Origin of the sequence: Enterococcus sp. 1001283B150225_161107_E12 (genome assembly GCF_015556925.1) — a bacterium.
Taxonomy (GTDB): Bacteria; Bacillota; Bacilli; order Lactobacillales; family Enterococcaceae; genus Enterococcus_B; species Enterococcus_B mundtii.
In genome coordinates this window covers 1-57,671 of sequence record NZ_JADNNI010000010.1, presented here as the reverse complement: position 1 = coordinate 57,671, position 57,671 = coordinate 1, and the positions used below count along the sequence as shown (strand labels likewise).

The window sequence follows — 57,671 nt, the reverse complement described above, 5'->3', positions numbered from 1 at the left end:
TTTACCAAAAGACATGAATAAAATGAAACAAAAAGAATTTGATAAAGAATCTTTGTACCGGTTGCTCACACAGAACAATCACATTATCGACTCTTTTTCAGATGACTTTTCTGCTACGTTTTTAACAGATGAAGAAAAAGCACTATTAAAGACGACTTCAGAAATCGGGATCAAGCGTGTACGTCGATCAACGACGGAAGATCGAGAAGTAGTCGAGTATTCAGAGGCAATTTATCATACGGATCTACATCCTTATCATATCAACTACGAAACATAGACAATCGCAATGAGGTCGGGGCAGAAGTGTGTAGCCTCGAGAAATAAGGCGTCATCCATGAAAATTGTTCTTCAAATTTTTGTGGATGGCGCCTTGTTTCTCGAAGAGGATACTTCTGTTCCCGCCGTTTATTCGGTTTCAGGAGGTGGGAGAGGCTGATTGTCTCAGTCTCTTTTTGTCAGAATAATCATATATTATAATGAAAATGTTTACATTATATCATTAATATGTTATCTTTTATTTAAACATTATAATGTTTAAATAAGGGGGAGTAACAAATGGATAAATTTGTAGGGTTGATCGAACAAAAAATCATGCCTGTTGCGAATCGGATTGGTACACAGCGTCACATGACAGCGATTCGAAAAGGAATCATTGCGACAATGCCATTAACGATCGTTGGTTCATTTTTTACGATATTGTTGAACATCCCGATTGCGTCGGTTGCAGCAGTCATTGAACCATATCGGGCAATTTTAGATATCCCATTTCGATATACAGTGGGAATCTTAGCTTTATACGCCACATTTGGGATTGCCTCTTCATTAGCAAAGAGCTATCGTTTAGATTCATTAACTGCCGGTATTTTAGCCTTGATGTCCTTTCTGATCGTAGCTGCGCCACCAACTCAAGTGTTGGAAGATCTTGAAGGGATAACCGCTGGACGCTATATCAATATTGCAAATCTTGGTTCAGGTTCTTTATTTGGGGCAATCGTAACAGCGATTTTGACTGTAGAGATCTATCGTTTCTTTATTGAAAAGAAAATCACGATAAAAATGCCAGATGGTGTGCCGCCAGAAGTGACGAATTCATTTGTTGCATTGATCCCAGGAGCAGTGATCTTGATTTTCTTTTGGGTCATCCGTCATTTGCTTGGCTTTGACTTGAATGGTTTCTTGAGTCAATTGTTGATGCCACTTAAAGGCGTGTTAGCAGGGAACAGTTTATTTGGTGGACTACTTACGGTTTTCTTGATTTGTTTCTTCTGGGTATTAGGGATTCATGGACCGGCTATCATGGGACCGGTGATTCGTCCGTTTTGGGATATCTCGATTGCTGAAAATATCGACGCATTCAATGCAGGAACCAATGCACATGATATGCCAAATATCTTTACAGAACAATTTTTACAATGGTTTGTCTGGATTGGTGGGGCAGGTACGACTCTTGCATTAGTCGTGCTATTCATGTTCTCCAAATCCAAGTATCTGAAAAGCTTAGGACGTCTGTCGATCCTTCCTGGTTTGTTCAATATCAATGAACCAATGATTTTTGGGGCACCGATCGTCATGAATCCAGTATTGGGCATCCCATTTATTGTCGCACCCTTAGTAACGACAACAATTTCTTATGTCCTTACGGTAAGTGGTTTAGTGCCAATGATGGTGGCACGGTTGCCTTTCGCGATACCAGCGCCATTTGCGGCTTGGATGAGTACCAATTGGAGCGTCGCTGCGGGTGTCTTAGTCGTGTTCAACTTCTTTATCACTTTAGCGATCTATTATCCATTCTTCAAAGTATTTGAGAAACAACAGCTGGCACAGGAGAAAGAAGAAGAACAAGCAGAGCAAGCCTCTGTCCAGATCACAGATGGTATCACGAACGAGTAAATAGAAAAGAAAGCAGGAGTTAATATGAAACGTTCACTAGGAATCTCTCTTTATCCTGATCACAGCAATCCGCAAGAAGATCGTGCCTATCTCGAAATGGCACATAAATATGGATTTACTCGAATTTTTATGAGTATGCTAGAAGTGACGGAGGGAACAGAACAAGTCAAACAGAAATTTCAACAATTGATCGAATACGCTGCATCACTTGGGTTTGAAACGATTTTAGATGTCGCACCATCGATTTTCGAACAGTTGAATATTTCATATGATGACATGAGTTTCTTTCATGAATTGGGTGCAGATGGGATTCGTTTAGATTTAGGCTTTGATGGCCGAAAAGAAGCGCTACTGACTTACAATCCTTACCAGTTAGCAATTGAATTGAATATGAGCAATGATGTGGCTTATTTAGAAAATATTTTGAGCCATCAAGCGAATACCCCTTTTTTATACGGGTGTCATAATTTTTATCCTCAAGCAGGAACTGGACTTCCTTATGAATTTTTTGAAACATGCAGTCGCCGATTTAAACGCCAAGGCATCCGTACTGCCGCTTTTATTACTTCTCAAACGGGCACAATCGGTCCTTGGGATGTGAACGATGGCTTACCAACATTGGAAATGCATCGCCAGTTAGGTGTTGTTCCAGCGGCTAAACATTTATTTGCGACTAATCTTATCGATGATGTCATTATCGGCAATGCGTATGCTTCAGAAGAAGAGTTGCAAGCGTTAGGTGCAGTTGATCGGTATCAGACTGTTTTTGCTATTGAGTTTCTTCCTCAGACCAATGAAGTCGAACGAACGATCGTCTTAGATGAGCAACACGTTCGCAGAGGAGATATCACGTCGCAAGTGATCCGTTCAACAGAAGTGAGAAAAACGTATCAAGCTGATGCTAATCCTCCTCATGACAATGAAGAAATGTTTCAAGTGGGAGATGTCGTTGTTGGAAATGATCGCTTTGGGAAATATAAGAATGAATTGCAGATCGTATTAACGCCACATCAAGATCCAAGAAAAAATAAAGTGGGTGCCATTGTGGCGGATGAACAACTGTTACTATCCTTCGTCCACCCTTGGTCAAAATTCAAATTTAAAGAAAAGTAGGCGTTTGTCATGTTTGATTTAATTATAAGAAACGGCAAGGAGTTAGGCAAAGAACCTGTTGATATCGGTGTGAAGAACGGCAAGATCGCCTTGATCAGTAAGTACATCGAAGAATCCGGGAAACAAGAACTGGTACTTACAGATGAACAGTATCTCTCTGCAGGGTGGATCGATGATCATGTCCATTGTTTTGAAGAAATGACATTATATTACGACTATCCCGATGAAATCGGTGTGGATAAAGGGGTAACCACGGTCATTGATGCTGGAACGACAGGTGCGGAAAATATCCACACATTTTATGAACATGCAAAGCAAGCAAAGACAAATGTTTTTGCTTTACTGAATATTTCAAAATGGGGAATTGTGGAACAAGATGAGTTGGCAGATTTATCAAAAATCCAAACAGATCTGGTTCATCAAAAACTAACAGAATTGCCTGATTTTATTGTAGGACTAAAAGCTCGGATGAGTAAAACAGTCGTGGGGGAAAATGGGATCACGCCTTTAAAGTTAGCAAAAGAAATCCAAAAGCAAAATGCTGGATTACCATTAATGGTCCATATCGGTTCTGCGCCTCCACGTTTAGATGAAATTTTAGCGCATATGGGAAAGAATGATGTGATGACCCATTGCTTCAATGGAAAGCCTAATGGCATCATTGATCCAGCGACCAATGAAATCAAATCCTTCGTCAAAAAAGCCATTGCTGACGGTGTGGTGTTCGACATTGGACATGGGACCGATAGTTTCAATTTTGATGTGGCAGAAACTGCGCGCCATGCGGAAATCAAAGCCGATTCGATCAGCACAGATATCTATATTAGAAATCGTAAAAATGGTCCGGTATATGATTTAGCAACGACGATGGAGAAACTCTACGTTGTCGGTTATTCTTGGCAAGAAATCCTTGAAAAAGTGACCAGCGCACCAGCGAGACAATTCAACCTAGCGACAAAAGGCAACATCAAAGAAGGCTTTGATGCAGACTTTACGATTTATAATTTTCTCGATCAAGAAAAGCAATTGACGGATTCGAATGGCAATACACGAACGATCACACAGCAAATTATCCCTGTAAGCGTTATTATTGGAGGTGTCAGTTATGACTGTGAATCATGAGAAATTCGGCTTGAATGAAGTGATCAATGCTTCTGGTCGAATGACGATCTTAGGCGTGTCCACTTTGAGCGAATCGGTGTTAGAAGCCCAGCGTTTTGGGGGCGAACATTTTTTTGAAATGGCTGAATTGATGAAGAAAACCGGTGCATACTTGGCAAAACAATTAGCAGTAGACGATGTTCAAATCGTTTCTTCCGCATCTGCTGGTATCGCTCAATCCGTTGCTGCGGTGATCGGTCAAGGATCGATGTATCATGTACATCACCCTTATGACGAAACGATCAAACGCAGAGAAATCATTTTACCAAAAGGTCACAATGTCGATTACGGTGTGCCAGTGGAATTAATGATCCAACAAGGAGGTGGGCATGTCATTGAGGCAGGGTATGCCAACCAATGTACACCTGACCACATCGAGGCGATGATCACCGAGCAAACAGCAGGTATTTTGTACATCAAAAGTCATCATACCGTACAGAAAAGTATGTTGGATGTGGCAGAAGCGGTAACAGTGGCTAATAAATATGAACTGCCTTTGATCGTTGATGCAGCAGCCGAAGAAGACTTACTGAAATATACCGCATTAGGCGCTGATCTAGTGATCTATTCAGGTGCCAAAGCGATTGAAGGTCCAAGTGCAGGGATGGTGATTGGTAAAGATCCGCTCGTTTCTTGGGTTCGTCTGCAATCACAAGGCATTGGTCGATCGATGAAGATCGGCAAAGAAAATGTTTTAGGCTTTGTCCAAGCAGTCGACGATTATTTGATACACGGTAGTGAATCAGGTGAATCGATGAAAAAAAGAGTTCAGCCATTTGTCGAGGCACTTGAAAAGTTGCCAGGTATCAAGGCTAAAGTCGTCCAAGATCCAGCTGGGAGAGAAATCTATCGTGCCAGTATCCAAGTCGTTACAGGCTCTGCCAGGACGATCATCGAGCAGCTAAAAGCAAAAGCCCCAGTCATTTATACCAGAGAGTACCAAGCGAACAATGGGATCATTGAGTTCGATATTCGCTCAGTGACGCAAAAAGAGATGGAACAGATCATCCAACGTTTAAATGAAATCTTACAACCAAAGGAGTAATCATGATGTCATTGACCCCAAATTATCTTGAAGATAGAATCTGTTTGAATGTGCTAGCCAATTCTGTCGAAAATGCAAAAGAATGTTATGAAGCAGCCGAAGGGCATATCTTATTAGGTGTTTTATCTAAAAATTATCCGAGTGATGATGCAGCTATCACAGACATGAAAAAATACCAAGAAGCAACAAATAACGCCTTATCGATCGGCTTAGGTGCCGGCGATCCAAAGCAAAGCCAGATGGTGACTCGCTTGGCGAAAGTATTACAACCGCAACATGTCAACCAAGTTTTCACAGGTGTTGGCGCTTCTCGTGCGGTCTTAGGACAGTCAGACACGATCGTCAATGGTTTAGTTTCTCCGACTGGAAAAGAAGGATACGTCAATCTTGCAACTGGTCCTTTAAGTAGCCAAGGCCCTGCTGCGATGGTGCCGATCGAAACAGCTATTCGTTTGTTACAGGACATGGGTGGAAGCTCGATCAAATATTTTCCAATGAAGGGATTGGCGCATAAGAAGGAATATGAAGCTGTTGCAGCAGCTTGTGCAGCGTTTGATTTTTATTTAGAGCCAACGGGTGGAATCGATTTAACGAATTTTGAAGAAATCGTTCAGATTGCATTAGATGCAGGAGTCAAAAAAATCATCCCCCACGTCTATAGTTCGATCATTGATCCAGAGACAGGTGATACTCGACCACAGGAAGTCCGTCAGTTGTTGGCTATGATGAAAAAATTAGTGAAAACAGGTGAGTGACCATGAAAATCGGTGCATTTGGTGAAGTGATGTTGAGGCTGACACCCCCTGAATATCTGATGTTGGAACAAACGCACACTTTGCGTATGGCTTATACTGGAACAGGTGTGAATCTAGTTGGTAATCTAGCACATTTTGGAGTGGAAAGTTACTTGTTGACGGCACTACCAGCCAATCGTTTGGGAGATGCAGCGTTAGCTAATTTGAAGAGTTTAGGCATCAATACCTCCTATGTCATTCAAAAAGAACAACATATCGGCACTTATTTTGCTGAGATGGGCTATGGAATCAGACCAACAGAAATTACCTATCAAAATCGTAAAAATAGTTCTTTTGGCTTAGCTACAGTGGCTGATTATACCATCGAGGACTTTATCGATACAGTAGATTTAGTCCACATCTGTGGCATCAGTTTGAGTTTGAATGAGCATTCAGCGGAAGTGGCACTTGCTGTAGCAAAAACAGCGCATAGGAAAGGGAAAAAAGTTTGTTTTGATTTTAATTTTCGTCCGAGTCTAAACCAAGAGCCAGATAAAAAAAGAGTGATGAAGGAACGTTATCAAGAAATACTGCCCTATTGCACGGTCATCTTTGGTTCTGTTCGTGATTTGTCTGAATTGTTAGAGAGGCCAATGGACCTTTCCAGTCGTTCTGCCAAAATTCGTTCGTTTCAAGCATTTTTAAGTGATTACCAAATCGACTGGTTTGCTGGTACGACACGGCAATCAACCAGTGAAAAGAAACAACTAAGTGGCTATCTGATGACTTCGACAGAATGGATCGAAACAGAAGCGTATCCACTGGATAGTTTAGATCGTATCGGAGCAGGTGATGCCTTTGCTGCGGGGATTTTATTAGGCTATAGTGAGAATTGGTCATTGGATCGAACCGTCCAATTTGCATTAGGTAATTCACGCTTAGCCCACACGATCCAAGGGGATGTGCCACTGACGACCAGAAAGCAAGTGGACCAATTATTGACACATCCAACGATTGATTTGAATCGATAAAATAAGTTATACAAAAAACTGGGCGAAAAATGGTACAGTTTTTCGTAGCTTTTCAGATTCGCTTGACTCTCTATCTGGGAATCAGTATCATAAATGGCAGATAGAAACAGTCAAATAAAAAAGGCCCCCCAATTTTTAGTGGCAGCTAAAAATTGAGGGCTTGAGTAGTCAACGCATTGACCAATCAAGTTTGCCATAGTCAATGGAAACCATCGACCGAGTTCATTGTATCGAATCTTAAAGGAGATTGCTAGCTTTTTTGTCGATTAAATGAATAAAATGTATGGGCTTTTATTTACTGTGCCAAAAGAGGAGGGACAATCGTGCCCTCTTCTTTTTTGTCCAACACGTATACCCAAGGACGATTGATCAAACAGTAAGTCTGAAAGAACAAGTAATGATCCACAACATCGTTTATTGCTTTTTTAAATGCTTTCTTATCAATGATCAAGGCAAGTCATGCGTTTTGACCTCATGGATCGTTTGACTGTTTTCTATCTTCTATCGGATCAGCCGTTGAGAATTTGTTGATCGATACAAATAAAAATAACAAAAGAAACAAAATGGATTTCTTTCTTCAACAGAAGTCAAATGTTATTCGCAAGAAAGTCGAAAGAAAGAGAATATCACAAAGTAAGACCATACGTTTTTTTAGTTTTTAGTTATTTAAAAAATGGTATTAAAACATAATATATTGAAATTTCACCCGAAGACAAAACACTATATATAGTGTTTTTTATTTTGCATAACACTAAAATACAACTAAATCTAGTCTTTTATTTTAAAAAAACACGAGTAGAATAAGGGTAGATCGATTAGTAAGGATGTGTTTTTTTTGAAGTTGACTATTTTTTGTGGTTCACGTTTTGGGCAAGATCAGAAGTATCTTCTGTTAGCTGAAACGATTGGAAAATATATGGCAGAAAAACAAATTGAATTGGTTTATGGTGGCTCAGATTCGGGTATCATGGGTGTTTTTAGTCGCACGATCTTACAAAATGGCGGACGAGTAACAGGGATCTATCCAGTCGGGCTATTTTCTGAAGAATTACCAAAAACAGATGTTACCACGTTTATACCAACGGAAACGATCGATAAACGTAAGGAACTACTATTCGAAAAAGGGGAGGCAGTGCTGGTGTTTCCTGGAGGACTAGGTACACTCGAAGAATTTTCGCAGCTACTCTCCTGGATGGCGATCGGCTTGATACCAGAAAAACCAATTGGTATCCTTGATGTTCATGGGTATTATTCAGGATTGAAAGAATTGATTGGGAATTTCGCGAGAGAAGGATTTATGGCTGAGAAATGGCTCAACCATCTTTATTTTTCAAATGATCCTTTTGAGCTGATCAATCAATTATGTGCAACAGAAAAACAAACGAAATCAATGATGCAGGAGATTAAATAATGAGTTATATTTATTTAGCAGGACCTTTCTTTTCAGAGGAACAAATCGAGCGGATTGCTCAGGTTGAAAGGGCATTGACTGCCAATCCAACGGTGGATAGTTTCTACTCACCAAGACACCATCAACACAGTAATTATGAGATGTTTAGTGGCGGCTGGGCGCAAGAAGTCTACGAGAGAGACATGAAAGAACTTGCCTCGGCAGAGCAAGTCGTAGCAATCCTAGATTTTGAACATCAGACGATCGATCCTGGCACTGCCTATGAATTAGGCGTCGCCACGATGATGGACAAACCGATCATCATTTTTCAAGAAGAAACGGTACCAACTAATTTGATGATCACACAAAGTTTACATTCATATGTAAAAACGTTCGAAGCGATCCAAGCATATGATTTTAAGATGTTACCCAAAAGTGCTTATAAAGGCGAATATTTATAGAATGAGAAGGGATTAGATGTCAGTGATATTGATTTCAGGAACAATTGGCGCAGGAAAGAGTAGTTTGACCGATATGCTTGCCAAAAAGATTGATTCAACACCATTTTATGAAAATGTAGAGGACAACGAGGTACTACCTTTGTTTTACTCTAATCCAGAGCAATATGCGTTTTTATTACAAATCTTTTTTTTGAATAAACGATTTTTAGCTATGAAAAATGCATTGAACCATGATGATAACGTATTGGACCGTTCGATTTATGAAGACAGTTTATTGTTTCATCTAAATGCTGATCTAGGTCGTGTGTCAGATATTGAAGTCCAACAATACGATAACCTCTTAGATACGATGCTTCATGAATTAGATGATGTTGCACCTAAAAAAAGACCCGATCTACTCGTGCATATCAAAGTCTCTCTTGATACGATGTTGGCACGAATCAAAAAACGTGGGCGAGACTATGAACAATTGGATAGTGATGAAACGCTTTATCAGTATTACCGCTCATTGAATGAACGGTATGATCAATGGTACGAAGACTTTGATGTTTGTCCAAAAATCCAAATAGATGGTGATGCCTTTGATTTTGTTGAAAGACCTGAAGATGCACAAGTCGTGATAGAGCAGATCCAAGCAAAATTAGCTGAATTAGAAGAACAGCAGTCTGGAAGTTACTATACCGACAATCAACATGCTAAAGGACAGCAATTAGATTCGTCAGGTGCTATGTAAGGCGAGACAAAAGCAAAATTCGCTTTTGTTTTCAACCTGTAACTGAATAAATGCTGGAGCTAGAAGTTATCTCTTAAAAAATAAGGCAACAACTACAAAAAATGGAAGAATGATTTTTGTAGTTGTCGCCTTATTTTTAGAGACTAAACACTTCTGTTCCGCGCTCTTTTTTTTAATTATTTGTTTCTTTGTTCGACTCTTCTCGGTTTGTAAAAAACTCAAAAGGTTGATTCGAACCCTCGATCATTTTATGGCAATGGTCACAAAAATTAGCTCTTCCTTGGTCGTTGATCTCTGTGTGTACATTTTGGTTCGTCGTACAGGTACAGTAATCTTGAGTATTTGCTGTCTGCATATTCTTTCTCCTTAGTATATCAAGTGCTTCTTTACTATAGCAGAAACACAGGATAGAAACAAAATTAATTAAGAAAACTTAGAATTTTTAGCGATGAGCACGTCTCAGAAAATTGACTCATCATTGTGGGCTTTTATAGTGAAAAATGGCTAAAAGATGCACGATCTAATGAAAAGAAACATGAGTGGGACAGCATATTCTAAAACTGAATAAACGGCGGAATAGAAGTTACCGCTTCGAAAAATAAGGTACCATCCACAAAAATTAGAAGAACAACTTTCGTGGATGGCGCCTTAATTTTCGAGGTTAAACATTTCTGTCTCGACTGTTGCTTTTATGTTGTGCACTCACACTATAACGTATAGATATTACCTTCTTCATCTTCTATACGAAAATTACCGATTTTTCTAAAATGAAAAGTCTGAGTCGAACCGTCTTTTTTACCAACAATCGTATACTCCTCATTTTCAGTTGTGATCTTGACATCGGTTAACACGATTTTCTCTGGAGATGCGTTTGCTGTATCAGTTTCAGACTCAGCATATGTTCGTGTCCATTCCATCGTGTCATCTTTAAATTTGATCTCTGCATTGGCAAGGTCCATGTTTTTTCGGACCTTCAGTGTATAGGTGCTATTTGTTATATCAGATTTATCCGCCTGAAAAGTGGTCGTATTCGTTGTTTCTTCCGTTGAGTGATTTGATTGATTACAGCCAGAAAAAGCGAATAAGGCAAAAATCAACGAAAAGTAAATCAATGTTTTTTTCAAAATAATGCCCCCAGTTGATTGGATAAAGTGATTATACCATTGAATCCAGCAACATGAAATAAATGGCTACAAAAAGTAAGTTTTTGAAGCGATTGGTGTTTTAGAGTGGTTCTAGGAGAAGTTTGCTGGGAAGTAAAGTAAACATTTTTAGTCTCATTGATTCAATTTTATTATTTATCTTAATTGGTCTAGTCTTTTTTTGGAAAACGGTTTATAATAATGATTGTAAGCGGAGAAAACGTTTGCTGTATTGTGATATGCGACATAAAAAAACATAAATGAAAAGAATCAACGAGGTGCAAAAATGACAACATATCAATTTCCAGAAAAATTTTGGTGGGGTTCTGCAGCAAGTGGACCACAAACAGAAGGACGGATACCTGGCGATCATAAAGGAGACAATATTTTCGATTATTGGTTTTCCAAAGAGCCAGAAAAATTCTTTGATCAAGTCGGTCCGGAAAAAGCGTCGCAAGTCTATACCAAATATAAAGAAGACGTCCAGTTGATGAAACAAACCGGACATAATTCATTTCGGACATCTATTCAATGGAGTCGCTTGATTCCAGATGAAACAGGTGCAGTCAATCCCCAAGCAGTCGCATTTTACAATAGCTATTTTGATGAACTGATTGCACATGGTATTGAGCCATTTGTTAACTTGTATCATTTCGATATGCCGATGTACCTTCAAGAAAAAGGTGGTTGGTTAGCTCGTGAAACTGTCGAAGCTTATGAAACGTATGCCAAAACTTGTTTTGAATTATTTGGAACGAAGGTAAAAAAATGGTTCACGCATAATGAACCCATCGTTCCTGTTGAAGCTGGTTATTTATATCGTTGGCATTATCCTGAAGAGTCGGATATGAAAAAAGCAGTTCAAGTTGGCTATCACGAGGCACTATCTTCTGCTTTAGCTATCAAAGCTTATCATGAAACAAAACAAGACGGTAAAATCGGGATCATCTTAAATTTAACACCTAGCTATCCAAGAAATGAGAACGATCCTGCCGATGTGAAAGCTGCGCAAATCGCCGATGCCTTTTTCAATCGCTCATTTTTAGATCCCGCTGTTAAAGGAGAATTTCCACAAGAATTGATCGAGATCGTAACCGAGCTAGAGATTCTTCCGGACATGCAAGAAGAAGATCTAGCAATCATCAAAAATAATACGGTAGATCTTTTAGGAATCAATTATTACCAACCACGTCGTGTTAAAGCCAAAGAAACAGCAGTCGATACAACAAACGGCCCAATGCCCGAAGATTACTTTGATAACTATGAAATGCCGGGACGTAAAATGAATCCTTATCGCGGGTGGGAGATTTATGAAAAAGGTATTTACGATATTTTGATCAATGTTCGAGACAACTACGGCAACATCGACTGTTTTATCTCAGAAAACGGTATGGGTGTTGAAAATGAAGCCCGCTTTATTGAAGGTGACGGAATGATCCATGATGATTATCGCATCGAATTTGTCCAAGAACACTTAAAATATGTGCATCAAGCAATTGAAGAAGGTGCGAACTGCTTAGGTTATCACATGTGGACGTGTATGGATAACTGGTCATGGACGAATGCGTATAAAAATCGCTATGGCTTTATTTCAGTCGATCTAGCTGATGGCAAACGGACGATCAAAAAATCTGGCTACTGGTTCAAAGAAGTAGCTGATACAAATAGTTTTTCTCTATGATTAGAAATTTGTTCTTTTTTGAAATTTTTTAATTTTAAAAATGATCCCGAGATTCACGATGATCTCGGGATTTTCACTTTTATAAAACATTAATATGTGTTATTTTTTATCTTTTTCTTTAATTTCTTCGCTTAACGTTTCATTTTTTGTATATAATAGATTAGGTAAATTTGAATGGGAGTGGAAGAAGGTATGCGAAAAAAAAGGCCTTTTCTTCTCTTTTGGTTAATTGGCTTTTTTATAATACTTATGTTATCCGCAGTATTTTCTGGTAAAATGACCGCTGATCTTGCGCACAAAGAACCAGAAACAACCATTGCAAATAAAGCTTCAGTAGATGAATTCAAAAAAGAATTTTCAACCTATTGGTGGGCGGACTACGAAGTTGTAGCGAACTATGAAAAGGGAGAATTAGAGATTTATCTGCCAAAAGACAAGGAAAAAAATCAATTCATCAATGTGAATGATGTATTAAGTGCCATTTCAATCAGGCAAGTCCAACACGGAGACAAGCACTTGAGTGTGCTGCTTTTGACCGAAGATAAACAGAAAGTCGCACGGTTAAAAAATGGAAAGGTATCTTCTAGTTATTCTGAAAAAGTAGACCCAGAAATGGTCAATCAACGCTTGACTGAATGGCGGAAGACGACAGAAGAAATCCAAGAAATAACTGAAACCACCACCTCTTCCTCTGAAGAGACGTCCAATACGACTAATTCTAGTGTAGTAACTGGACCGTAACAGCAACAAGCGCATAAACAAGTGAAAAAAGTTCAAATTTTCGAACATAAAAATATTGAGATCAGCTAGTTGAAGAGTTGGCGCAAGAAATGTTCAGCTCTGATCAATAAGGCGGAATCTAGGCAAATTAAAGCAATTTGCCTAGATTCCGCCTTGTTTTTGAAGCATTTACTTTCCGGAAAGCAGAAAAGCATCTGTAGAACACCAGTTATTAATTTATAAAAAAGAGTAAAAAATCAGACTTTTTTAGCAAAAACGAAATGTTTAGGAGCAAAATAGACAGGAACAATAATTTAGAGAGAAGTGGTGACTTTGACACAACTAAAAAAAATTGGCCAACATCAAGTACTCATCGTTTTGATTGCTGGCTTTTTCTTTTGGATGAAAACGATTTTTGCTTACTACACTGATTTTTCTTTAGGCGTAGAAGGAAGCATCCAAACGTTTATTTTATGGATCAATCCAATAGCAACAACACTATTATTTTTTGGTATTTCCTTGTATTTTAAGAAAGTCAGAACAAGTTTGATCGTTTTATTTATCATCGATTTTTTAAACACATTATTGCTATATTTGAATATTATTTTCTATCGTGAGTTCACCGACTTTATTACTGTTAAATCAGCACTAGGTTTCTCCAAGGTTTCCCAAGGATTGTCTGGTAGCTCTTTTTCTCTGATGAAGCCACATGATATTTTATATTGGATCGATATCGCTGTCTTTGCTTTTTTGCTGATTCGCGTATTTATAAAAAAAATACCATTGAAGGCACCCCCTGTGCGTAAGCCAGTGGCGGTTGCGGTGACTTGTTTGTCTGCTTTGATCTTCTCTGGGAATCTGGCAATGAGTGAAGCGAATCGCCCTCAATTATTGCAACGGACATTCGATCGTTCTTATATTGTCAAATATCTTGGACTTGATGCCTATACGATCTATGATGGGATAAAAACAGGGATCACTAGTAGTGTCAGAGCGCACGCAAGCAGCAATGGCTTAGATGAAGTTCTCGATTACACCAAATCTCACTACGCTGCTCCTGATCCAGAGATGTTTGGACTTGCAAAAGGAAGAAATGTGATCGTATTGCATTTGGAAAGTTTTCAACAATTTTTGATCAATATGAAAGTAGATGGACAAGAAGTCACTCCTTTTTTAAATAGTCTCTTTACCGACCAAGGAACAATCAGTTTTGATAACTTTTTCCATGAAGTTGGCCAAGGGAAAACTAGTGATGCTGAAAACATGTTGGAAACTGGAACGTTTGGGTTGCCTCAAGGTTCGTTGTTTACAGAATTAGGTTCAGATAATGTGTTCCAAGCTGCTCCAGCCATCTTGGATCAGACACAAGGCTATACCAGTGCGGTTTTTCATGGGAATGTCGGTAGTTTCTGGAATCGTGATCATGTATACAAAAATCTAGGGTATGATAATTTCTTTGATCGCTCATATTTCGATGATTCAGATGAGATGCTTGGCTATGGTATTTTAGATAAAAATCTATTTCGAGAATCCGCAAACTATCTCGAACATTTGCAACAACCATTTTATGCGAAGTTTCTTTCTGTCACGAATCACACCCCTTATTATACAGATGACAAAAACTTTGATTTTCCTTCGTTGAATACAGGAAATAGTACCGTTGATAATTATGTGCGAACGGCTCATTATTTAGATCAGTCTCTCAAACAGTTCTTTACTTATTTGAAAGCTTCTGGGATTTATGACCATTCGATGTTCGTGATTTACGGGGATCATTTTGGTATCTCGAATACGGACAATAAAGACCTTGCTTCAGCACTAGGAAAAGATCCAGAAACATGGGGCGATTTTGATAATGCGCAGATGCAAAGAGTACCGCTGATGTTCCATATTCCAGGTTATACAAAAGGAACAGTCAAACATGAGTATGGTGGTGAAATCGATGTTTTACCAACTTTACTCCATTTATTAGGAATCGAGGATAAAAATTATATCCATTTTGGTACAGATTTACTTTCACCTCAACATGATCAAGTCGTGGCATTTAGAAATGGAAATTTTGTCGCGCCGGATTACACCGTACTAGGTGGAAAAATCTATGATACGAAAACAGGGGCATTACTTGAAGAAAACCAAGCAGCGGAACAAAAAGTCGCACAAGAACAAAATCAGGTAAAAACAGCTTTGAGTCTTTCTGATAAACTCAATCAAGAAAATCTCTTGCGATTCTATGTGCCAAATGGATTTACGACGATCGATCCTGCAAAGTATGACTATAAGAATCAAGTGCAACGGAACCAACAAATTGAAAAAGAAAAAGGTGCAGCCTCAACAAGTGTCTATTCTAAAAATCATGATCAAACAACAACCAATCTATACCCTACAGAGGATGGAACGGCGGACAAACCATAGACATGGCTAGATGTCGGTGAAGGAGCAAGCTATCTGAAGGCTTCTTTCACAACCTATGATAAACGGTGTTCAGGTCAAAGCGCTTCTTTCACAACCTTACTAAACTTCTAAAAAGTTGTAATTTTCACTTTTTAGAAGTTTTTTTATTGTTCTTCAAATATTTTTTTTATTTATGCGTACTTAATTAGTGAATGCAATAAATATTTCGATAGTTAGTTCTCTTTTTCGGTGGTTGTTCTGACGAAGAGGATCTTATTGGAAAATGCACACACTAAAGGAGGCATATTATGCACGATGGAGAATTGATCAAAAAATTACGGGTAAGTCGCAAGTTGACACAGTCACAATTGGCAGAGGGAATCTGTTCAAAAACTTCGCTTGTGGGGATCGAGAATCGTACGATCAAAAAAATTTCTTTTTTAACACTGATGGCATTCCTTGATCGATTGAATATCACACTTACTGAATACGAATCGCTACGAAATCAAGTGGAAGAACCACGGAAAACGAGAAAAACACGCAATCTATTGAATAAAGTACAGGAGGAAGATTTTGATCCCTACAAAGAAATTGCCGACAATCGCAAGCAATTTAAGCGAACGGCTGATCTTTACTATCTTGTATTGAATATACATATGTATTGGAAATCAAGTGTGAAGCCAGATATCCAATTGGAATTTTTGGGATATGAGATACGAATGATCGAAGATTACTTTATGAAAATGAAAGAATTTGGTCGATATGAACTAGACTTATTAGCGGAGTTTCCCTTTATTTTCAGTGATTCCTTTATCGAAAACAATTATTTGAAAATTAAAAAAAGAATGCGTAAAGCAATGAAGTCAGGTTATGATCAGTGTTTGTTTCTTTTTTTGAAGAATTTGACTGTCTATTATATCGACAAAAAAAGATATAAAAAAGCACGAAGTATCAATGAAGATATGTATCGTTGTCTAGGTTTGAAATCAAAGACAGCAGTCATTTACGAGAGTTTGATGTCCGATTATTATCGTCGATTGATCGCCACAGCTTTAGGGGAACCCATCAAAAAAGAGGAATTTGAGTCATTATTTGCAGTGATCGAGTATACCTTAGGCAAAGAAGAGCGAGATGAATTAGAAGAAAAACTATGGTCTATCCAAGCACAACGCTAGAGATTTGGTGAGAGCGGCTATTTAGTGGGTATTTGACTTAATACAAAAGGAAAACCAGTCCCTCTAGTATTGAGTCAATACTCTCACTAAACGTGTGACGTATGACCCCTATCAGAAGGACTGGCATATCAATATTTTGATCAAAAAAATGATGCACTTAAAAAGTCAGTGATCAAAAAATTCATTTTTTCGCATCTTCTACTTTCTTTGTATCGAATGGCGGAAAGAAACGTGTGATCTCAGTATTGGCTGCATCTCGTGAATCCGAAGCGTGAATGATATTTTCTGTTCCAGGTAAGGCAAAGTCGCCTCTGATCGTCCCAGGAACAGCATCGGCTGCTTTTGTTGCACCGACCATTTTGCGTACGAGATCGATCACATCTTCACCTGTTAATACCAGATAGACGACTGGACCAGAAGTCATATAGTCGATCAAGTCATCGAAAAAGCTTCGATTAGATAGATGTTGATAGTGTTCTTTTGCTAGTTTTTCAGTCATCGTCGCGAATTTCATTTCAGCGATTGCGAATCCTTTTTCTTCAAAACGCTGGATGATTCGGCCAATCAAATGACGTCTTACCCCATCAGGTTTGATAATAACAAGTGTACGTTCCATATCCTTCACTCCGATCTGTTGTGATAAGCTCATTATACCTAGAGAAAGAAAACATGACAAACGAATCCCTTATAGTTTCAATTTTTTTGAAAATGTGTTTGACATTCCAGCCAATAGTTGTTACATTAGGTGAGGAAAAACTGAATAAGATTTGTTAGGTGAGGCTCCTATACAAACATAGGCTACTGCCCAAAAATGTCGAGAGACGCCAATGGGTAGAACAGGAATTGTCGAGATAAGGCTTTTCATAAGGTAGCTAAAAGCTCTTTTGCTTTTTACGTTGTATAGTGCCAAAACTCAACGAGTAGATCATCCATGCTTTTTTTTGTGCACTTTTTTGACCTTTCGCTGAGTTTTGGCGAAAGGTTTTTTGTTTCTCACCAATCTGTTTTTTCAAATAAAAAGGTGTTAGAGGGTGATCAAGTTGGGAAGTTGAAGTATCCAGTAGTAGGCCAAGGAAGTAATTTAAGTAAACGAAAGGAGATGAGAACAAATGGATGAAAGTCCGGTGTACAAGGAGACAAAGGGTTGGTATGTTGAGACTATTATCTATCTGTTCTCAGCGCCTTTAAAACACTCTGTCTCCGTTGATTAGATAAACGATCAAGCGCACAGCGATATAGTATGTGCTTGATAAGATCAAAGGAGGAACACGAGATGGAAAAAAAGAAAGAAACAAGAAAAGTCTACGCTGGTTTTGCTAGTAAAAATAAGCAACAGTTATTTGACTTATTTCAAACAACACAAAAAGGCTTGTCTTCAGAACAAGTTGAAAATTTAAGAGAAACTTATGGAAATAACAGTATTTCATATGGAAAGAAAACGCCGTTTATTGTAGAAGTGATCAAGGCGTTTATCACCCCTTTCACATTAGTATTGATTGCTTTAGGAATTATTTCTTTTATCACCGAGTATCTATTAGCTGCTCCAGCAGATAAAGATTTGTTCGGTGTAATCATTATTTTTGCCATGGTGTTAGTCAGTGGCACGATGACCTTGATCCAATCCGTACGTTCGAACCAAGCTGCTGAAAAGTTGAAATCATTGGTGAAAGTAACAGCTGCCGTAAAACGAGATGGTGAATACAAAGAAATTCCTATGGAGGAAATTGTTTGTGGCGATCAAGTTCGTTTGTCAGCGGGAGATATGATCCCAGCAGACATGCGATTGCTTTCTGCTAAAGATTTATTTATCTCACAAGCGGCATTAACGGGTGAAAGCTATCCTGTTGAGAAACATGCGACTGTGTGCTCTGGAAGAACACAAAGCGAAACGAGTTATGAAAATATTGCATTCATGGGAAGTAACGTGATCAGTGGTAGTGCAGAAGGTATCATCATCTCTGTCGGGAACGACACGATGTTTGGACATGTGGCACAAAACTTGTCACAAAAACCGATAAAAACAAGCTTTGAATTAGGTATCCAAAAAACCTCAATGTTGTTGATCAAATTCATGGCATTGATGGCACCAACTGTGATCGTGATCAATGGATTTACAAAAGGAGACTGGTTAGAAGCATTCTTGTTTGGCTTATCAGTCGCTGTTGGGTTAACACCAGAAATGCTACCGATGATCGTTACGACAAATCTGGTCAAAGGTGCCAGTGCCATGGCGAAAAAAGGAACAGTCATCAAAAATCTGAATGCCATTCAAAATTTTGGCGCGATCGATGTCCTTTGTACAGATAAAACAGGTACATTGACTCAAGATAAAATTATTTTAGAATACCACATGGATTGTGAAGGAAATGAAAATGACCGAGTACTGCGCCACGCCTATTTGAATAGTTACTACCAAACTGGATTAAAGAATCTTTTAGATGTTGCCATTATCGATGAAGCAGTTGAGACGTTAGATACAGAGAAGATTCGTTATCAAAAAGTAGATGAGATCCCCTTTGATTTTGAACGTAGAAGAATGAGTGTTGTGGTGGCTGACCCAGCTGGGAAAACGCAAATGATCACAAAGGGTGCGATCGAAGAAATGTTAAGTATCTCTTCATACATCGACCTTGGTGGTGAAGTCAAACCATTGACTGCTGAACAAAGAGAAACAGTTTTGGCGAAAGTGAAGGACTTGAATGAAGACGGTTTGCGTGTGATCGGTGTCGCGCAAAAAACGAATCCAAGTGTGGTTGGAGAATTTTCAGTGAAAGATGAGTCAGAAATGGTCTTGATTGGCTATCTTGCTTTCCTTGATCCACCAAAAGAAACAACCAAACAAGCCTTGAAAGCTTTGAAAGATCATGGTGTTGCTGTAAAAGTATTGACTGGTGACAACGAGTTGGTCACACGTTCTGTTTGTCGACAAGTAGGCTTACAAATCAATGAATTGATCACTGGCGAGAAAATTGCTGAGATGTCTGATAAGGAATTAGGAAAAGTTGCTGAGGCACATGATGTCTTTGTCAAATTGAATCCGCAACAAAAAGCACGATTAACCACCGCCTTACGTAACAATGGCCACACAGTAGGTTTTTTAGGCGATGGTATCAATGATGCACCAGCAATGAAAGTGGCAGATATCGGTATTTCAGTAGATACAGCAGTAGATATTGCGAAAGAATCAGCGGATGTTATCTTGTTAGAAAAAGATTTGATGATTTTAGAAAAAGGATTATTGTCAGGTAGAGAGACTTTCGGCAATATTATGAAATACATCAAAGCAACAGCTAGTTCAAACTTTGGCAATATGTTTTCTGTCTTGGTAGCTAGTACATTCCTTCCATTTTTACCTATGCTACCGTTACAAATTTTATTTTTAAATTTGATTTATGATGTATCTTGTATCTCATTGCCATGGGATAGAATGGATAAAGAATATTTGCATGAACCAAAAAAATGGGAAGCATCAAGTATTGGCAAATTTATGGTGTACTTCGGACCTACGAGTTCCGTTTTTGACATCACGACCTATCTGTTGATGTACTTTGTGATTTGTCCAGCAGTGGTTGGTGGAAGTTACCATACGTTGACTGGCTCACAACAAGTTCTATTTATCGCATTGTTCCATGCTGGTTGGTTTGTTGAATCTTTATGGACCCAAACCCTAGTACTACATGCGTTACGGACACCTAAAGTGCCTTTCTTGCAAAGTAATGCCACTTTTATTATGTTTTCAATTACAACATTAGGCATTCTAGTAGGTTCGGTTCTTCCATTTACTAATTTTGGTGAAGGACTAGGTTTGTTACCATTGCCAGGTAACTATTGGATCTGGTTGATCGTGACAGTTATTGCATATTTAGGACTAGTTACATTCATGAAAAAAATCTATATCAATAAATTTGGAGAACTATTGTAAAAGAAAGTCTTTTCTGCACTTTAGTACGAGGATTTGAGCATCCTTCAGGTAAAATTTCAATAAAAAATCATTCTCCATTTAAATGTTTCAATTATTCTATAAAATTCTCGTGAATCGTTGCATAGTCACATCAAATAGTAAAACACTGATAGATTAGGTATTTTAGATACCTGATCTATTTTTTTATCTGCGTTACTACAAAAGTCAAGCACTCGCGTAAGTTATATTTAAATGATTTTTCAAAAAAGAATAAATTATATTTAAATATAACGGAAACAAGCGTTATACAATGTGTTTGAACGATTGTTTAAAAGCAATCTATTATTACCCGTTGTTAGCTATTGTTATGTTGGATAAAGAAAATCTATGATTCGATGAAGACTCAAAATGCTTGATTTTAAGAAACACTAGATAACGATAAACCATTGATATAGCAGTTCGATCAAACATTGAATCAAATGGATCATTTGTCTCATTTCTTGACTCGCAACGGGATAAGGGGGCGAAGAATGGATCAATTGAAGCAATCCGACGGGGAAATACTCTTGGAAAATACGATCATAAGAGTATGCTGGGAATCGTGGCTTCAATAGAAGCGGGAATGATATATTGTCGCAGTTACTCTAAGCAGATTTAAGCGAATAACTAATTATTAGTGAGTGTAGTTGGGGTTGCGGTCACGAATAGTTGTGCTATCGTTTTTAAAAAAATAGCTGTTTGTTTAGATCAGTAGCTAATACTGTTAAGACAGGTAGATAAAATTTTTGTTACAGAGGTTTGAGTAGAAAACAGTGGAGTCTAAAATTGATCCTTTGAGGTCGGAACATAAGTGTCTAAAAGAAATAAGCCATCATTCATGAAAAATTGTATTTTACAAATTTTTATGAATGATGGCTTATTTATGAAAATGGTGTTTGGGAATAGGATGTATTCATTTTTGAAGAGATGACGCATGGCTATTGGCGAGAAGAAAACAATTAGAGAAAGTTGATGAAAGAAATTTAACTGTGATTTATTATGCTTGTTGAAGCAAACACTAGCTTCATAGTAAAGCGAGCATGGTGATTCTATGAGTATAAACAAAAAAAGTAAGATTATCATGCGAAAATCGAAATAAAAAAACAACAAAAAACACTCTGGAAAATAGCCGTTGAAAAAATGGCGGGTTCTTTACTACATTATAATTCATGAAAATTTCATCCGTTTTTCATGACAGAAAATTAAATAAGAAGAAAAAGGGAGATCATGCGAATTAGTGACACGTGATTAACGTTGATATAACAGCTTTTTTCACTTTCAAGTGAATTATTAAAATCACTTGTTATTTTTTAAAGTCAAATAATATGCTCTGAAAAAAGTTAATCGTTTTTCAGTAATCAAGAAATATTTTTTAAAAATAACTTGATTTTACATTATACAATACAAAAAGAATCAAGCAAGCAATAATAATTATCAATAAGTTAATTTTGTTGTATGAAGCAGAAGGGAAGATAAAATGAAAAAAAATATTGTTATGTGTGTTGCCGCAATGCTTCTTTTTTCAGGGATAACTTCTCCATTGTCAATCGTCGTGCAGGCAGTGGATGCTGAAAATGATGCAGTCACTCTATCACCCACAACTGAAACAGAAGAGTCGATTGATCAAACCATGCAAAGTGAAGAGACAGTCACACAGACAACAGAATCAGTAAAAGAGGAGGTGAAACAGTCAGAGGCACAGACACAAGAATCGATGACTGAAGAAAAACACTTTACTTTAACTTTTATGACAGATAGCACTCATTTATTCGAATCAGGAGCGGAAGTTAAAGAACTGACAGTTAAGGAAAACGAAAAATTAGCAAGTAATGATATCCCGATTTTTGCGGATGAGCAACCATTGAACGGTTGGGAAGTTGAAGGCAAACTCTATACAAATGAAGAAATCAGCGAATTAACAGTGACGAAGGATCTGCAACTAAAAGCAGTATTCAAACAACAGGCATTCCGTTCTTTAAAAAGTACAGATGCTTCGATCAAAGATACGATTGCTACAGCGGATAAGACGAAAGTACTTGTTGTACCAAATCCCACAGATAGCACGCAAGCTTACCAAACATATGCTGCATCAGATGCCGGAGTAAAAGCGGCATTAAATGATTTGTATCATGCGGGCAATATGCAAGATTACGTCATGTATATTGGATCAAACGTCACATTAACAGCTGCTACAGTCGCTAACAATATTCCAAGTACGGTCGATGCAACTAACGCTACGTTTGCCTCATTAAAAGATAAAGTAAATCAACTAGTGATCACTGGCCATTCAGATGATCCAATCACACAAGATTTAACGGTACCATCTGGTGCAAAAACACTTGCTTTTACAGCGAATGCTTACTTTGGTTCAACGATTACTTTACGAAATATTAGCTATACCGGCTCTTACTTCTATATGAATGGACACAGCTTGAATTTGAATGGAGGAGCAAACGGTAACGGTATTTCAATTTATGGTGGAACCAATTCAGGAGATGTCGTAGGGAATCCGGTGATCACTATCAATACGACAGGTTCTTATACATGGAATATCTTTGGTGGTAATCAAAATGGTGGCACGCTGAAAGGGAATACGAGTATCGTTATCAACAATACGAATAATGGGGGAATCAATACACTAGCAGGAGGAGCTAATATTGGTACCATTGATGGAAACGTCTCTACGATCATCAATAATGCTGGTGGACGAATCACGAATTTGTACGGTGGTGGAAATGGAACCAGTGCGACAAATACAGCAAATGTTACGGGAACTGTATCTACTACTATCGGGATTACCAATAGTGCAACAGGGTTTCAATTAAGTACCTTTTATGGTGGTGTCATCTACGGGAATATTGGTGGAAAAGTAACCAATAACATTTCAGGTTATGGTCGTTGGTACGGCGCAGGGGAACGATTCATCGGTGGGTCCTCTCGAGGAAATATCGGAACCAATCGTTCAACTGACGGAATCGAAACAAATTTGGATAGTAGTTTGTACAGTGCTGGACGGGCAGAATTTGAAGGTGGCAATCGTTATACCGGTACGGTCACGGGGAATATCACAAATACGATCAAAGCAGGAACCCCATCTGCCGGTGGAATCAATGACTTCAATGGGGGCGCCGGCAATAACGTTGTTAAATTCAATAAAAGTGGGATTGGGGCATCAAATGAAACAACCTATGATGCGTATACACCACAACAAAGAGCTGATTTAGCCAAAGCTGCGGCAGAGTTCAAAGTCTTCGGTAACATCACCTCAAAATTAGTCAGTGGTTCATTCAATAATGGCGCCATTTGGACAACAGCAGCAGGTCGCGGTGGCTACATCGAAGGCAACACAACGATTGAAGTTGGGACGGCTAATGCAGATGGTTCAATCGGCGGAGCTGGCTTTGCCTATTCCGGATCAATGCCAACCGATTTAGCCTATTCGACCACGAAGAAAAATCGTGGAGAAGCTTCGGTTTGGGACGTTGTAGGTGGAGGTGGCTATCCTGCTTCAAATGATACATGGGACATCTACATTAAAGGAGATACACAAACGATATTGAATAATACCGTAGCGCGATGGACATATGGTGGTTCTTATTCGGGGGTTATTGAAGGAAATAGCTCAAACATATTGAATGGTGGAATCGCTGATACGTTAGAAGGTACGGGCTATGCAGGGACACGTGTGTATGGTAACGGACAAACCATCGTCAATGATGGTCAAGTAGACTGGTTCTTATCTGGTGGCGGATGGGATGACAAAAAAATTGTCGGAAACGTAGGAGTGACCGTTTATGAAGGAGTCATTAATGCTTCAATGGGTGCATCCTATGGCGCAAGTGCTGGACATACTGTTACTGGGAATTCAGATAATCGCATCTATGGTGGGAACTTCTCTGGTACTCCTCGAACTGGTTCTAACGGCTTTTCTGGTGGTATCACAAACTATGGGTCACTACTTGGAAATGCTAGTTTACTCATTGATTTACGAAACTATGACGGTGAATTCAAGTTACCAGGTAACACATATATCACAGGGGGGCGACCATATGGACAAAACACGAATTTGGGGACAAATACGGACAATACGATTACGCTGAATATCTTTACCAAACCAGGTGTGGATTCATTAAATGGTGCGAGCATTTATGGGGATGGTGGTAGTTATGCTACCTACACCCAAAATGGTTCGATCCAGATGAATATCCAAGCGGAGGGCTCTAGTATTGGTAATCTGTATGCTACACAGTATTCCAATATCAGCAGTGGGAAAATTTTGAGGAACGTTACCGCTAATGTTCAAGGAGCTGTTAGTATCAATGGTTTATCCGGTGGTTCAGCCAGTGATAACTTTACGAATACGATTGCTAATGCCAGTACAAACAAAGTCGTGTTCAATTTTGGTGAAAATGTCGATGGTACAAACAGCTATCAAACAGATCCAATCAATCTTACTGGACTAGGCATCGTCAATTTCACCGAATTAAATGTAACAAATGGATTGAAATTAATGGCAAATGGCGGAAATATCAAAAACGGTTTATCTGCGACTGCTGCCAATCATGCAACGACCTATCATTCATTTGGAAACATCCATTTGTCAAAAAATGCTGGGATCGGCGTTTCAACTTCTAGTAACTTAATTTCTGCAGCTAAGTTGACTATAGAGGATGAAGCCACTTTAGAAACGATTCCTGGAACAGGAAAAGTCAATATTTCAGATGTCGAGTTTCCTGATCCTGCAAAAGATGAATTAGTCTGGATCAAGTCAACTACTGGAGATTCAACAACGCAAGTAGATAGTACCGGTACATGGTTCGGCGCAACTAAAGCCTATCAAGTTTTGACAATCAATCCAACGATTGCCAATGCAACAAAGCTAACACCTTTGAATTTCAGAGGAACTGAAAAAGCAACTGGAAAAAGCTTCATCGGGGATAACGATGTCTCAAAATCCGGTAGTGGTTATGGTATTGCAATACCTGGTTCAGTTATCGATTATGAAGTAGAAAATCCTGGAATCGCTCAAGGCGAAGGAAGTATTTTTCATAACGTCAGTGAAGTGAAAGAAGGGAATGCGCCATTAGTCTTGAATGCATGGGGAACAGAAACCGCAGGTACAAAAGTTCAAAAAGGACGCTTGGTGATTCCATCAGGAAAGGGTATCACGCCAAAATTGAGCTTTGCGCCAGAAACACAAATAACTGGTTCATGGTTGTACCAAGCAGAAATCAACAGTTCAAAAATTGGCGACACACCTACAACGATTGCTGAACAAAAAGATTCATCAACGATCGATTGGCAATCGCCAGATAGCGAATACAGTTATGAAGTCAAAGTGAAGTATTCGAATGCTGCTGAGCTTTCTGCTAGAAATGTGCTCATTTCTGAAAAAGAAGCACAAGATTTAGTCGATCAACAATCAGTTTTATCATTGATGGAGGCAGAGGGACGTCCATTCTTTACGGATTCGATCACCGCTGATGTAATGGACAAAATCAAGCAACCGCTAGCAGCAGATGAAGTTTCCAGAAAACATGTCATTGATTATAAAGTCGGTACGACGGGGAATGAAAAGGAACAACAAGCAAACTTGATCGTTGTAAAAAATGAAGCAACGATTTCGACGGATCGTAGTTTTGCAGTCTATGCAAAAGATGTTCGGATGAGTTTATCTGATGCCAATGCGTTGACGTCTCAACAAGAGTTGAATCAACGAACACTGGCACAAGTGATCTTAGCCGATGGCAGTGCGAATCAAGTACCAACGTTGACAGACACAACGTTTTCAGCAATCAAGGATACGACAGAAGCGGAAGTTTTAAAAAATGTTTCAACGACGTATAGCTATCGACTAAATGGAATAACGACAGAAAAAATAGTCAATGTAGCGATTACAGGGACTTTAGAACTTAAAGAAGTCCCAAACACGATGAATTTCGAGACACAAAAAGTTAAGACAACAACTCAAACGTACTGGCCACGGATCGAAGGTGGTTTGATCGTGAAAGATACAAGAGGTTCTGAACGGGACAATTGGCAATTGACAGTTACTGAAAAACAACCTTTGACTTCTGGGACAACCGAACTTTCTAATGCACTTTCATTTACAGACGGTACAACGAACACAGTACTCGGTCCAAATGCAGTGATCGTGGAAGAAAAGACACTAACGACAAATGGGGAATATCTTGTCAATCAAGAGTGGGGACAAGCGAACAACAAAGGAATCAAGTTAACTGTTCCTCCGGAAAAACAAAAAATCGGAAGTTATCAAGGAACATTATCATGGTCATTGGTTGCAGCACCCGGTAACCTATAGAAAAACACGACGATAGAGAATAGGTGAGAAAGATGAAGAAAAAAAGGTGGAAGATCCTTGTGTTGTTAGGATTTCTTTTTACACAAACGCCAATTGGTTTAGCAGAAGAAGAGCAATCGTTTAAAAGTGAGGGTGTCACAGGATTTTATGGCACCTATGAATATCCTGAAGCTGGAAGTAGCAGTTCTGAAGAAGGAGTGGGCGAACCCACTTTACCCAACTCTACTCAAGACGATCAAACGCCCTCTGGAACAACTGTGGATCAGCAAGAGGCGATACAAGGGGATAGTAAACAGTTACCAAAAACTGGAGAATACAGGAGTAAACAATTTACGATCATTGGAAGTTTCCTTCTTTTGATCGTGTTGATAATAATTGGTATAAAAAGGAGAAGAAGAGAAAAATGAAAAAGACAACATTGTTAACAGCTGGAATTATTTTATTTAGTACATTAGTAGGAACAAGCACAGTATTTGCTGCGGATGAAACTGCAAGCTATGAGACAAATGGTGTGATCGCATTTGAAGCAGATACCGATCCAACAGATCCGGTTGACCCAACTGATCCCACAAGTCCGGTAGTACCAGTAGATCCAACTGATCCAAATGGGCCCAATCCAGGCACGAACGGACCATTATCAATTGATTTTGCTTCAAGTTTCCAATTTGGTAAACAAAAAATCACTACTGTTACTAAAGATTACTATGCGCAAGTCCAAACATTCACAAATGGTACAGACGGACCTAACTATGTACAAGTAACAGACAAACGTGGAACACAAGAAGGTTGGAGCTTATCTGTCAAGCAAGATACGCAATTCCAAACTGCCGCAGCAGAAGAGTTATCAGGTGCAGTACTATCCTTAAGTAACGGTGCAAGTGCATCGATCATGGATGATCAATACAAACCAGATCTAGTGACACAAAATACATTGACTCCTGGAAATGAATCAGTCTTGATGACTGCTGATGCAGGTAAAGGGATGGGAACGTGGATCTACAAATTTGGTACAGATGCAACAGAAGGCGCAACTGCTGTAAAACTTAACGTGCCAGGTAAAACGGTCAAATTAGCGAAAGAGTATAGCACCACATTGACATGGAGCCTAAAATCTACTCCAGCGCCATAAAAGAAACATGTGAAAAAGGAATCACTTTGGGGGATCGTATGAAAAAAACAGTAAGTGGTTTAATGATCATTAGTCTTTTGACAGGAGTAACGGGGACCGTCCAAGCCGTCGATCAAGCCAAGTATACAAGTAATGGTACGGTCAATTTTATACCTGATACGGAACCAACCGATCCAGTCAATCCAATTGACCCTGATCCAGATAAACCGGTTCATCCAACTAATCCAGATGGAACGGACCCAGAACCAGGAACAAAAGGACCACTATCAATCGACTTTGCTTCAAGTTTTGATTTCGGCATGAATAAGATATCGAATAAAACAGAAACCTATTATGCTAAAGCACAGACTTATGTAAATGACGATGGCACATTTTCGGATCTAGTTACGCCAGATTATGTCCAAGTATCTGATCACCGAGGCAATAATGCTGGTTGGACATTGAAAGTATGTCAAAACGGTCAATTTAAGAACGATGACACATTAAACAAAACGTTGACTGGCGCGGTAATAAAATTGCAAGATCCGGTAGTCAAATCAAATGCAGAAGGTGTAGCTGCACCGACTGCGACCACTGAAATCAGCTTAGATCCAAACGGTGCAGAATCGATTGTTCTAAGTGCTGGACAAGATGCAGGTTCTGGCACATGGATCGAAGCATGGGGTGACAAAGTGGAGACAATCACAATGAAAGACCAAAAAAATAAAGACGTATCCTCAGTGGTTACGAAAAGTGTTTCATTGACCATCCCAGGTAAAACACCGAAAGATGCAGTTACGTATTCAACAATATTAACTTGGAATCTATCCGATACACCAGGAAATTAAGAATGGAGAAAATAAAAATGAAAAAATCACAAATGATCTTATTATCAACAATGTTATTAGGCGGAGTATTCAGCACAGTTAGCGTAGCGGCAGCTGATGGTGGGGAGTATACTTCAAACGGTGTGATCAATTATGTACCGAATACAGAGACGACTGATCCAGTTGATCCACTTGATCCAGAACAACCAGTAACGCCAGTTGATCCAACAAATCCTGATGGTAAGCCAAATCCAGGTACAAATGGTCCATTATCGATCGACTTTGCTTCAAGTCTAGTCTTCGGTGAACAAAAAATCACGTCAAAAACGCAAACATACTATGCTGCAGCACAAAAATATAAAGATGCAAGTGATGTTGAAAAAGAAGGACCAAACTTTGTTCAAGTATCTGACAACCGCGGAACTGAAACAGGTTGGACATTGAAAGTAAAACAAAATGCACAATTCAAAACAGCGGAAGACCAAGAATTAACAGGTGCAAAAATCACATTATCAAATGGTAATGTCGTGACTGGTTCACAATCAGCAAAACCAACAGGCGTTGCAACTTTCAGCTTAGATCCAAGTGGTAGTGAATCATTAGTGATGAGTGCGAAAAATGGTGAAGGTGCTGGAACGTATTTGATGGATTGGGGAAATTCAGTGGATACTGCGAAAAATAGTATTGCATTAGAAGTACCAGGCTCAACGACAAAATACGCAAAAGCTTACCAAACAACGTTCACTTGGACGTTAACAGATGCCCCAGGAAACTAATATAAAACAATCTGGTCAAGGCAAGAGTGAAAGCACTTTTTGTCTTGACCTCAAAAAAATTGGTGCAACGCAGTGATATTAGTTACCTTTGAAGGGATAGAATGCTTCTGTCATAGCCTTGCCAACATCTAATTTATCAGGGAGTTAAAAATATTATGAAAAAAAGATTTATCCTTATTGTCAGCCTCATGGTTGCCATGCTAAGTATGGTTCCAGTCCAATCAACTTTTGCATCAGAATTTAATTTTGCGGTTACCCCAGTGATTCCCGAAAATCAAATCGATAAACAAAAAACATATTTCGATTTATTGATGGAACCGGACAAACAGCAAACAATCGAAGTCCAATTACGCAATGACACAGACAACGACATCACGATCGAAACCACGATCAACAGTGCAACAACTAATTTGAATGGTGTGGTGGAGTATGGTGAAAATAAAATTGAACCCGATAATAGTTTGGTTTACAATTTAAAAGATTATGCGAAAGCAGAGCCAGAAGTGACGTTACCAAAACATGCGGAAGTGACAGTGCCAATCACAGTCACTATGCCAGCAGAAAAATTTGATGGCGTCATGGCAGGTGGGATCACTTTTAAAGAAAAAACGGATGACACCCAGGACTCTTCTTCAGAAGATAAAGGCTTAGCCATCAAAAATGAGTACTCTTACGTAGTTGCATTATTGATCCGTCAAAATATGACAACTATCAAGCCTGATCTCAAAGCAACGAAAGTGGAACCGGCACAAGTCAACGCGAGAAATGTGATCAATGTACATTTGCAAAATCCTCAAGCGGTTTACTTGAATCAATTGAACGTAGCAACAACGATCACGAAAAAAGGATCAGCTGAAGTGCTCTACGACAGCCAAACGGAAAGTATGCAAATGGCCCCTAATTCTCACTTTGCTTACCCCATTTCTTTGAACGGTGAAAAGTTGGAAGCAGGGAAGTATACGATGAAGATGACTGCTTACGGTGAAAAAGCTGCAGATGGGGAATACAAAGTTAAAACTTCTAGTGGCTCTGAAGAAATCTATAAATATAAATGGGAATTTGAAAAAGACTTTGAAATCAAAGGTGAAGTTGCTAGGGAATTAAACGAAAAAGATGTGACGATTGAACAAGACAATACGTGGATGTATCTATTATTCGGTATCCTATTATTATTGATTCTTTTATTTCTATTTATTTTTTGGAAAAGAAAAAAACAAAAAGATGAAGACGAATCTGAAAATAAATAATATCAATCCCTGATAAAACAACGTCTGACTGATCAAATAAATAAGATCAGTCAGACAATTTTTGCTTGGAAACGTAGGGTTTCACTTACTTAAAATGTCTAATCAAAAAAGGGGGAGAAAAGTGAAAAGACAAAAAATCGCTATATTAGGAACACTTCTGTTCGCTGCAGTCTATTTTGAATCCTCCATCTATATATATGCAGAAACGATCATTTATGATCCGTTGAATCCAACAGAAGAAATCCAAATTCAACCAGTTACTCCCCAACGTCCAGTAACGGATGAGAAAGAAGCAGAGGTTGGACACACCGAACAATCACAAGATACTGCAATCATAAATAACGAAAAGCAGGAAGTTGAAGAACAAGCACAAGCCAAATTACCTTATCAAGATTCTTCAATGCCTAAAAAAAAGCAACCAAGCAAACCCAAATCATTGGATAATCAGGGCGATATTATTAGCCAGATTGCTAGTACATCACGTAAAATAACCTTAGATGATCAATTTTTTTCTGATGATCACTCTCATAGCCAAGTGATGTTGCCACAGTCGAGTGGTTCTGGTTCTGCTAGTTCAGATAATAGTCAGATGGCAGCAATGAGCTACTTATTTTCAGGTACGATACTCTATGGAGAAAAACCAGAAGGTAGAGGAAATCAAAATGTTCAAACTATTTTTAGATAAGCCAGCGCAACGAAAGTTAGAGTTGCTACGTTATTTGGAAACAAAGCCACTTTTAATTGAAAATCATGAAAAAGTGGTGGAAGAATTGGATATCTCTTATTTTTTGCTGAATAAGTCAATGGAAGAATTGTCACATGATTTTGTGGAATATGGGCTAACGGATGAATTTCAACTGTTTTTCGAAGGAAATAACGTCCGACTGATTGAGAGTGGTCGAGGGAATTCGACGATTTTAGGTGAAATGTATGTCCGCCATTCCTTTGGTTTTTTGATGTTACAAGAAATATTTTTTGAAACGTTCGAATCTGTCAATGATTATGCGATCAAAAATTATATCAGTCATCCCCTCGTTTACCAAAAGCTGAAAGACATGCGTACGAGATTAGCAGATAAAGAACTGACAGTCACAAAAAAATTCTTACTAAGTGGGGAAGAAGGCTCTGTACGTGGATTGGTGACGTTTTATTTCACCAAATTATACGGACGGGCTTATTCGGTTTATCCAACAGAAATCACAGAGCAAGTAGAAGAATTGATTCGATTCCTTGAACCGAAATTCGCTGCTTCATTTACAGGTTTTAGTGAAACAAAACTCCAACATTTTCTTTCAGTCAGCTTGATTCGAATAAAGCAAGGTTGGCGAATGTCCGAGAATAAAAAAAGTCAATTGACATTCAATAAAAAAATGTTACAAACAAATGATTTCTTTCGAAGCATATTTTCCTGGCTTGAAAAAGAGGCAAAAATCGATACGGAAAAAGAGCTATATAACGAAGCGCAACAGATCTTTGCTTATCTTGTTGTCGAAGGAGCAATCAATGAGCCGGAACTTATTGAGGAAGTGACGCTAAAGGAAGTAATCGCGTTGAATGACTTGTTTCTTGAAGAACTTGGGCAAGCATTCATTCTCTCAGAGAATCAGCTAAAAGAAATCAGGAGACAGCTGACAGTCTTGCATTTGAAGATCAAATATTTCAAAGAAGAAAATATTGATGACAATAACAACCTGGATGTCACTTATTTTTATGAAATGTATCCGGAATACTTTTTGTTTTGCAGAGATTACATCCAAAAACAAAAAAAGAACAAGCAAATTTGGCTCGCAAAAGAATTTTTATTTTTTCATTATGTGCTAGTGATGATGGATATATTACCCATCGATCAGCAATTGAAACCGCTCCGTATTTGTATTGATTTTTCCTTTGGACCACAATTTAATGCGTTGATCAAAAATAATATCCAGAAAATCTCAGACTTGAATATCATCTACCAAACGAAGGCAGATGATGAAACAGATCTACTCTTGACAGATAAGGAAATCTGTTCTTTTGGAGACTTGTTCCAAATCATTTGGTTAGTTCCTCCAAGGGCGGTCGATTGGGCCAATTTTACGAATCAATTATTAAAGATTCGTAGAAATAAAATAACTAAAATGAATCCAAATAATTGAGTGCGGAGGGTGAGTGTAATTATCACTCATAACAAAAATGCTTGAGATCCCATTGGTTTGAATGAAAAAACATGATACACTACAGATATTGTTTTTTTGAAAGGATCAGTGGATATGAAGGGTGCAATATTTGATTTAGATGGACTATTAGTTGATACAGAAAGAACTTATCGTGACGGTTGGCTATGGGGATTCAAGCAATTTGATATCGAAATACCTCAAGAAATCGTTGATACATGGGGTGGGAAAAATTGGAAACAAAGCTATGATTTGTTGATCAAAATGGCGGGAACAGCGGAGATGGTACAAAAGGTTCGTGAAAAACGCGAAGAATATTTCTACCAACAACTGCATAGTGGCGCTATCCAATTGAAACCTCATGCCAAAGAAGTGTTGAAAGAATTGAACGACCAAAAACTCATTCTTGGTCTAGCAACGACGACGGTCACAAAACGAGCAACCAATATCTTGGATCAATTTTCTTTGAAGCCTTATTTCCATACATATACCTTTGGGGATGAAGTGTCTGAAAATAAACCCTCACCAATTCCTTATCTAACTGCGCTAGAGCGGTCGGGATTGACAGCGTCAGAAGCCTTTGCAGTGGAAGATTCTTTGGTTGGTGCGACCGCCGCATCACGAGCAGGAATGGGTGTTGTTTTGATTCCAGATTCAAGCTTTGATCGGGCTTATACCGAAAGGGAAAAAGCAGATTTATCGATCTTAGCGGAAGGTACCGATCTTTTGATCGTGTTGGAGATGTTAGAAAAAGAAAAAGGAAAAAAATAAACGACTGGAAATCTAGTGTCACCAACGATTTTTTTATTTATCAATCGATTGAATATTTATTTTTTTTAATTTCTTGCTTGACTTTTTGTTTTCAGTTAGATAAAGTGTTCTCAACAACAAAATATGGATTCGTTGATAAGGAAAGTAAACTTGGAAACTTCAAAGAGAGGCTCTGGTTGGTGGAAAGAGTCAAGTAAGAAAAGTTGAAAAATGGCCTTGGAGAATAACTTGTCGATAAGTAGGCAAGTTCGGAAATGTCTGACCGTTAAAACGGACAACCAATCTCTCGTCAAGAGATGTTGGATTGAGGGAAGGAAACTTCCGAATAAAGGTGGTACCACGATACGTCGTCCTTTTATCAGTAGATTTATGCTGATAAAAGGATTTTTTTTATATTTTTTGCGTTGAAATAGTAAGTACAAATACATAAACCTTTAACAGAGAGCTTCGGTAGCTGAGAAGAAGCAAGGCGGCATATTTGGAAAATGGCTATTGAGCAATTCACCCCGAGCAAAATTGTGAGATGGTGACGGTCGCAACCGTTAGCTTGCTAGAGTATGTTTGTACTCGAAGAGGAGTTACATGTAAGTGTAACTTGAACATGAGGTGGTAACACGCAAAAAGGCGTCCTCAAGAAAGTGATGAGTCATTTTCTTGAGGATGCCTTTTTTTATCGTCAAACCGAAGGAGGAGTAAAAATGATTGAATTACAAGCAATAAATGTTTCTTTCCAACAAAAAGAAAAGACGATCCAGGCAGTGAAACAGGTGGATCTTTCGATTGCTAAAGGGGATGTTTACGGTATCGTAGGTTATTCAGGTGCTGGGAAAAGTACGCTGGTTCGTGTCATGAACCTGTTACAAAAACCAACAAGTGGCAAAGTCATCATCAATGGAACAGAGTTAGGGAAACTATCCCCGAAAGAATTACGGAAAGAACGAAAATCGATTGGGATGATTTTTCAACATTTTCACCTAATGGAAAGTCGCACGATTTTTGACAACGTCGATTTCTCGTTGAAATATACGAAAAAATCGAAACAGGAGCGTCGTCAAAAAGTCAATGAGCTTCTAACATTAGTCGGGTTAGAAGAAAAAGCAACTGCTTATCCAAAACAACTTTCAGGAGGACAAAAGCAAAGAGTTGCTATCGCTCGTGCATTAGCTAGTGATCCGCAAGTGTTACTTTGTGATGAAGCAACGAGTGCCTTAGATCCAAAAACGACTCATCAGATTTTAGCTTTGTTGAAAAAATTGAACCAGCAATTAGGGTTGACGATCGTTTTGATCACACACGAGATGCAAGTCGTTAAAGAAATTTGCAACAAAGTAGCCGTGATGGAAAACGGGGAAGTAATCGAACAGGGAAGTAGCGTTCAGATTTTCAGTGCACCAAAAGAAGTTTTGACGCAAGAGTTTATCCGAACAGCCACCCACGTTGACCAAGCATTAGAAACGATTCGCTCGCATCGTGCTTTTGCAGATCAGTTGACCAATAAATGGTTAGTGGAATTGAGTTATGTGGGCACACAAACAAATGAACCGTTGATCGCACAACTTTATAGCAAATACCAAGTGAGTGCGAATATTTTATACGGCAATGTAGAACTATTGCAAGAAACCCCATTAGGACGATTGATCGTTACTTTATCAGGAGAGATCCATCAACGAGAAAAAGCCTTGGCTTATCTCATTGAATCCGGTGTACAAGCAACGATTTTACAAAAAAATGGAGCAAGTAAGGAAATGAAAGTGATTCAAGGAGGACGCTGATATGACCCATTTCTTAGAAACCTATTTACCCAATGTCTATTCGATACCTGATGAATTTATTGAAGCGACGAAGCAAACGTTGTATATGTCTTTTTGGACCGCGTTGATCGGAGGTGCAATCGGTCTCGGTTTTGGGATCATATTGGTTGTGACACGGCCCCAAGGATTGCTTGAAAATCGCTTGCTTTATGAAGTGCTAGACAAAGTCATCAATGTTGTCCGCTCAATTCCCTTTATCATTTTACTTTCTTTACTGGCATTGACGACTCGCTTTTTAGTTGGTACTACGATTGGTGCGAAAGCTGCTTTAGTCCCTTTGATCTTTGGCGTTGTGCCATTTTTCGCTCGACAAGTAGAAAATGCGTTGTTAGAAGTAGATCCTGGAGTGATTGAAGCGGCCGAATCAATGGGAACCAGTCCATTAGGGATCGTTTTTAGAGTCTATTTGATCGAAGGATTGCCAGGGATCATTCGTGTCTCTGCATTGACGATCATCAATGTCATTGGCTTGACTGCCATGGCAGGAGCGGTTGGCGCAGGAGGATTAGGAAACCTAGCGATATCTCGTGGGTACAATCGTTTTCAAACAGACGTGACTATCGTCGCCACTTTGTTGATCTTGATCCTTGTTTTCTTAAGTCAATGGATCAGCAACTTATTGATCAAAAAAATATCACATTAAACTGGAGGAATCATCATGAAAAAACTTATTCGTTATACAGTACTCGCTTTTGTTGCACTTATTTGGTTGGCTGGCTGTAGCCAAGGAAATGCCGAAACAGACACAAACAAACAAACGACAGTAAAACTTGGGATCATTGGAGAGGACACTGACGTTTGGGATGATGTCAAAGCACGTTTAGCAAAAGAAGACATTGACTTAGAATACGTGAAATTTACCGACTATAATCAACCGAATGCTGCATTAGCGGATGGCTCGATCGACCTCAATGCTTTTCAGCATCAATTCTTTTTAGACAATTACAATACGGAACACGGAACAGATCTAGTCTCGATCGGAAACACAGTGAATGCACCTTTAGGAATCTATTCCAATACGATCCAATCCATTGATGATATCAAGGATGGCGCAAAAGTAGCGATTCCTAACGACGTCACAAACGGCGGACGGGCATTGCTATTGCTACAAACAGCTGGTTTGATCAAAGTCGATCCAGCGAAAGGTCAAACACCGACTACTTCAGATATTACTGAAAATACAAAGAACCTAGACATTTCTGAACTGGATGCCTCACAGACAGCTCGTGCATTGAATGACGTGGATCTTTCAGTGATCAATAGTGGTGTCGCAGTCGATGCAGGATTGAACCCAACGAGTGATGCGATCTTTTTAGAACCTGTCGATGACAGTGCCAGACCATATGTCAACATCATTGTAGCAAGAAAAGAAGATGAAAATAACGAAATCTATCAAAAGATCGTTGACACTTATCAAACGGAAGAAACAGCAAAAGTGATCGAAGAAACATCAAAAGGATCAAGCGTACCTGCTTGGGAAACATTTGGTAAAAAATAAAAAAGCAAAATGGAGGAAGCCAATATGACCACATCTACTTTAACAACACATTCTTTTAAGGAAGCAATCCACCAACGATTGGCTGAATATCAAGAACTAGCCCTAGATATCCATGATCATCCAGAGGTCAGTAACTATGAGTTTTATTCGTCAGATGCCTTGATCAAACAATTAGAAAAAGAAGGATTTTCTGTGACAAAAGATGTAGCTGGTCATCGAACAGGATTTGATGCTCGTTACGCTTCAGGAAAATCAGGACCAACGATTGCTTTTTTAGCAGAATTTGACGCTTTACCAGGAATCGGTCATGCTTGTGGACATAACTTGTTTGGTACGTATTCTGTCTTAGCTGCCAGTGTCTTGCGCGAACGAATTGCTGAGATCGGTGGAGAAATCCGGGTATATGGCACACCTGGCGAAGAGGGAGGCGAAAACGGATCAGCTAAAGGAAGTTTTGTACGGGAAGGCTTTTTTGAAGATGTGGATGCTGCCCTTTGTGTCCATCCCGCATACCGTTACGGCAAAACGACAGAATCATTAGCGAACGATCCGGTGGACATCAAGTTCCATGGTGTTGCTTCCCATGCAGCCGCCGCACCAGAAAAAGGAGTGAATGCCTTAGAAGCGTTGCTTCAAGTGTTTAATGGAATCAATGCGTTGCGCCTGCAATTGCCAAAAGACGTTAATATCCATGGCATCATTACGGATGGTGGGGTCGCTGCGAATGTGATTCCTGAATATGCGGCGGGTCGATTTTACTTGCGAGCAAAAAATCGCCAGACATTGAATGCGGTGTATCAAAAAGTCGAAAATATCGTGAAAGGTGCGGCTTTGAGTACGGGAACAAGTTATGAATTTGGGTTGTTCCAAAATTCGGTTGATGATGTGATCGTGACGCCTTCATTTGATGCGCTGTTCTTCCGCCATGCGGATGTAGCAGGTGTACCTGATGAAGAAATCGAAACAAAAGAACAAACAAGTCTAGGCTCTTCTGATGTTGGTAACGTGAGTCATGTGATTCCGACGATCCAACCAACCGTCTCGATTTCTGATGAATATATTGCCGGTCATTCTGAAGAATTTAAAGCAGCTGCTCGCAGTGAAAAAGGACTAGCTTCGATTGCAATTGCTGCTGAACTATTGGCAAATACTGCCTTAGATCTATTTGAAAAACCAGAACTTCTAGATAAAATAAAGCAGGAGCATCAAGCAATCCTTGCAAAAAAATAACGGGAGATGATGGATGGGTGAAAGGATTAGATCGTGATAAATCAAAACATTTGTTTTCAGAAAAAATACATTTAGATTGACAAACTGGACAGATGCAGGTAAACTTCATGAAAGTTCACTTTTCACCCAGTAGTAGTTTTGGTGTTTTGTTCAGAAAGTCGGTGGTTGCTGCGAACCGACCAAGCCAGTTCTATGAATTACAGGAAAAGTTTTAACAATTAAATCATTCAAATCAAAGTGAAAAACAGATCTGTTTTTAATTAAGGTGGTACCGCGGAGAAATTCGTCCTTAGTTGAAAACAGATCTTTTTGTCTTTTTAGGGAGGAAACACAGATGAATTGTGGCGGAGTCATTCGATATCGAAGCTTTTTTAAGACGTAACAAACTTAAAAAAGGAGAATGGATATGGAAAAAATAAAAAAACCTAGTTTTATAGAAGCAGTGAGTGTATTAATAATTATCGTTGCAACGATAGCAGCCGGAGTAGTTGGCTTTAAGATTTCACCGAATATCGCGATTTTGATTGCTATTGGTATGGTCATGGTCTACGCAGTAGTGAAGAAACAGCCAACCGATCGATTACATGAAGGAATCATCAATGGCCTCAAACCGGGGATCATCCCGATCTTTATCTTTATTTTAGTCGGCGCATTGATTGCGGTCTGGATCCAAGCGGGCATCATTCCAACGTTGATGGTTTATGGTTTTAAAATTATTAGTGTCCCCTGGTTTGTGCCTTCAGTTTTTGTTGTGTGTGCCATCGTCGGCAGTGCAGTCGGTAGCGCCTTTACCGTCATGTCAACTATCGGTATCGCCTTTTTCGGTATCGGCACAACGTTGGGATTGAATCCTGCATTAGTTGTCGGTGCCATTGTTTCTGGAGCAGTTTTTGGAGATAAGATGTCGCCATTATCTGAATCGACAAATCTGGCAGCAGCAATTGTTGATGCTGATCTATTCAAACATATCAAACATATGATGTGGTCAACACTTCCGGCATTTATTGTTTCTTTGATTTTGTTTGCATTTTTAGGACATACAGATAAAGGTGCCAGCTTGACAGAAATCCAAAATGTAACAACTATTTTAGAAAACAACTTTACGATTTCGATCTGGTCTCTAATCCCTTTATTCTTGATGTTGGTTTGTGCTTGGAAAAAAGTTCCAGCGATCTTAACGATCCTGTTGAATATTGCCGTAGCAGTTGGAATGATATTAATCCAAGATCCAAGCACTTCCTTCTCAGGACTAGCGACAGTCCTCGAATCTGGTTTTCTATCTGAAACAGGAAACGCGCAAATCGATGCGTTACTTAGCCGCGGTGGGATCGAAAGTATGATGCCTACAGTTTCCTTGATTATTCTGACGCTTTCATTAGGTGGTTTATTGATCGAATTTGAGTTGATCTCTACAGTTATGGAAGTGGTATCGAAGAAAATGACGACGACACCTAAACTGATTTTTACGACACTGATGACAAGTATTGGTGTCAATCTGTTTATCGGTGAACAGTTCTTATCTGTGATCTTACCCGGAAATGCGTTCAAAGAAACATACAAAAAAGCAGGACTTGATCCAACTGTTTTGAGTCGTACCTTAGAAGATGGAGGGACAGTCATCAATTACCTTATTCCTTGGGGGATTGCCGGTAGTTTTGTTGCCAGCACGTTTGGGATACCAACGATGACCTACTTACCATTTGTATTCTTTAGTTTGCTTTCTCCCGTCTTTTCGATGGTCAGTGCCATTACTGGTTTAGGTATTGCAAAAAATAAAGAAAAGCAGGAACAATTGAACGTTGCGAAGGAAACGATATAAACTCAAAAAAATAGTCACCCGATCAGCGGGGGACTATTTTTTTTGGATAATCAAGGGTGTGACTCATCAATTGAACGTATCGATGAAGTGAAACAACAACTATTCAAGTATCGTTGCAAAAAATGAGGGTGATCTTTTTGGACGAATGGGTCATCCAGGCTCAAAATTCTCTAAAAAGACTAATAAAAACCAGCTAGAAAGCTCAAAGATCTATCAAGTGATCTCGTATTTTCTAGCTGGTTCATGGGGAAGTTTTAGTTATCTATCTTTATCATCAATCAAATCGAAGAAAAAGGCTCATTTTTTATCGCAAAGACATCTTTTTTCTTTTGATAGCTAAAGAAAATCACCGCATATAACAAAGCTGTCAAGACCGTTACACCAATTGAATTTGTCATGAGTATCCCAATCAAGATCAAGCTTAACGCGATCAAAGCAAATAAATTAAAGCTTTTGGCTTGCCAAGTGCCTTTCTTCAATGCTAAACGAAAAGCGGCAGCGCTGATCATTAGCCAAATCACGAGTACCGTATAAGAAAGGGAACCGGCTAAGTAACCGAAAAGTTTGTCACCTACGAAATAGGAAAGGATGACACCTAGATATAGCACGCTGGTACAAAATAATACAGCACGTTGTGGCACATAATGTTTGTTCAACTTTGCCAGTTTCTTGGCGGTGCCTTTTTTGTCTTTCAAACGGAAAAACAATAGACGGGAAGAAGCATAAACGCCAGAATTGATCGATGAAAATAGTGCCAAGACAATGACGAAGTTCACGATATCACTAGCAAAAGGGATATTCATCTGTTCAAACACCAAGACGAACGGGCTAACCGCAGAACCAGCTAAAGTGTTCCAAGGGAAAAGAATCAGCAATAAGAAAAGCGGAATAATATAGAAGGAAACAATTCGGCCCATGACCCCTTTTATCGCTTTTGGAATGGCTTTTTTAGGATCGTCCGCTTCACTGACGGTGATTGCAATCAATTCCGACCCGCCATATGAATAGATAACGACAAGTAATGAACTAACGACCCCTTTTAATCCATGGGGAGTAAAGCCACCGTGATCAGTCAATTGACTTAATGTAGGAAAAATTCCAGTTCCTAACATTTGTTGTCCGACGAGATATAACCCGAAAAGAATCATCAAGATAATGACACTGATCTTCGCAAAAGCCAACCAATATTCGGTTTCAGCAAACAAGCGGACAGAATAAAGATTGATCAGAGTCGTTAAAATAGCTAAAAGTAAGATGAAACACCATGCAGGTACATGCGGGAACCATAATTGTAAGAAGGAAGCTGCTGCTACAGCCTCGGCGATGATATTGATCATCCACATGGAATAATAGACCCAGTCGACGAAGTCCGCAGAATGATTACCTAAATAAGGGCGAATCAAGCCAGATAATCCATGTTGTGTATCCCCACCGTCTAAAACTAACTTACCTAGACCACTCATAACAATAAATAAAATACCACCACCGATCAAAAAGGCAAGCAAAACTGCAGGACCAGCGATCCCAATTGCTTCACCACTTCCTTTGAATAAACCAGCACCAATTGCACCACCCAGAGCAAGCATCGTGATGTGTCTAGAGCTTAGCTGTTTTTTTAATTTTGTTTGTTCTGTACTTTCCATCAAAAACCCTCTTTTCTAAAAACATAGCTGAAAAAACAAATAGGTTATAAAATAATATTCTCTATAATAACAAATTGTCTGACAATTACAACTATTCTGAAAACTTTTTTGTAATTTTTAATGAAACAATCATAGAACTCTTATCTGTTTTGATAATTATTGTTATATTTCTATAAAAAATAACTTGAAACGAAAGCGTTTCATTCGCTTTTTCCTTTCATGCAGGGCTATTATAAGAGGAAACCCATACTTAATAGGTTTGTTTTGAGTAAGTAAAAATAAGGAGTTGATAACTATGAGCCAACACGAACGATTGCTTATAGCGAAAAATAAGGCGTTATATTTTTTCCCATACGTACAAACAATGGACGTCATCTCAGCAAAAGATTTGATGGATGATTCCTTTATGTCATCGTTCCAACAGCAACTCGATCAATATAAACTAATTATTTTTTTAGATTATGGTTTTGATGTGGCATTTGCTTCTCGCATTCGACCGTACACAAATGCGAAGATCATTCTCTTCTTTTGGAACCATTTCAAAGAAGAGCACCTTCAGTTATTGAAGAAAGCAGAAGCAGAACCAGCAATTGATGACATTTACCATTTTGATATTTTAGAAGCAAAAGAGTTAGGAATTAAGCACAATAGTTCGTTTTATTCAAAAGAGATGCAATTACCAAAAGCTGAAGTCACGACTGATCTCTTCTTTGGCGCAACTGATAACGGCAGAAAACAACGAGCAGATGATTATCAAGCCACATTTGAACAGTTAGGTATCTCAACAAATTTTTTTATTTTACCAAGTCGTGGAAATGATCAAGAAGGGTATCTGACCTATACAGAATATTTGCAAAAGACGAATGGTTCGACAGGTATTTTAGAATTGTTGCGAGAAGGTCAAAGTGGTGTGACATTACGAACATTTGAATCGATTTTCTTCCAAAAGAAATTAGTCACTGATAACAAAGCGATTTCCGGGTATCGTTTCTACAATCCACAAAATATTTTCTTGTTGGAAGAAAGGAATTTGGATGAACTTCCTGCATTCTTAAATAGCCCTTATCAAACCGTCGATCGTGAGATCATCGAATTTTTTGATGTAGAAAATTGGTCACAGCGGTTTATCGATTATGATCCTGAAGTATTTTCTATCTATGAATATAGCGGTATTGAAGCACGTTAGATATGATATAGTTAAAGAAAAACACGTTGTTCAATCATCACAGAAAAAGGAGTCTCAAAATGAAATTACTTGCAGCAATCGATTCGTTTAAAGGTAGCGCATCGTCTATTGAACTCAACCAAGCAGCATTGCAAGGCTGGGGGGAGGCGGAACAAACAGTCAATCAACCCATCGCTGATGGTGGCGAAGGAACTGCTGAAGTGATTTACGCTACTTTAGGCGGGGAATGGCGAACACTTTTTTGTCCGGATTTGCTCTTTCGGAAAAAAGCATGTCGTTATTTACTGACACAAAAAAAGAATCGTAAGTTAGCCATCATTGAATCGACGGAAGTTATTGGATTGGACTTGTTGACCGAACCGACAGATCAAACGATCCGGTTAGCTTCAAGTTTTGGTTTAGGAGAGTTGATCAAAGATGCTTTGAATCAGCAAGTAGACGAAGTTATCGTAACATTAGGTGGTAGCGGTTGTTCTGATGGAGGCTTGGGTTTATTACAGTCTTTAGGGGCGAAACTAAATGGTGTGACAGAAGGGAATCCTTTGTTATCCATCGAGACAATCGACGTCTCTCAATTAGAGCGAATCGAGCAACGATTGACGATCGCAGCGGATGTTACGAGTCCTTACACTGGCAAACAGGGTGCGACTCAACTATTTGGGAAACAAAAAGGTGGTTCACCAGAAACTCTAGCATTTTTGGAAGCCCAAGCAGAAAAGGTCGCTGAACAAATCAAAGAACGCACAGCAATTGATTTGAATAAACTCGCTGGCAGTGGCGCAGCTGGTGGAATCGGAGGCGCTCTAGCCATTGTCGGGGCTACGATGAAAGCAGGTTTTATGACTGTCTCTGAGTTAGTAGACTTAGAAGATAAAATCAAATCAGCCGATATCGTGATTACAGGAGAAGGACGGATCGATCAACAGACAATTCATGGGAAAGTGCCTTATGGTGTGGCTTCTTTGGCAAAAAAACACAACAAAAAAGTTGTAGCAATCTGTGGGAGTCGGGAAAAAGATTTAGGTCAATTAACGACGATTCTTCCTAGTGTATTTAGTATCCAAACTGGCCCGACTTCTCTTGATAAGGCATTGGATCATCAAGAAACACTAGAGAACGTCAGAATACTTTCACAGGCAATCAGTGGCTTGTTGCAATAATTTATTGGTTGACAGTCTTAAAACACCTATGGTAACCTAGTGGCAAATAAAGACAAAGTGAGGGATCCGCGCATTGAAAAAGTAAGTCAATTTGTTGAAGCTGCATTTTAACTATACCTTGTTCGTTCAAGGGGATAGTATGCAGATTTTCAGAATTGGCTGCTTTCAATGAGTGGGTCTCTTTTTGTACTCATCTTCTTTGACCAGTTCTGAAAATAGGACTGGTCTTTTTTATAACGAGGTGAAGATAAATGTCTAAAATCGAAATCAAACAATTGACGTTTGGCTATGACAGCCAAGACAATCTGTTATTCGATCAAGCAAACCTAAATATTGATTCCACATGGAAATTAGGACTGATTGGTCGAAATGGTCGTGGCAAAACGACGTTATTAACTATTTTGCAAAACAAACTACCTTATCAAGGACAAGTGACCCATCAACAAGAATTTGTCTATTTTCCACAACAGGTCAGGGAAACGAATCGACTAACCTATGATGTGTTGTTAGAAGTTTCAGATTGTGAGTTATGGGAGATCGAGCGTGAGTTGATGCTGATGCAGGCAGATCCGGAAATTCTCTGGCGCCCTTACGATTCCCTTTCCGGCGGAGAAAAAACAAAAGTATTGCTGGCTCTCTTATTTACCGATGAGCAGCATTTTCCACTGATTGACGAACCAACAAATCACTTAGATGTGGTTGGGCGTCAGCAAGTAGCTGAATACCTGAATAAGAAAAAACAAGGGTTTATTGTTGTCAGTCATGATCGTCAGTTTATTGATGAAGTCGTTGACCATCTTTTGGTCATCGAAAAAAGTCAATTAGTGATCTATCAAGGAAATTATTCCGTCTACGAAGAACAAAAGCGTAGAAAAGATGAATTTGAGTTAGCACAAAACCAAAAAATCAAAAAAGAAGTCGGACGTTTGAAAAAAACCGCAGCTGAAAAAGCGGAGTGGGCTAACTCTCGAGAAGGAGACAAAACAAAAAAACGTGTTGGCTTTATTGATACCGAAGCACGGCGTGTCAATCGTGGCGCAATTGGAGCGGATGCTGCTCGTACAATGAAACGTTCAAAAGCGATCGTCAATCGGATGGAAACTCAAATTAGTGAGAAAGAGAAATTATTGAAAGATCTAGAGTCGATCGATTCATTGAACATGTGCCCAAATCAGTCGCATCATAAACGCTTATTGACAGTAGAAAATCTACAATTAGGCTATGAAGAGATGTTATTCGATCCTATCAGCTTTAGCATCGAGCAACAAGAGTGTGTGGCAATAACTGGACCTAATGGTAGTGGTAAATCATCGATCATCCAGTATTTACTTGGGGAATTTACTGGTCAATCCAAGGGGGATGTCACGCGTCCGGCAACAATCAGCATCAGTTATGTTCGCCAAAACTATGAAGATAACACCGGAACATTAACAGATTTTGCGCAAAAGAATCAGCTAGACTTGGAACTCTTTTTAAATAATCTTCGTAAATTAGGAATGGAAAGAGACGTGTTTCATACCTCCATTGAAAACATGAGTATGGGGCAAAGAAAAAAAGTGGAATTAGCCAAATCATTTGCACAATCCGCAGATCTTTATATCTGGGATGAGCCATTGAATTATCTGGACGTGTTCAATCAAGAACAAATCGAGCAGCTTTTATTACAAGTCAAACCAGCGATGTTGATCGTCGACCATGACCAGCGATTTTTAGAAAAAGTCGCAACGAAAAGAATCGACTTGAGAAGAAGAGAAACACACATTTGAATCACTAAGGCTAATCGAACGTCGTCGATTCCAAGCAGATGATCCATTTGGACTGAAATTGTATGATAAAATTGAAAGAGCATAAAATAAAGGAGAGTTATCTAATGTTATATATTACTAGACATGGCGAAACGACTTGGAATGCTCAAGGCTTAGTTTGTGGCCATGCAGACATCGAATTAACAGAAAAAGGGAAACAACAAGCAGAAAAACTCGCTGAAAAAGTTGCAAACTTGGAAATACCGATCACCAAGATCATTCATTCCCCTTTGCAACGCGCAAGAGATACGGCACAAGCGGTAGCCAAAAAAGTCAATCTACCTATGACAGTGGATGAACGACTGATCGAGATGGATTTTGGGGATTATGATGGGCGTCCTAGCGAAGATGAAGACTTTCAACGTGCACGCCAAAATTTTGCGGTACGTTTTCCAAATGGGGAATCGGTTTTAGATGTGTATGCACGGATCACCCCTTTATTGAAAGAGTGCTTAGAAGATGAGGACAATGTCTACTTGCTTGTTTGCCATAATGCACTGATCCGAATCATCAATGCCTATTTTCATCCAATGCCAAATGACACATTCTTTGACTTTTTTGTTGAAAATACAGAATTAGTTACCTTTGACTAGCTGTTTTTATTCTTGGCGTAACAAGAATAACTAGAGGATGTTATCGTAAATGTTCTGCTATATAAAATATTTTTTCTTTTCATGAAGATTATTTCACATAAGTACGCTTTCATGGTATAATTTCATAGGAATACAAAAAGAGAGGAAGAAATTTAATGTTATCAAAAAAATTATCTTTATTAGGTTTAACAGCAACAGCACTTTTGGCTTTAGGAGCTTGTGGTGCTGACAACAATGATTCAGCTAATTCTAGTTCAGCTTCATCAACAACAGAAGTAAGTACAACAGAAAGTTCAGCAGATGTTGTATCAACAGCTTCAATCAGTGATGATCCAGCTGTTTTAGAAAAAGCAATGTCAGCTGACGGTAACTGGATCGTTGCAGCAACAGGTGATGTGACATTCTCAAATGATGTAACTATCGCAGGCGAATTCCATGACAAAGATGATGCAAGTGCAGACATCTACCGCAAAATTGCTTTGTACTCACAAGACGATGACCGTAACGTAACTGCTGAATACACAATCACTGTTCCAACATTGATCGTTGAATCAGAAAACACAAATATCGTTCACGGAACAATCAAAGGTGACGTACTTGTAAAAGCGAACGGCTTTGTATTAGACGGAGCAAAAGTAGAGGGTAACGTAACATTTGAAAAACAAGAATACCAAGATTCAGCAAAACTTGACGAAAACGACGCATCAGTAACAGGCGACGTAACAGTTAGCGAATAATCTTATAGTCATAAAGACATCTAAAGCAGAAATCCTTCTGTTTTAGATGTCTTTTTTCATTAAAAAACATCCGATATCAATCCTTAGTAATACGACCATAGGCATAGTGAGAAGTTTTACATAAAAACAATTGAGTGAAAAAACGTATATAACAAAAAAGAGAGTAACCCTATGATAGAGAATAATATGGGGGAACAGATATTCATAGATAAAGGAGGATATATGAAGAAACGGTATTGGCTAGGTGTGTTAGTGATAATCATTTTAGGAGGAATCGGAGGAAAAATGCATATGGATAAAAGGGAAGAAGATCGCCAAGAATTGCTGGAAATACAGAAAGATTTGGCGAATTATATGTATAACAATTATCGGCTCTACAAGAGAGATCCTAAGAAACAAGAGGAAATCGTGGAGGAATACCAAAAAGAAGGAGGAATAACAACCGAAGAATACTTAGAAAGAATGTTGAGTATCAGAGAGTATACAGATATTGAGAAAATAGAATTTACTGGATATACAGTAAGTCCAATGAATTTTTTAAAAGTACATTTTTTGATAAATGATTCAAATAAGCAAATTGCTACATTAGGTGTCAAATCTGCTGAAACTGATAAATGGATTTATGATATCGATTCAGGTAAAAGTAAACCCGGTAATAAATACTATTTAGAAGAGCTAGAACATCCCAATCGTAATCAACTAAATGAAATAAAGATTGTATTTTACAATGGAGGGATATAATTCAATGGATCAAAATAGAAGATTCTCAGATGAAGTATATCAAGTTGGAAATGGTAATCTATTCGTAGGTGATAGGATAAAAAGAAATAAAAACTATATTGTTATAAATACTATAGATACCAATAAAGACAAAATTGGTAATGAATCTAAACCAAAGAAAAACAGTACACAGGCAATGGTTGTACCTGAACTTAAGGATCAGTACAAGACATTTGATACCGAAGAGCTAAAGAAAGTCAATGGCTTCCCCGACTCCGTCATCACCAAAAACCTTACGATTGCCTATGCTGGCACGACTTCGCTCAAAGATTGGCATACAAATCTTGAGGAAATTGGTCGAAGTAATAAACATCCAGATGGCGCATTTTTCTCCGCTTTGAACTATGCCCGTGAAATTGAAAAGCAGTACCCGAAATCAGAAGGCTATACGATCTCAACGACTAGGCACTCGTTAGGTGGAGCTAAGTACACTTCTTGCCGCAGCAATCAAAGACAATGACAAAGTATCTACTGAAATAATTAATTTTTTATCGTGGCCATACATAACTATTAAAACCGAGCATTCAATAAAAAAATTATATCTTACATAAAAATTTCCAGAATGAGTAAGAAGCTTATTCTGATTATATATAAAACTTAATGAAATCTGAAAGGAGGATATATGAAGAAACGGTATTGGCTAGGTGTGTTAGTGATATTTATCTTAGGAGGAATTGGAGGAAAAATCTATATGGATAAAAGAGAAGAAGATCTTCAAGAATTGCTGGAAATACAGAAAGATTTGGCGAATTATGTGTACAATAACTATCGGTTATATACGACGAATGATAAGGAAACTGATAAGTTTACACAACAATATAGTAATGGAGAGTTGACAACAGAAGAATATGTAGAAAAAGTTGTAAGTGTTAGGAAATATATAGATATAAACAAAATAGAATTTACTGGGTATTCGATTAGTCCGATGAATTTTTTAGAAGTACATTTTAATTTGAATAATTCTAACAAGCATATCGTAACTTTGGGAGTAAAATCCGCAGAAACAAATAAATGGCGCTACAATGTCGATATAGGTAGAAAAAAAACTGAAGACAAGTATTTTATAGAAGTAAGAGAATTTCCTAATGGAATAGAAACACCTACTGAAATAATTGAATATTATTACGGAGGTTTATAATTATGGATCAAAATAGAGATTTTTCCAATGAGGTTTATAAAGTTGAGCATGGAGAAATTGAAATGAACACTAAAATTGGAGAAAAACAAGATTATTTAGTTATAAATACCATAGATACCAATAAAGACAAAATCGGCAATGAATCTAAGCCAAAGAAAAATAGTACGCAGGCAATGGTAGTAGCAGAAATTAAAGATGAATTCAAAAAACTTAGTGATAATGAATTAAGAAAAGTACCTGGCTTCCCCGACTCCGTCATCACCAAAAACCTCACGATTGCTTATGCTGGCACGAATTCGCTCAAAGATTGGCATACTAACCTTGAGGAAATTGGTCGAAGTAATAAACACTCAAATGGTGCATTTGCTTCTGCCTTGAACTATGCCCGTGAAATTGAAAAGCAGTATCCCAAATCAGATGGCTATACGATCTCAACGACAGGACACTCATTAGGTGGCGCTAAAGCACTTTTTGTCGCAGCGATCAATGATTATGATAGTGTGACGTACGGCGCGGCGGGACCAGGGCTTGCACAAGCCTTATTCGATAATCATAACGGTACCCTGATCAATATCTACGACACTTCGGATGTCGTCACGAGTGGGCTTTTCACTGGTGGGAAAGGGATGCTTCCAATCAATAGTTTTGGAATCGATAATTCGGGCTGGGAAACATTTGGCCATTCGCTGGATCAATTCAGAACAGATGAAGAGGGAAATTATATCGATAAGCATGGACAGATCATCGTATACGTCGATGGTAATGGAAGTATCTTGTTAGCCCCAACTTTGTGGCAACAAACACTTTTGGAAAACGAAGCAATGATCAAATTACTAGCAGTCAGTGGCGAGCATACGCTAGATGAAATCAAGCGTTTGAAAGAAGAAAATGAGTGGCTCAAGGTTCAAATCAAAGAATTCTTGACATTAAAAGAGTTACGGCAGAAGCTGACTGCAAGTGGCGGTGGACTTTCTCAATCAGAAAAAATTTATTTAGAGGATAGCCAAGCATTAGCTGTCGTACGGACCGCAGCAAGTAAATTTGATGAGGCGATGAGCAATGTTCGCGTGATTTACCAAAACGGGATCACGGAGTTGGAAGAGTTATGGAATGACTGGTTGGGAAGAATACGCAATTATACGCCACATTTGACGTACAACGAGGTAATTGAAACATTAGCCGAAGTTAATTGTACAAAATGGGAGATTGTCGATGAGCCAACACAAGAATTTAGAGATAAGATCCGCCAGATCGATCAGATGTCGGAACGGTTTCAAACGCTCGCCGATGAAATCACCCGAAAAATCAATGAAATGGTGGCACGTGACAAAGAATTAGCGAATCAATTGTTTGGGGTATAAAAGGAGGAGAGGAAAATTGAGTCAGGAAATACAGCTTTATGAAACATATCAAGCAACGAAACGAGGGTTATCAGAGCAAGAAGAAGCAATGATTGCAACAGAAAGAAAAGTCCATGAGCTAGCGGAAGCGACTTATAAAGATCTCCGATTGATTTTGCAAACTTTTTCTGAACCACAAGAGGCTTTTGACTATGGACGTATTATGATTTCTCGTTTAGAAGAGGATCTGTCGACGGAATTGCGCCATCAACGAAAGAAAATCCAGCTTGACCTAGAAGATAACGAGCAGATCTATCGTAAGAAACTGGCACAATTGGATTAAAAAGAATGGAGGTTTTGAAATGTTTGAAATGATTGAAATGATTGATCAATGGTGGGAGAAATATCAGAAAGATATGGAAAAATGCTTAACTCGTTCACTTGGAATCGCGCTGAAAAGTGAGAAGGGATTGAAAATAAGAACGACAAATCAATCTGGGAAGAATGAGACAAATAGAGCAAAACACACGATTTCTTCAGCAGGTACAGGATTGAAGGAGACCCTCAAAGGGCAATTTGGCAACAAAGTGTCGCTAGTTTTAGACGAACAAGAAAAAGCCTTAGACAAAGGTTAGTCAAAGAAACACAAAAAACTTATTCTTACATAAATTGATTAAAGGATTCTGTCAGAATTGATCAACTGAATAATCTATAAAAGCCGAAAATAGGTTGGACTATTTTCGGTTTTTTTGGATTAGTTGCTTAGATGAATTCATTGATTCGTTTTTTTTACACTACCAAGAAATGAAATTTAATATATTTTATATTTGTGTTGAAAAATTATTTCATACGAAGTATAATCAATTTATAAATGAATGCGGATACATGGTGAGGGGGAGAGTACATGTTTGGTTTTTCTGTATTTATGAATCAAGAGTTGTCCGAAGAAACGAAAACGTATATCCATGAAATGGCAGAGAAGGGATTTATTGGCATCTTTACATCCATGCATATTCCAGAAGATGATCCATCAGCTTATAAAAGGCGTTTGACGGAACTTGGCCAAGAAGCAAAAGCAACCGGATTAGAGTTGATGGTAGATATATCGGGTAAGGCATTAGAGTTGGCAGGGTTCTCCTTAGAAAATCTTGAGCCATTAAAAGAGATTGGTGTGACAGGGCTGCGGATGGATTATCACCTGTCGAACCAACAGATTGCGAAGTGGTCTCATCAATTGAAAATCAGTTTGAATGCAAGCACGATCACTGAACAAGATGTGCAAGAATTAAAAGAAGCAGGTGCTGATTTTACTCAGATGGAAGCTTGGCACAATTATTATCCGCGCCCAGAAACAGGGTTAGACAAATCGTGGTACCAAAGAAAAAATCAATGGTTAGCAGAACAAGGATTTACGATTCAAGGATTTGTACCAGGAGATGAAGTGTTGAGAGGCCCTTTATACAAAGGACTTCCAACATTGGAAGAACATCGCTATCAACATCCTTTGGCAGCAGCGCTAGACTTAGCTTCATGTGAAACCGATCTGATCTATATTGGTGACGGTGGGCTATCGCTGACCACCCAGGAACAATTTTTGTATTATAAAGAAACAGGCGGTATCTTATTACATGTGACATTGTTGGACCCAACATTTGGTCCAATCATTTTAGGTACACATACGAATCGACAAGATGAAGCTAAAGCTGTGGTACGTAGTGCAGATGCACGATTTAGAGAAATCCCTCCTATTCCTGCTCGATTAACAGATGAACGGAAAATAGGTACGGTCACGTTAGATAATGAAGCGTATCTTCGCTATATGGGTGAAATCCAACTAATGAAAGAAGATTTACCAGCAGATGAAAAAGTCAATTGTGTGGCACGAGTGATCTCGGCTGATTTGCCATTGATCCAACAAATCCATGCAGGAATGATTTATAAATTTAAATGTAAAGAAGGAATTGAGAAATGACGATCGATTTAGATAAATTAACAACGGAACGTAGAAATCAAAAGACATTTGGTTTGGATGAGATGAGTGTTTCTGAAGCCGCTCGCTTGATGAACCAAGAAGATCATGAAGTGGCGGCAGCTGTCGCAAAAGAACTACCGAGTATTGAACCAGTGATTGAAGCAGCGATTGTTTCTTTCAAAAAAAATGGACGCTTGATCTACATGGGCGCTGGCACAAGTGGACGTTTGGGCGTATTGGATGCAGCGGAGTGTGTTCCTACATTTGGTGTAGAGCCTGAAATGGTCGTTGGTTTGATTGCAGGTGGTGAAGCGGCTATGACTGTCGCAGTTGAAGGTGCAGAGGATTCACTTGAGTTAGGGAAAGAAGATTTGATCCAGTTGAACTTGACGGAAAATGATTTGGTCGTAGGTATCGCGGCTAGCGGTCGCACGCCTTATGTGATTGGTGGCTTGGACTATGCTCGTTCAATCGGCGCAAAGACGGCAACGATTTCTTGTAACAAAGAAGCTGAGATCAGTCAACATGCTGATTTTCCTATTGAGGTAGATGCCGGACCAGAATTTTTAACAGGTTCGACACGTTTAAAATCTGGAACTGCACAGAAATTGATTTTAAATATGATTTCTACAATCAGTATGATCGGTATCGGAAAAGTATTCAATAATCTAATGGTCGATGTCAAGCCAACAAATGACAAATTAGTCGAACGTTCAAAGCGAATCATCATGGAAGCAACCGAAGTGGATTATGAAACAGCAGAAAAATACTTTTATGAAGCGGAACAAAATGTTAAACTAGCCATCGTTATGTTATTGACGAATAGTAACAAAGAGACAGCGAAAAGGAAACTAGCTGAGGCAGACGGCTTTGTAAAACGAACGTTGTAAGGGGGAAAAGGAAATGGCAAAAAATGAATTGACTTTGACAGAACTGGCAAAACAAATTTATGCTGGAGCTGGTGGCATGGGCAACGTAGACAGCGTTGTCCATTGTATGACACGGGTTCGGATGAAAGTCATTGATGAATCGTTGGTCGACATAGCGAAATTGAAAGCGATACCGGGCGTGTTAGGAGTAGTCGAAGATGAACAGTTACAAGTCATCATCGGACCAGGGAAAGTAAACAAAGTCGCACAAGAAATGGTTGACCAAGCAGGAGTCAAACTAGGTGAAAAAATCCCTGGAAACCCTAATGTTACAACTGGTTTATCAGGGAAAGACAAGGTCAACGAACGTGCCCAAGAGATGAAGAACGTACAAAAATCAAAACAAAAACCGTCAAAAATCAAATCAATTTTAAAAGATATCTCGAATATATTTGTCCCAATGATTCCAGCTTTTGTTGGTACAGGGATCGTTGCAGGGATCGCCGCAGTATTGACAAACCTTGTGACAGCCGGAACCATCGATGGTGCATCATGGCAACAGTACATCGACATCATGAACATTCTTAAAAATGGGATGTTTAGTTATCTTGTCATCTATACTGGGATCAATGCCGCTCAAGTATTTGGCGCAACGCCAACACTTGGTGGAGTAATCGGTGCAGTTGTCATGTTGACGGGGATGAATCCAGAAGCTCCTTTGACGAACTTGTTTACTGGAACGCCACTTGCTGCCGGACAAGGTGGGATCATCGGAGTGATTTTTGCGGTCTGGTTGCTTTCCATCGTTGAAAAGAAATTACACAAAATCGTTCCTGATGCAGTAGACATCATTGTGACACCAACACTTTCATTGATTGCCATCGGGCTGATCGAGATTTTCTTGATCATGCCATTAGCTGGTTTTATCTCAGATGGTATGGTAGGAGGGATCAATTGGGTACTTAGTGTGGGTGGCGCCTTCTCAGGATTTGTATTAGGTACATTATTCTTACCGATGGTCATGTTTGGTTTGCATCAAATATTGACTCCGATCCATGTGCAAATGATCGATGAAACAGGACGTACATTATTATTGCCTATTTTAGCAATGGCAGGAGCTGGACAAGTTGGTGCTGCGCTTGCTTTATGGGTACGTTGTAAGAAAGACAAAGAATTGACTGAAATGATCAAAGGTGCGTTACCTGTAGGGATTTTAGGGATTGGTGAACCATTGATCTATGGTGTAACATTGCCTTTAGGTCGTCCATTCATTACTGCTTGTATTGGAGGCGGTATCGGTGGTGCGGTGATCGGCTTGATCGGGAATATTGGTGCCATTGCTATTGGTCCTTCTGGCGCAGCGTTGATTCCTTTGATTTCAGATGGCAAATGGTTTGGCTACGTCCTTGGATTATTAGCTGCTTATGCGGGCGGATTCTTAGCTACTTTCTTTTTCGGGATTCCTAAAGAACAATTAGCGAAAGAAGAATTAGCAGAAGAAGCACCTGTTTATACAGCATCAAGTACTGACTCAACAAATCAAACACAAGCCGTTCAATTATGTGCAGTAGCAGATGGTACAGTGCAATCAATCGAACAAGCGAGTGATCCTGTATTTGCTCAAAAGATGATGGGAGAAGGGTATTTTGTTGAACCAACGAATGGTCATATCTATGCGCCAACTTCTGGGATCATCAGCTCTATTTTCCCAACGAAACATGCCATCGGATTAACAACAGCTGATGGGTTAGAGCTATTAATCCACATGGGAGTCAATACTGTGGAACTAGGTGGGACGCCATTTGATATAAAAGTGAGTGAAGGACAAGCTGTCACAAAAGATACGATGATAGCGGACGTGGATCTAGCTGCGATCAAAGAGGCAGGAAAAGAAACCGCTATGATGGTTCTTCTGACAAATATGGAGCATGTCTTAACGTTTGTTTTGACACATACAGGTGAAGTAAGAGCAAAAACACCAGTGATGGATGTTGAAAGTGTAAAATAATAAAAAGCGCAAAATCAAAGGATTTTGCGCTTTTTATTAAGCTCTATATCGTTGAACTAAAGCATGGTAGATTCTTTCAACATCTGTTGGCGTACCACGTAATTCATAATCTTCTACCATAGGGAAGCCGAATTGTTCAGCATATTGTTTCGCTGTCAAACAATATTGATAGTTAAAGTTTTTATTTCCGCTACCGACAACACCAAGACAAAGCGCATGATTTTCTTGATATTCCAAGTATTCTCGCATGGTTTCTGTCAAAATCTCTTGGTCACCACTATCAATGCCATTGCCTCCTTCTAGATAGGTTGGCACAAACACAAAGAAAGGTTTGGTTTCTTTTTCAAAGTCGCTATTTTCATGGATCTCTTTTAGGTGGACTAAGGGAAGTGAAGCATCTTTTTCATGTTGTTCCGTAGCAAAAGCTGCTAATTTTTTGACGAATCCTCGGGTATTACCAGAAATTGAGATATATAAGATATTCATGATATCGTCCTCCAATCATTCTTATCCAGTATAGCATTTTTTTGTTTTTTAGGTAGAGAAGAAGAGGAAGAGAAGCGGTCGCTTTCCTTGTATAATTAGAAAAAAATAGTTACAATTAAATTTCAATTAGAATTTTTTAGAAAAAAATAAATGAAACGAAGTTTTGCTATACTTTGCATAAAAGCGGTTTATTTTGGAGGATGCGTACATGGACACAGAGCAACAGAAAAAAGGTATTGGATTGATCCCACTAGCGGCCTTAGTGATTGGGTCAGCGATTGGAGGTGGCGTTTTCGGTATTATGACCGACATCTCAGGATCGGCTGGTGGCCCAGCATTGTTCAGCTGGGTATTAGTTGGGACGTCCATGATGATGCTCTCTTTGTCAATCAATAATATCAATAAGAAACGTCCAGAATTAGAAGGTGGTATTTTTAGTTATGCCGAAGCTGGCTTTGGTCGATTTTCGGGATTCATCAGTGGGTGGGGCTATTGGCTGACCTGCTGGTTAGGAAACGTGGCATTTGCTACGCTATTGATGAGTGCGTTGGGCTATTTCTTTCCAGTATTCGATGGGGGTCAAAATGTCGCCTCGGTCATCGTCAGTACTATATTTTTATGGGGATATGCTTGGCTCGTCAATCGAGGAGTCGAAAATGCCAGTTACGTCAATGCAATCGTGACAATTTGTAAATTAGTTCCGCTATTTTTATTTATTATTGTTGCTATCAGCACGTTCTCATTGCAACAATTCATCAATAATTTTTCAAGTGATATCATCTTGAATGCCAATGGACAGCCGATTCCTTTCTCAAGTCAAATCCTAAGTTGTATCATGGTGATGCTTTGGGTATTTGTTGGAATTGAAGGTGCATCTGTGGTTGGTTCACGAGCGAAGAAAAAATCAGATGTCGGAAAAGCCACGATCTTAGGGATTTTTGGATTGATCGTGATCTATGTTTTAGTTTCGATGTTGCCTTACGGTACGATGACGATGGAAGAACTCCAAACAATCCAAACGCAACCAGCAATGGGCTATGTGTTTGAGATGATGGTTGGTAAATGGGGAGCTGTCGTGATCAATGGTGGACTGATCATTTCCTTGGTCGGTGTATGGTTATCTTGGACGATTTTACCCATTGAAACGATGCGCAATATGGCGGATGATGGCTTATTGCCAGCGCGTTGGGGGAAAGTCAATAAAAAGGGCGCACCGACATATGCGATCGTATTAACGACTTTATGTACAAATGTCTTTTTGCTTTCGCTACTGTTTACAGATAGCGCCTATAACTTTGCTTATACTTTAGGAACTGCAGCGATCTTCTTTACGTGGTTGTTCTTAGGATTGTATCAAATGAAACTATCTTATCAAAGAAAAGAATGGGTCCAATTCTTGGTTGGCTCATTAGCAAGTGCTTTTCAAATTTGGGCAATGCTATTTGTCGCTTTCAATGAAGTGATGCTCGTTCTTGTATTATTTTTACCAGGTATCTTATTTTATCTCAAAGCAAGAAAAGAAAAACAGCAAGCTGTTCCACAGACAAAACTTGATTATTTATTGCTTTCGTTAGTCTCGATTTTTGGAGTAGTGGCATTGGCATTATTTGCAACTGGGGTATTGCACTTATAAAACTCACAAAAGTTGAAAACCATTCTTTTGTATCACTCAAAAGCATCTAAGAGATCGACCTGATTCAGGTCATTTTGTAGTGACCCCAAAAAGTTAGACTTTTATGGAGTGGAGAAATCCACTCCTTTTTTGTACGATAAAATTAACTGTTA

The 57,671-nt window shown here is 38.9% G+C and carries 48 protein-coding genes, 1 pseudogene, 1 riboswitch and 2 other annotated features (1 of these 52 running past the window's edge); of the genes and pseudogenes, 44 read left to right on the top strand and 5 right to left on the bottom strand.

Annotated elements, in window-relative coordinates:
* The 10 genes from I2F89_RS09235 to I2F89_RS09185 all read left to right on the top strand — a co-directional run.
* Nucleotides 1–277: the final stretch of a GntR family transcriptional regulator gene (locus I2F89_RS09235; protein ID WP_010734698.1), read on the top strand. Its footprint begins 425 nt before the window's first position; only the last 277 of its 702 coding nucleotides appear in the window; its start codon lies beyond the left edge, outside the window; the stop codon is at nucleotides 275–277.
* Between the two features lie 278 nt (nucleotides 278–555).
* The gene (locus I2F89_RS09230) at nucleotides 556–1,890 is read left to right on the top strand and encodes a PTS sugar transporter subunit IIC (protein ID WP_071867193.1); all 1,335 of its coding nucleotides are present in this window, start codon (nucleotides 556–558) and stop codon (nucleotides 1,888–1,890) included.
* A 24-nt stretch (nucleotides 1,891–1,914) separates the two neighbouring features.
* Nucleotides 1,915–3,003 (top strand): DUF871 domain-containing protein, encoded by a 1,089-nt coding sequence (locus tag I2F89_RS09225; protein ID WP_071867192.1) that lies wholly within the window; start codon nucleotides 1,915–1,917, stop codon nucleotides 3,001–3,003.
* Between the two features lie 9 nt (nucleotides 3,004–3,012).
* Complete coding sequence (locus tag I2F89_RS09220) at nucleotides 3,013–4,125, top strand: amidohydrolase/deacetylase family metallohydrolase (RefSeq protein WP_195514237.1); 1,113 nt, start codon at nucleotides 3,013–3,015, stop codon at nucleotides 4,123–4,125.
* On the top strand, nucleotides 4,109–5,209 hold the full coding sequence (locus I2F89_RS09215) for a DgaE family pyridoxal phosphate-dependent ammonia lyase (RefSeq protein ID WP_074799864.1): 1,101 nt from the start codon (nucleotides 4,109–4,111) through the stop codon (nucleotides 5,207–5,209). Before I2F89_RS09220 ends, I2F89_RS09215 begins: the two co-directional genes overlap by 17 nt.
* Before the next feature lie 5 nt (nucleotides 5,210–5,214).
* Nucleotides 5,215–5,964: a 2-dehydro-3-deoxy-phosphogluconate aldolase gene (gene dagF / locus I2F89_RS09210; RefSeq protein ID WP_115358133.1), complete on the top strand. Its 750-nt coding sequence runs from the start codon at nucleotides 5,215–5,217 to the stop codon at nucleotides 5,962–5,964.
* Nucleotides 5,965–5,966: 2 nt separating this feature from the next.
* Entirely contained in the window at nucleotides 5,967–6,974 is a 1,008-nt protein-coding gene (locus tag I2F89_RS09205) for a sugar kinase (protein WP_195514236.1), read from the top strand.
* An 835-nt stretch (nucleotides 6,975–7,809) separates the two neighbouring features.
* Nucleotides 7,810–8,385 (top strand): TIGR00730 family Rossman fold protein, encoded by a 576-nt coding sequence (locus tag I2F89_RS09195; RefSeq protein WP_195514235.1) that lies wholly within the window; start codon nucleotides 7,810–7,812, stop codon nucleotides 8,383–8,385.
* On the top strand, nucleotides 8,385–8,825 hold the full coding sequence (locus I2F89_RS09190; RefSeq protein ID WP_071867187.1) for a nucleoside 2-deoxyribosyltransferase: 441 nt from the start codon (nucleotides 8,385–8,387) through the stop codon (nucleotides 8,823–8,825). The genes I2F89_RS09195 and I2F89_RS09190 overlap by 1 nt, the downstream gene beginning before the upstream one ends.
* Before the next feature lie 16 nt (nucleotides 8,826–8,841).
* A complete protein-coding gene (locus tag I2F89_RS09185) occupies nucleotides 8,842–9,558 on the top strand; it encodes a deoxynucleoside kinase (RefSeq protein WP_010734707.1) in 717 nt (238 codons plus the stop codon).
* Between the two features lie 172 nt (nucleotides 9,559–9,730).
* On the opposite strand, the gene I2F89_RS09180 is transcribed toward I2F89_RS09185, so the two are convergent.
* Both I2F89_RS09180 and I2F89_RS09175 read right to left on the bottom strand, forming a co-directional pair.
* The gene (locus tag I2F89_RS09180) at nucleotides 9,731–9,913 is read right to left on the bottom strand and encodes a hypothetical protein (RefSeq protein WP_071867185.1); all 183 of its coding nucleotides are present in this window, start codon (nucleotides 9,911–9,913) and stop codon (nucleotides 9,731–9,733) included.
* Nucleotides 9,914–10,265: 352 nt separating this feature from the next.
* Nucleotides 10,266–10,682, bottom strand: coding sequence for a hypothetical protein (locus I2F89_RS09175; protein WP_071867184.1), 417 nt, complete (start codon nucleotides 10,680–10,682; stop codon nucleotides 10,266–10,268).
* Nucleotides 10,683–10,986: 304 nt separating this feature from the next.
* Between I2F89_RS09175 and I2F89_RS09170 the strand changes: the two genes are divergently transcribed.
* The 4 genes from I2F89_RS09170 (at nucleotide 10,987) to I2F89_RS09155 (ending at nucleotide 16,667) form a co-directional block, all read left to right on the top strand.
* A complete protein-coding gene (locus I2F89_RS09170) occupies nucleotides 10,987–12,381 on the top strand; it encodes a glycoside hydrolase family 1 protein (RefSeq protein WP_195514234.1) in 1,395 nt (464 codons plus the stop codon).
* A 192-nt stretch (nucleotides 12,382–12,573) separates the two neighbouring features.
* On the top strand, nucleotides 12,574–13,122 hold the full coding sequence (locus I2F89_RS09165; protein ID WP_080674330.1) for a hypothetical protein: 549 nt from the start codon (nucleotides 12,574–12,576) through the stop codon (nucleotides 13,120–13,122).
* Between the two features lie 312 nt (nucleotides 13,123–13,434).
* A complete protein-coding gene (locus tag I2F89_RS09160; RefSeq protein ID WP_195514233.1) occupies nucleotides 13,435–15,513 on the top strand; it encodes an LTA synthase family protein in 2,079 nt (692 codons plus the stop codon).
* Nucleotides 15,514–15,800: 287 nt separating this feature from the next.
* Complete coding sequence (locus I2F89_RS09155; protein WP_071867182.1) at nucleotides 15,801–16,667, top strand: helix-turn-helix domain-containing protein; 867 nt, start codon at nucleotides 15,801–15,803, stop codon at nucleotides 16,665–16,667.
* 181 nt (nucleotides 16,668–16,848) lie between these two features.
* Here I2F89_RS09155 and ndk read toward each other — a convergent pair whose 3' ends face one another.
* Nucleotides 16,849–17,283 carry a nucleoside-diphosphate kinase gene (ndk, locus tag I2F89_RS09150; RefSeq protein ID WP_010734714.1) on the bottom strand — a complete coding sequence of 145 codons (435 nt, stop codon included), beginning with the start codon at nucleotides 17,281–17,283 and terminating at the stop codon, nucleotides 16,849–16,851.
* A gap of 143 nt (nucleotides 17,284–17,426) precedes the next feature.
* A riboswitch (M-box (ykoK) riboswitch) is annotated at nucleotides 17,427–17,599 on the top strand.
* Between the two features lie 341 nt (nucleotides 17,600–17,940).
* On the opposite strand from ndk, the gene mgtA reads away from it, so the two are divergent.
* From mgtA to nhaC, 15 genes are all read left to right on the top strand, one after another.
* Nucleotides 17,941–20,589 (top strand): magnesium-translocating P-type ATPase, encoded by a 2,649-nt coding sequence (mgtA, locus tag I2F89_RS09145; protein ID WP_071867180.1) that lies wholly within the window; start codon nucleotides 17,941–17,943, stop codon nucleotides 20,587–20,589.
* 1,495 nt (nucleotides 20,590–22,084) lie between these two features.
* Nucleotides 22,085–26,929 (top strand): hypothetical protein, encoded by a 4,845-nt coding sequence (locus tag I2F89_RS09135; protein ID WP_195514232.1) that lies wholly within the window; start codon nucleotides 22,085–22,087, stop codon nucleotides 26,927–26,929.
* A gap of 32 nt (nucleotides 26,930–26,961) precedes the next feature.
* Nucleotides 26,962–27,336 carry an LPXTG cell wall anchor domain-containing protein gene (locus I2F89_RS09130; RefSeq protein ID WP_086335031.1) on the top strand — a complete coding sequence of 125 codons (375 nt, stop codon included), beginning with the start codon at nucleotides 26,962–26,964 and terminating at the stop codon, nucleotides 27,334–27,336.
* Entirely contained in the window at nucleotides 27,333–28,058 is a 726-nt protein-coding gene (locus I2F89_RS09125) for a WxL domain-containing protein (RefSeq protein ID WP_071867178.1), read from the top strand. Before I2F89_RS09130 ends, I2F89_RS09125 begins: the two co-directional genes overlap by 4 nt.
* 38 nt (nucleotides 28,059–28,096) lie before the next feature.
* On the top strand, nucleotides 28,097–28,885 hold the full coding sequence (locus tag I2F89_RS09120; protein ID WP_071867177.1) for a WxL domain-containing protein: 789 nt from the start codon (nucleotides 28,097–28,099) through the stop codon (nucleotides 28,883–28,885).
* 17 nt (nucleotides 28,886–28,902) lie between these two features.
* Entirely contained in the window at nucleotides 28,903–29,640 is a 738-nt protein-coding gene (locus I2F89_RS09115) for a WxL domain-containing protein (RefSeq protein ID WP_019724077.1), read from the top strand.
* Nucleotides 29,641–29,795: 155 nt separating this feature from the next.
* Nucleotides 29,796–30,887 (top strand): DUF916 and DUF3324 domain-containing protein, encoded by a 1,092-nt coding sequence (locus I2F89_RS09110; RefSeq protein ID WP_074799886.1) that lies wholly within the window; start codon nucleotides 29,796–29,798, stop codon nucleotides 30,885–30,887.
* A gap of 121 nt (nucleotides 30,888–31,008) precedes the next feature.
* Nucleotides 31,009–31,572: a hypothetical protein gene (locus I2F89_RS09105; protein ID WP_071867175.1), complete on the top strand. Its 564-nt coding sequence runs from the start codon at nucleotides 31,009–31,011 to the stop codon at nucleotides 31,570–31,572.
* Nucleotides 31,550–33,022 carry a helix-turn-helix domain-containing protein gene (locus tag I2F89_RS09100; protein ID WP_115358127.1) on the top strand — a complete coding sequence of 491 codons (1,473 nt, stop codon included), beginning with the start codon at nucleotides 31,550–31,552 and terminating at the stop codon, nucleotides 33,020–33,022. Before I2F89_RS09105 ends, I2F89_RS09100 begins: the two co-directional genes overlap by 23 nt.
* Nucleotides 33,023–33,136: 114 nt before the next feature.
* Complete coding sequence (locus I2F89_RS09095; RefSeq protein ID WP_071867173.1) at nucleotides 33,137–33,811, top strand: HAD family hydrolase; 675 nt, start codon at nucleotides 33,137–33,139, stop codon at nucleotides 33,809–33,811.
* Nucleotides 33,812–33,934: 123 nt separating this feature from the next.
* Nucleotides 33,935–34,169, top strand: a binding site (T-box leader).
* A gap of 37 nt (nucleotides 34,170–34,206) precedes the next feature.
* Nucleotides 34,207–34,446 (top strand) — a binding site (T-box leader).
* A 63-nt stretch (nucleotides 34,447–34,509) separates the two neighbouring features.
* A complete protein-coding gene (locus I2F89_RS09090) occupies nucleotides 34,510–35,583 on the top strand; it encodes a methionine ABC transporter ATP-binding protein (RefSeq protein ID WP_010734726.1) in 1,074 nt (357 codons plus the stop codon).
* A gap of 1 nt (nucleotide 35,584) precedes the next feature.
* Nucleotides 35,585–36,265: a methionine ABC transporter permease gene (locus I2F89_RS09085; protein ID WP_071867172.1), complete on the top strand. Its 681-nt coding sequence runs from the start codon at nucleotides 35,585–35,587 to the stop codon at nucleotides 36,263–36,265.
* A gap of 15 nt (nucleotides 36,266–36,280) precedes the next feature.
* Nucleotides 36,281–37,120, top strand: a complete 840-nt coding sequence (locus I2F89_RS09080) for a MetQ/NlpA family ABC transporter substrate-binding protein (protein ID WP_115358125.1) — start codon at nucleotides 36,281–36,283, stop codon at nucleotides 37,118–37,120.
* A 24-nt stretch (nucleotides 37,121–37,144) separates the two neighbouring features.
* Nucleotides 37,145–38,350 (top strand): M20 family metallopeptidase, encoded by a 1,206-nt coding sequence (locus I2F89_RS09075; RefSeq protein WP_071867170.1) that lies wholly within the window; start codon nucleotides 37,145–37,147, stop codon nucleotides 38,348–38,350.
* A 406-nt stretch (nucleotides 38,351–38,756) separates the two neighbouring features.
* Nucleotides 38,757–40,169, top strand: a complete 1,413-nt coding sequence (gene nhaC, locus I2F89_RS09070) for a Na+/H+ antiporter NhaC (protein WP_195514231.1) — start codon at nucleotides 38,757–38,759, stop codon at nucleotides 40,167–40,169.
* Between the two features lie 278 nt (nucleotides 40,170–40,447).
* Here the strand turns inward: nhaC and I2F89_RS09065 are convergent, their stop codons facing one another.
* The gene (locus I2F89_RS09065) at nucleotides 40,448–41,812 is read right to left on the bottom strand and encodes an amino acid permease (protein ID WP_062804822.1); all 1,365 of its coding nucleotides are present in this window, start codon (nucleotides 41,810–41,812) and stop codon (nucleotides 40,448–40,450) included.
* A 295-nt stretch (nucleotides 41,813–42,107) separates the two neighbouring features.
* Here I2F89_RS09065 and I2F89_RS09060 point away from each other — a divergent pair, with 295 nt between their 5' ends.
* The 14 genes and pseudogenes from I2F89_RS09060 to I2F89_RS08995 all read left to right on the top strand — a co-directional run bounded on the left by I2F89_RS09060 (nucleotide 42,108) and on the right by I2F89_RS08995 (nucleotide 55,400).
* Nucleotides 42,108–42,998: an oligosaccharide biosynthesis protein Alg14 gene (locus I2F89_RS09060; RefSeq protein WP_071867167.1), complete on the top strand. Its 891-nt coding sequence runs from the start codon at nucleotides 42,108–42,110 to the stop codon at nucleotides 42,996–42,998.
* Nucleotides 42,999–43,057: 59 nt separating this feature from the next.
* On the top strand, nucleotides 43,058–44,158 hold the full coding sequence (locus tag I2F89_RS09055) for a glycerate kinase (RefSeq protein WP_195514230.1): 1,101 nt from the start codon (nucleotides 43,058–43,060) through the stop codon (nucleotides 44,156–44,158).
* 251 nt (nucleotides 44,159–44,409) lie between these two features.
* Entirely contained in the window at nucleotides 44,410–45,924 is a 1,515-nt protein-coding gene (locus I2F89_RS09050; protein ID WP_195514229.1) for an Lsa family ABC-F type ribosomal protection protein, read from the top strand.
* A 104-nt stretch (nucleotides 45,925–46,028) separates the two neighbouring features.
* Nucleotides 46,029–46,556, top strand: coding sequence for a histidine phosphatase family protein (locus I2F89_RS09045; protein ID WP_071867164.1), 528 nt, complete (start codon nucleotides 46,029–46,031; stop codon nucleotides 46,554–46,556).
* A gap of 155 nt (nucleotides 46,557–46,711) precedes the next feature.
* Nucleotides 46,712–47,293, top strand: coding sequence for a polymer-forming cytoskeletal protein (locus tag I2F89_RS09040; protein ID WP_071867163.1), 582 nt, complete (start codon nucleotides 46,712–46,714; stop codon nucleotides 47,291–47,293).
* Nucleotides 47,294–47,464: 171 nt separating this feature from the next.
* Complete coding sequence (locus tag I2F89_RS09035) at nucleotides 47,465–48,034, top strand: hypothetical protein (protein WP_229078093.1); 570 nt, start codon at nucleotides 47,465–47,467, stop codon at nucleotides 48,032–48,034.
* Between the two features lie 4 nt (nucleotides 48,035–48,038).
* Nucleotides 48,039–48,500: pseudogene (locus I2F89_RS09030) on the top strand (triacylglycerol lipase); the annotation flags it as partial.
* Nucleotides 48,501–48,695: 195 nt separating this feature from the next.
* A complete protein-coding gene (locus I2F89_RS09025) occupies nucleotides 48,696–49,211 on the top strand; it encodes a hypothetical protein (RefSeq protein WP_195514227.1) in 516 nt (171 codons plus the stop codon).
* A gap of 2 nt (nucleotides 49,212–49,213) precedes the next feature.
* Nucleotides 49,214–50,572: a lipase family protein gene (locus tag I2F89_RS09020; protein WP_195514226.1), complete on the top strand. Its 1,359-nt coding sequence runs from the start codon at nucleotides 49,214–49,216 to the stop codon at nucleotides 50,570–50,572.
* Between the two features lie 16 nt (nucleotides 50,573–50,588).
* Nucleotides 50,589–50,894, top strand: a complete 306-nt coding sequence (locus I2F89_RS09015; RefSeq protein ID WP_086335019.1) for a hypothetical protein — start codon at nucleotides 50,589–50,591, stop codon at nucleotides 50,892–50,894.
* 19 nt (nucleotides 50,895–50,913) lie between these two features.
* The gene (locus I2F89_RS09010; protein WP_161642051.1) at nucleotides 50,914–51,186 is read left to right on the top strand and encodes a hypothetical protein; all 273 of its coding nucleotides are present in this window, start codon (nucleotides 50,914–50,916) and stop codon (nucleotides 51,184–51,186) included.
* A 269-nt stretch (nucleotides 51,187–51,455) separates the two neighbouring features.
* The gene (locus I2F89_RS09005) at nucleotides 51,456–52,523 is read left to right on the top strand and encodes a DUF871 domain-containing protein (protein WP_074799924.1); all 1,068 of its coding nucleotides are present in this window, start codon (nucleotides 51,456–51,458) and stop codon (nucleotides 52,521–52,523) included.
* Nucleotides 52,520–53,413 (top strand): N-acetylmuramic acid 6-phosphate etherase, encoded by an 894-nt coding sequence (murQ, locus tag I2F89_RS09000; RefSeq protein ID WP_071867800.1) that lies wholly within the window; start codon nucleotides 52,520–52,522, stop codon nucleotides 53,411–53,413. Before I2F89_RS09005 ends, murQ begins: the two co-directional genes overlap by 4 nt.
* A gap of 13 nt (nucleotides 53,414–53,426) precedes the next feature.
* Complete coding sequence (locus I2F89_RS08995; RefSeq protein ID WP_161642045.1) at nucleotides 53,427–55,400, top strand: glucose PTS transporter subunit IIA; 1,974 nt, start codon at nucleotides 53,427–53,429, stop codon at nucleotides 55,398–55,400.
* Between the two features lie 36 nt (nucleotides 55,401–55,436).
* Here I2F89_RS08995 and nrdI read toward each other — a convergent pair whose 3' ends face one another.
* Entirely contained in the window at nucleotides 55,437–55,886 is a 450-nt protein-coding gene (gene nrdI / locus I2F89_RS08990; RefSeq protein WP_071867798.1) for a class Ib ribonucleoside-diphosphate reductase assembly flavoprotein NrdI, read from the bottom strand.
* Nucleotides 55,887–56,094: 208 nt separating this feature from the next.
* Between nrdI and I2F89_RS08985 the strand changes: the two genes are divergently transcribed.
* Entirely contained in the window at nucleotides 56,095–57,519 is a 1,425-nt protein-coding gene (locus I2F89_RS08985; RefSeq protein ID WP_023520116.1) for a basic amino acid/polyamine antiporter, read from the top strand.
* Nucleotides 57,520–57,671 lie beyond the last annotated feature (152 nt).

Coding starts and splice junctions, on each gene's coding strand:
- I2F89_RS09230 (WP_071867193.1), top strand. CDS start 556: ATGGATAAATTTGTAGGGTTGATCGAACAAAAAATCATGCCTGTTGCG.
- I2F89_RS09225 (WP_071867192.1), top strand. CDS start 1,915: ATGAAACGTTCACTAGGAATCTCTCTTTATCCTGATCACAGCAATCCG.
- I2F89_RS09220 (WP_195514237.1), top strand. CDS start 3,013: ATGTTTGATTTAATTATAAGAAACGGCAAGGAGTTAGGCAAAGAACCT.
- I2F89_RS09215 (WP_074799864.1), top strand. CDS start 4,109: ATGACTGTGAATCATGAGAAATTCGGCTTGAATGAAGTGATCAATGCT.
- dagF (WP_115358133.1), top strand. CDS start 5,215: ATGTCATTGACCCCAAATTATCTTGAAGATAGAATCTGTTTGAATGTG.
- I2F89_RS09205 (WP_195514236.1), top strand. CDS start 5,967: ATGAAAATCGGTGCATTTGGTGAAGTGATGTTGAGGCTGACACCCCCT.
- I2F89_RS09190 (WP_071867187.1), top strand. CDS start 8,385: ATGAGTTATATTTATTTAGCAGGACCTTTCTTTTCAGAGGAACAAATC.
- I2F89_RS09185 (WP_010734707.1), top strand. CDS start 8,842: ATGTCAGTGATATTGATTTCAGGAACAATTGGCGCAGGAAAGAGTAGT.
- I2F89_RS09180 (WP_071867185.1), bottom strand. CDS start 9,913: ATGCAGACAGCAAATACTCAAGATTACTGTACCTGTACGACGAACCAA.
- I2F89_RS09170 (WP_195514234.1), top strand. CDS start 10,987: ATGACAACATATCAATTTCCAGAAAAATTTTGGTGGGGTTCTGCAGCA.
- I2F89_RS09165 (WP_080674330.1), top strand. CDS start 12,574: ATGCGAAAAAAAAGGCCTTTTCTTCTCTTTTGGTTAATTGGCTTTTTT.
- I2F89_RS09155 (WP_071867182.1), top strand. CDS start 15,801: ATGCACGATGGAGAATTGATCAAAAAATTACGGGTAAGTCGCAAGTTG.
- ndk (WP_010734714.1), bottom strand. CDS start 17,283: ATGGAACGTACACTTGTTATTATCAAACCTGATGGGGTAAGACGTCAT.
- mgtA (WP_071867180.1), top strand. CDS start 17,941: ATGGAAAAAAAGAAAGAAACAAGAAAAGTCTACGCTGGTTTTGCTAGT.
- I2F89_RS09135 (WP_195514232.1), top strand. CDS start 22,085: ATGAAAAAAAATATTGTTATGTGTGTTGCCGCAATGCTTCTTTTTTCA.
- I2F89_RS09130 (WP_086335031.1), top strand. CDS start 26,962: ATGAAGAAAAAAAGGTGGAAGATCCTTGTGTTGTTAGGATTTCTTTTT.
- I2F89_RS09125 (WP_071867178.1), top strand. CDS start 27,333: ATGAAAAAGACAACATTGTTAACAGCTGGAATTATTTTATTTAGTACA.
- I2F89_RS09120 (WP_071867177.1), top strand. CDS start 28,097: ATGAAAAAAACAGTAAGTGGTTTAATGATCATTAGTCTTTTGACAGGA.
- I2F89_RS09115 (WP_019724077.1), top strand. CDS start 28,903: ATGAAAAAATCACAAATGATCTTATTATCAACAATGTTATTAGGCGGA.
- I2F89_RS09110 (WP_074799886.1), top strand. CDS start 29,796: ATGAAAAAAAGATTTATCCTTATTGTCAGCCTCATGGTTGCCATGCTA.
- I2F89_RS09100 (WP_115358127.1), top strand. CDS start 31,550: ATGTTCAAACTATTTTTAGATAAGCCAGCGCAACGAAAGTTAGAGTTG.
- I2F89_RS09095 (WP_071867173.1), top strand. CDS start 33,137: ATGAAGGGTGCAATATTTGATTTAGATGGACTATTAGTTGATACAGAA.
- I2F89_RS09090 (WP_010734726.1), top strand. CDS start 34,510: ATGATTGAATTACAAGCAATAAATGTTTCTTTCCAACAAAAAGAAAAG.
- I2F89_RS09085 (WP_071867172.1), top strand. CDS start 35,585: ATGACCCATTTCTTAGAAACCTATTTACCCAATGTCTATTCGATACCT.
- I2F89_RS09080 (WP_115358125.1), top strand. CDS start 36,281: ATGAAAAAACTTATTCGTTATACAGTACTCGCTTTTGTTGCACTTATT.
- I2F89_RS09075 (WP_071867170.1), top strand. CDS start 37,145: ATGACCACATCTACTTTAACAACACATTCTTTTAAGGAAGCAATCCAC.
- nhaC (WP_195514231.1), top strand. CDS start 38,757: ATGGAAAAAATAAAAAAACCTAGTTTTATAGAAGCAGTGAGTGTATTA.
- I2F89_RS09065 (WP_062804822.1), bottom strand. CDS start 41,812: ATGGAAAGTACAGAACAAACAAAATTAAAAAAACAGCTAAGCTCTAGA.
- I2F89_RS09060 (WP_071867167.1), top strand. CDS start 42,108: ATGAGCCAACACGAACGATTGCTTATAGCGAAAAATAAGGCGTTATAT.
- I2F89_RS09055 (WP_195514230.1), top strand. CDS start 43,058: ATGAAATTACTTGCAGCAATCGATTCGTTTAAAGGTAGCGCATCGTCT.
- I2F89_RS09050 (WP_195514229.1), top strand. CDS start 44,410: ATGTCTAAAATCGAAATCAAACAATTGACGTTTGGCTATGACAGCCAA.
- I2F89_RS09045 (WP_071867164.1), top strand. CDS start 46,029: ATGTTATATATTACTAGACATGGCGAAACGACTTGGAATGCTCAAGGC.
- I2F89_RS09040 (WP_071867163.1), top strand. CDS start 46,712: ATGTTATCAAAAAAATTATCTTTATTAGGTTTAACAGCAACAGCACTT.
- I2F89_RS09035 (WP_229078093.1), top strand. CDS start 47,465: ATGATAGAGAATAATATGGGGGAACAGATATTCATAGATAAAGGAGGA.
- I2F89_RS09025 (WP_195514227.1), top strand. CDS start 48,696: ATGAAGAAACGGTATTGGCTAGGTGTGTTAGTGATATTTATCTTAGGA.
- I2F89_RS09020 (WP_195514226.1), top strand. CDS start 49,214: ATGGATCAAAATAGAGATTTTTCCAATGAGGTTTATAAAGTTGAGCAT.
- I2F89_RS09010 (WP_161642051.1), top strand. CDS start 50,914: ATGTTTGAAATGATTGAAATGATTGATCAATGGTGGGAGAAATATCAG.
- I2F89_RS09005 (WP_074799924.1), top strand. CDS start 51,456: ATGTTTGGTTTTTCTGTATTTATGAATCAAGAGTTGTCCGAAGAAACG.
- murQ (WP_071867800.1), top strand. CDS start 52,520: ATGACGATCGATTTAGATAAATTAACAACGGAACGTAGAAATCAAAAG.
- I2F89_RS08995 (WP_161642045.1), top strand. CDS start 53,427: ATGGCAAAAAATGAATTGACTTTGACAGAACTGGCAAAACAAATTTAT.
- nrdI (WP_071867798.1), bottom strand. CDS start 55,886: ATGAATATCTTATATATCTCAATTTCTGGTAATACCCGAGGATTCGTC.
- I2F89_RS08985 (WP_023520116.1), top strand. CDS start 56,095: ATGGACACAGAGCAACAGAAAAAAGGTATTGGATTGATCCCACTAGCG.